The following is a 57,671-nucleotide window of genomic DNA, read 5'->3' as shown; positions in this document are numbered from 1 at the left end:
CGTACCGCCGACGCCGGGAAGCGCAGCAGCTGTGCGAGGCGCGTGATGAAGACGAGGTCGTCCTCGTCCGCGGCGGCCGCAATGCCCACCACCGTGTCCTTCGGCTTGAGCGAGATGACCTCCCAGTCGTCCCGGTTGAGCGGATAGTCCGGCTGGATGCGCTTGACCACGCCCTGCGCGGTTCCCACCGCGACCACGCCGCTGAGCGGCGCCAGCCCCACGAGGGATTCGCCGCGTTCCAGCGTGATGAACTCCGACGAGGGCACCCCGCCCGCGAGGTTCGGCACACCGGCGGTGGGCGGCAGAGCGGGCATGTCCATCACTTGGAGCCGGATCATCCGGCCCGCGGAGGTCACGGCCCCGACCTCGCCGCGCGCCGTCGAGGGCAGCACGGAGCGGAACGCGTCGTGCTTGATGCGCTGCCCGTCGCCGAACGGCTGGCGGTCCGAGGTACGCGCGAGCTGTCCGGACGCGGAGAGCAGCACCCAGCAGGGGTCGTCGGCGATCTCGAGCGGCACGATCGCCTTGGCGCCCTTGCCGGCCGGAGCGGGGAGGACGGATCCCCTGAGCGGCGCCGCGGCCTCCGACTCGAGCAGCACCGTGCGCCGGGGTGTGGCGAACTGCTCGGACAGTTCGGCGAGCTCGTCGGACACCAGGGTGCGGAGTCGCTCCTCGGACCCGAGGATCGCCTCGAGCTCCGCGATGTCGAGACGGAGCTGCTCCTGCTCCTTCTCCAGCTCGATCCGCGAGAACCGGGTGAGCTGGCGCAGCCTCAGTTCGAGGATGTGGTTGGCCTGGATCTCGGACAGGTCGTAGATGGACATGAGGCGCTCGCGTGCCGCGGACGCCTCGTCCGAGGACCGGATGATCTGGATGACCTCGTCGATGTCGACGATCGCGATGAGCAGGCCCTCCACGAGGTGCAGGCGGTCCCGCTTGCGCTGCAGCCGGAAGGAGGTGCGGCGGCGCACCACCAGGATGCGGTGGGTGATGTAGACCTGCAGCAGCTCCACGAGCCCGAGGGTCCGGGGCTGTCCGTCCACGAGGGCCACGTTGTTGATGCCGAAGGAGTCCTCCATCGGCGTGAAGCGATACAGCTGCGCGAGGACCGCGTTGGGGTTGAAGCCGTTCTTCAGCTCGATCACGAGCCGCAGGCCGTGCGTGCGGTCGGTCAGGTCGACGATGTCGGAGATGCCCTGCAGCTTCTTGGAGGTGACGGCATCCTTGATCCGCTCGATGACCTTCTCGGGTCCCACGGTGTAGGGGAGTTCGGTGACCACAAGGCCCGTGCGCCGCGCCGACAGCTGCTCGACCGTCACGGTGGCACGGGTCTTGAAGGACCCGCGGCCCGTGGCGTAGGCATCGCGGACGCCCTCGAGCCCCACGATCTTGCCGCCGCTGGGAAGGTCCGGCCCGGGAACGAAGCGCATCAGGTCCTCGAGCGACGCGTCGGGGTTCGCGATCAGGTGCCGCGCGGCGGCGACGACCTCGCCCAGGTTGTGCGGAGCCATGTTCGTCGCCATGCCGACGGCGATCCCGCTGGCACCGTTGACGAGCAGGTTCGGGAAGGCGGCCGGCAGCACTTCCGGCTGCGTGAGCTGGTTGTCGTAGTTGGGGACGAAGTCGACGACGTCCTCGTCGAGGTGGTTCGTCATCGTCAGGGCAGCCGCGGCCAGGCGGGCCTCGGTGTAACGCGCGGCCGCCGGTCCGTCGTCGAGCGATCCGAAGTTGCCGTGGCCGTCGATCAGGGGGAGCCGCAGGGAGAAGTCCTGGGCCATGCGCACCATGGCGTCGTAGATGGCGCTGTCCCCGTGCGGGTGCAGCTTGCCCATGACCTCGCCGACGACGCGCGCCGACTTCACGTGGCCGCGATCGGGGCGCAGGCCCATGTCCGTCATCATGTACAGGATGCGGCGCTGGACGGGTTTGAGTCCGTCGCGTGCGTCGGGCAGCGCCCGCGAGTAGATCACGGAGTACGCGTACTCCAGGAAGGACTCCTCCATCTCGGTTTCGACATCGATGTCGATGATCTTCTCGGTGAAATCCTCCGGCGGGGCGGAGCTCTGGCGCCTGGCCATGTGCGTGGCGGTTCCTCAACAACTCGGGTGTGCGAAATCGGTGGTCGGCGGGCATCCGTGGTCCGGGGAGGCGGTTCCGGCAGCGGTCCGGCCCACGCCCGGGGGATGCCGACTACCCTGAGTCTATGGTGGCGGACGGACAATACCCGGAATATTGGGAAGCTGATGTCGTCCTGCGCGACGGCGGGACGGCGCACCTGCGGCCCATCATGCCGTCCGACGCGGACGCGGTGCAGGCGTTCCACGTCCGCCAGTCCAAGAATTCGATCTACCTCCGGTTCTTCACGTACAAGGCCTCGCTGAGCGACAAGGAGCTGAAGCGCTTCACCGAGGTGGACCACCGGGATCGCGTGGCCTTCGTCATCACCCGCGGCGCCGACATCATCGGCATCGGCCGGTACGACCGCCTCGACGACCCGCTCGAGGCGGAGGTGGCCTTCAACGTCTCGGACTACCACCAGGGCCGCGGGGTCGGTTCCATCCTGCTCGAGCACCTGGCGGCCGCCGCCCGCGAGAACGGCATCCGGCGCTTCGCGGCGGAGGTCCTCCCCGAGAACCGCAAGATGATCACCGTGTTCGCCGAAGCGGGGTACGAGGTGCAGCGGCATTTCGACGACGGCGTCGTCATGCTCAGCTTCGACATCGACCCCACCCGGAAGTCGCAGGCCGTCATGGAGGCCCGCGAGCACCGCGCCGAGGCGAGGAGCATGGCTGAGCTCCTGACGCCGTCGTCGGTCGCGGTGATCGGCGCGAGCCGCGAGGAGGGCACGGTCGGGTATGCCCTGCTCGAGCACGTGATCGACGGCGGGTTCACCGGGAGGGTCTACGCGGTCAATCCCGAAGCCTTCGAGTTGCACGGCATGGTCTCCCACGCCTCGGTCGCCGAGGTGCCGGAGCCCGTGGACCTGGCGATCATCGCCGTGCCGCACGAGCAGGTGGACGCCGTCGTGGACGAATGCGCCCGCGCCGGGGTCCGTGGCCTGCTCGTGGCGACGGCCGGTTATGCGGACGACGACGACGGGCTCACCCGCCAGCGCGCTCTCGTGCACAAGGCCAGGGCCCACGGCATGCGCGTGGTCGGCCCGGCCTCCCTGGGGCTCGTCAACACCGATCCCGAGGTTCAGCTCAACGCCTCGATGGCCCCTGACCTCCCGCAGCGCGGCGCCCTCTCGCTGTTCAGCCAGTCCGCGGGCCTCGGCGTCCTCCTGTACGCCAGCGCGCGGCGACGGGGGCTCGGGGTGTCCTCGGTGATCTCCGCGGGGAACCGCGCCGATGTGTCCGGCAACGACGCCATGCAGTTCTGGGAGGACGATCCGAGCACGCGCGCCGTCGGTCTGTACTTCGAGTCGATCGGCAACCCGAGGAAGTTCTCCCGCATCGCCCGCCGCCTCGCGAGGACCAAACCCGTCATCGTGGCGAAGTCGGACGTCACGGGACTGCAGCTTCCGCCGGGACACGCCGTGCGGACCTCCCAGGCCCCGGCGGGCGCGCTCGACTCGATGCTGCGGCAGTCGGGGGTGATGCGGGTCGAGACGACGGAACAGCTGATGGACATCGCACAGATCGTCGCGAGCCAGCCGCTGCCCCGGGGATCCGGCGTAGCCGTCTTCAGCAACTCCTCGGCCCTCGGCAAGGTGGTCGCGGACGGCGTCGTGTCGCAGGGGATGACGGTCGCGCGGCTGGAGGCCGGACTGCAGCTCGACACCGGGCAGTCCGTCGCGCTGCCCGCCCTGGCCTCGGCGGTGGCCGAGGCCCTGCGTGAGGAGTCCGTCCACGCGGCGATCGTCACCACGCTCCCTGCCCGCGGCCTCACCGCGGACGCCGTCGCGGCCCGGCTGCAGCAGTGCGCCGAGGACGCCGGGAAACCGGTCATCGCCTCCTTCACCGGCATCCTCGACGCGCGCCTGCAGCTCGACGGATTGGTTCCGGCGGCACCGTTGGCCTCGCAGGCACTCGCGGACCGGGCGGCGGACGACGGAGCCGAGCCGGTTCGGGTACCCCTCGAGGGCGCCGGATCCCCGCCCGCGCAGGGTCCCGGCGCCGCCGCTGCGGTGGAGGCCGCTCCGCTGCCCCTGCAGCGCGGACTGCCGTGCTTCCCCAGCCCCGGGGCCGCTCTGGCCGCGCTCGGCGCCGTCGTGCGGTACTCGCTGTGGCGCTCCCGCGACCACGGCGAGTTCCTGGACCCGGACGGCGTCGACGTCGACGAGGCCACGAGCGTCCTGGCCGGCGTCCGGGCCCGGGTCGCCGACGTCGAGCTCACGCGCCTTTCCCCCGACGAGTGCGCAGCCCTCCTGGGTGCCTACGGCATCGGGCTGCTGCCGTCGGCGCGGTTCGCATCCGCCGACGAAGCGGTGGAGGCAGCGGACCGCCTCGGCTGGCCAGTGGCACTCAAGACGATGGACGAGCACCTCAGGCACCGACTCGACCTCGGAGGGGTGCGGCTTGCCATCGACGACGCCGAGTCCCTGCGGCGCACCATCACCCAGATGGAGAGGGCCCTCGCGCCCTTCGGCCGGTTCGGTATGGAGGTGCAGTCGATGGCGCCTTCCGGCCAGGCATGCAGCCTCCGCGCCATCGAGGACCCGCTCATGGGTCCGGTGGTGTCCTTCGGGCTGGCCGGCGACGCCGTCAACCTGCTGGACGACTGGGCCCACGCCGTGCCTCCGCTCAGCACGGGGGACATCGCGGATCTCGTCCGGGCACCCCGGGCGTCCCGTAAGCTCTTCGGCTACCAGGGGCTGCCGCCCGCCGACGTCGCCGCGATCGAGGACCTCGTGGCGCGCGTCGCCCTGATGAAGGACAACCACCCCGAGATCGCGCTGCTCGACCTCAACCCGGTCCTCGTCGCGACGACGGGCCTCTCGGTACTGAGCGCCACGATCGACGTCGGCAACCCCCAGCGGCGCACCGACACCGCACGCCGCGCCATGCGCGACTGACGTCCGCGGGTTAGGCACAACACGGCCCGGTGGGGGAAACTGGGGGCATGACCCCATCGCTTTCCGCCCCATGGCGTGACCTCGATGCATCGCTCGAGCGGGCAGGATTCTACCCACGGCTCGTCGCCGACGTCGTCCACGACGCCCTCGACGGGCGCGAGCCGCTGTCCCACGTCGCCCACCTGGAGACGCACTTCGAACGCACCGAGGTGCACCGGCACATCACCGTGCTCGTACTCACCGAGGACATGCTGGTCATCACGCACGTGGACGACCAGCAGCTCGACGACGCGGGCGAGCAGGTCATGGCGCAGGTCTCGACCGAGTCCGTTCCCGTCAGCCAGATCCGCTCGGTCGTGCTCAGCTACCTGTACGCACAGCCGCAGGACTACAAGCCCAGCGACCAGGTCCGCGAGATGACGCTCGCCATCGCCTGGTCGGGCGGGCAACGCCTCGACATCGGTCCTGCCAGCTGCGGCGACCCCCAGTGCGACGCCGACCACGGGTTCACCGGGACGGTCGCCCAGGAGGACATCGTCCTGCGCGTCAGCGCCGAAGCCGACGGCGTCCAGGCGGTGCAGAACGCCAAGGGGTTCGCGCGGGCGCTGCGGAAGGTCAACACGGCGAGCCCGGTCGCCGGAGGGTATATCGCGGCGCCCGACGCCGTGCGGCGCCAGCCCGGCTTCGGCGGCCGGTTCAACCGGGCTCACCAGCGGTAGCGGTTGATGCCTCTCCCGCATCGAGAGCCCCTGCCCTCGCCCCCCGCCTACGGCGCCTCCACCCTGGCCGAGGTCATGACCAGTGCCGCCGCGGCACTCGGCGTCGACGGTTTTCGCAACGCGCTCGCGCTGCCCCCCTCGAAGCGGATCGCCGTCGTCATGGTGGACGGTCTCGGCATGGCGCTGCTCAGGAAGTACGCGGCCCACGCGCCCTTCCTGCGCGAGAGCCTGGACTCCGCGCGCGTGCTCTCCTCCGCGTTCCCGTCCACCACGGCCGCGTCGCTCGCCAGCCTGGGCACGGGCCTGCCCCCGGGGCAGCACGGCCTGGTGGGGTACGACGTCCTCGACCCCGCGCAGGGGAGGGTGGTCAACATGCTCGGGGGCTGGGACGACGGCGTCGACCCCCGTGTCTGGCAACCCCACGCCACCGTCTTCGAACGGGTGTCGGCGCACCTGCCGGTCGTGACGGTCAGCCAGCCCCGCTTCGCCGACTCACCCATGACGCGGGCGGCACTGCGTGGCGGGACGTTCGTCGGAGCCGACACCATCCACGCACGGATCGACGCGGCCGCGGAACACCTGGCGAAGGCGCCGAGCACGCTCATGTACTTCTACCTGAACGACCTGGACAAGGCTGGCCACCGGCACGGCGTGGACTCCCGGGAGTGGCTGCGGAGGCTGGAGGACCTGGATGCCGCGCTGAAGCTCCTCGCCCGCCGGGTGCCGCCCGACACGCTGCTGCTCCTGACCGCCGACCACGGGATGGTGGACGTCCCTCCGTCCCAGCGCATCGATTATTCGGAGCGTCCGGAGCTGGTCGAGGGCGTGGCCCACACGGGCGGCGAGGCCCGCATGCTCCACCTCTACCTCGACCCCGCGCTCACCGGCAGGAACCGCGCCGCGATGGCACTGCGGTGGCACGAGGCCTTCGGTTCCCGCGCGTGGGTGCTGACCCGGGACGAGGCCATCGAAGGGGGATACTTCGGCGCCGTGGCGGAGTCCGTGGTGCCGCGCATCGGGGATCTCCTCGTCCTGGCACGCGAGGGCATCGCCCTCATCGACGGGCGACGCGTGCAGCCTGCGGCGTTCGAGATGGTGGGGCAGCACGGCTCGCTGACGCGGGCGGAGCGCGAGATCCCGCTGGTGACACTGAAGAAACCTGCCGGCGGCGGTTCGCGCCGGGGGAGTAGCAAGGGGGCCGGCCGTGGCTGAGCTGTTGTTCTTCTCGGGCACCATGGACTGCGGGAAATCGACGCTCGCGCTCCAGATGGACCACAACCACAAGGCGCGCGGACGGCGGGGGGTGCTGTTCAGTTCCCATGACCGTGCCGGCGAATCGATGATCTCGAGCCGCCTCGGCCTGCAGGTGCCGGCCGTGGAGGTCTTCCCGGAGACCGACTTCTGGGTCGAGCTGACCCTGCGGCAGACCATGGGGGCGCGGATCGACTACGTGATCTGCGACGAGGCCCAGTTCTACACGGTGGACCAGATCGACCAGCTCGCGCGCGTCGTCGACGAGATGGACATCGACGTCTTCAGCTTCGGCATCACGTCGGATTTCCGCACGCGCCTCTTCCCGGGTTCGCAGCGGCTCATCGAGCTCGCGGACCGCGTCCAGGTCCTGCAGGTCGAGGCGCTGTGCTGGTGCGGCAAGCGCGCCACGCACAACGCACGCACGGTCGACGGCGTCATGGTGGTCGAGGGCGACCAGATGGTCGTAGGGGATGTCGACCAGCCCCTCGACCAGGCCCTCGACCAGCCCCTCGACATGGACGGAGGGCCCGCGAGGGGACAGGAGCCGGGTGCGAGCCCGGCTCCGACCGTCGGCTACGAGACCCTCTGCCGGCGGCACCACATGCGCCGGCAGACGTCACGGACGTCGCCGTCGCTCTTCTCCAACGAGGTGCCGCTGCCCTTCGAGGAGAGGCCGGCCGGTCAGCACGGGACCAGGGGCCAGCTGCAGGGTGCGGAGCCCGGCGCCCGCTCCTGAGCTCCGCCCACCAGGGGGCACGGTCGTCAGGCGACGCGGGACATCAGGTAGCGCGGGACATCAGGCGGCGCAGGACATCAGGGGACATCAGGCGGCGCAGGACATCAGGGGACATCAGGTGGCGCGGGACATCAGGTGGCGCGGGACATCGCGTAGCGCCGGCGTCCGTTAGGGTTGCTCCGCCGTGGCGCCGGGCAGGTCCGTTGCCCGCTACTCGCCCTTGCGTCCGAAGACGATGTCGTCCCAGCTGGGGACGCTGGACCGCTTCGGCTTGACGCGGCGCTCCGGGCTCGCCTCTGCGCCCTTGCCGGTCTCCGTGTCGGAATCACCGCCCGTATCCTTGCCGGAGTTCCTGCCCGCTGGGCGGCTCCCGCCGGCGGATACCCCGCCACCGGACATCCTGCCGCCAGCCCCTCCGTCGGCTCCTTGTCGTGCTGCCGCAGGGGGCTGCAGCCTGCGGGCGGGCTGCGCGAAGATGCTGATCTCGCGCGTCTCCGTGCTGACACCGTCATACAGCCTCGGCGTGCCGTCGTCATGGAGCGTGGGGTCGGAGGCAGCGCCCTCGAGCACGTCGCCATCGTCTCCAGCGTTGACCACGCCGTCGTCGTTACCGCTGTCATTGCCGCTGTCGTCGTCCCTGCCGGCCGCCGACGACGGGGCGAGCGCCAGACCCTGGACCGCGTCGTCCTGGTCCTCCGCTCCGTCCTGGCCTGTGCCGTCCTCGTCCCGAGGGTGCGCGGCAGGGATCCCGCCCCGCGACAACAGCGCAGCAAGGGCGTCGTCGCCTTCCTCGTCGGCGCCCAGGCGCTGCCCGCGCCGCGACCGGAGGACGTCCAGCAGGCCGTCCTGGTCGGCAGGAGTCCCGTCCGGCGTCTCGTCCGCCTTCTCCGCCTCGAAATCGAAGACGCGGTCGGCCACCGCGCTGAGCCGGCGGGACGGCAGGGGGGTGTCGAGCGGCTCGAGCTCACTGAGCACCTGCGCCCACCGGTTGCCGTTGGTGACGGTCTTGCGGGTCGGGTTGTAGGTCCACTGGGCGGGTGGCTGCTCGCCCAGATCCACCTTGGAGCCCTCGGGGAGGTCGAAGGACGCCTCGACGTGCCATGAGCCGTCAGGACGGCGCCACGAGTCCCACTCGAGGGATCCGAGGTCCACCCCGTAGCTCTGCACCCGGAACGCGACCATGTCCCCGAGCAGGGCGGGGCTGTCACCGAAGGCGGATCGGTAGCCGTCGTGGCTCGGTAGCGGCGACGCCACCTCGACGCGCTGCGCGAGGTAGGCCACGTAATCGCGCTCGGCGCGGACCGGACCCTCGTAGCGCTGCACGTGCGCCAGGTCGAGGCCGGATTCGGTGGCGACCTGTTCCGCCGTCGCGCCGGAGCGGATGCGTGCCTGGATGTCCCGGGGCGTCAGGTGGACCGGAGGTTTCGGGGGTTTCCGGCGAGGTTCCTCCGGGACTGCGGGGGACGGCGCTTCCGGGCCGGCCGGGGTGCTCGCGGCCCGCAGCTCGTCGTCGATGGGCAGCCGGTAGGACGCGCCCTGCTCGCCGCTCAACAGCAGATGCTCGCCATCCACACCCACCAGGCGTAACTCCTGCATCTATTCCTCCAGCCGACAATGATTCCTAGGTGAAACTCTGCCACTGAATGGCAGCCATTCCTACTACGAGGGAAGGTGTGGCGGCCGTCGCCGCGGCAGCGGGCACAAATTCCGGGCTCCCGGCGTTATGGGAGCCGTGGAGGTACGTTGCAGGATGGCCCCACATGTGGCCGAATGGATGGCCGGAGATCAGGGAGTGGAAGAGAACAGGTATGGCGACAGACTACGACGCGCCGCGCACGACGGCGGGTGACGAGGGCGACACCCAGCTCGACGGGTTCAAGGGGCACCTTCCGGTCCTCCGGACGGCACTGATCGACGAGGACGAACTGGCAGCGGCTGACTCGTTCGACCTGCCGGGGGCGGATCTTTCCAGCGAGGAGATCTCGGTGGAGATCCTGGCGGCGCAGGCGGACGAGTTCACCTGCGCCTCTTGCTTCCTCGTACGCCACCGCTCACAGATCGCGCTGAACAGGGGCGGGCAGCTGTATTGCATGGACTGCGAAGGCTGAGGGCCGCGCCCCGTGCCGCCCGGTAGGGGGCGCCGGGGCGGAACGCCCGCGAGGCGTCAGGCCGCGAGTGCTGCCGCGAGCCGCTCGGGGTGTCGTGACGAGACGAGCCAGTAGGGCGTGCGGTCTTCCGGGTCCGTGACCTCGATGCGGACCACGGGTGAGATCCAGCCGCGGATGCAGAGGTACGCGAGGCCGTTCAGGCCGGGGCCGCGCTGCTGGGTGGCATCCTCCCCGGTGAACCATTCGACGGACCCCAGGTACGTCCGTTCGATCGTCGCGCGGCCCACGGTCAGCGTTGCCGCGGTCACCGCGATGCGCGGCGTGGACAGGACCAGCAGCGTGAAGACGATCACCGCGACGACGGCGGCTGCCCCGTACCCGACGGCCATCGAGATCGGCGCGAACATCACGATCACGGCGGAGGAGAAGCCCGCCGCGATGAGCCAGACCCAGAACGACGGCCAGAGGCGCTCCTCGTACAGGACGGCCTGGTCGGGTGTGTTCTGGGGGGCTTCCCCTGGAGCGCTGGACATGAAACCAGCATTCCACCATTTGCGGACCGTCTCATCCCGGCGGGGGCCGGAAGGGGCCGGTCGAGGTCGGGCGGGACTGTCAGGTAGGCCTCGGGCAAAGGCGCTAAAGTGGGGGGCTGGTAACCGGATAGCTTGCGTGGGAGATGCGGTCAATGGGTACACAGCAGGACCTCCCGGTCCAGATCTTGATGCTCGACGACGGTCTCGAGCCGCCCGCCTATGCCACCGAGGGTGACGCCGGCGCGGACCTGCGGACCGCCGTCGACCTCGTCCTCGAGCCCGGCGAGCGGGCACTCGTGCCCACCGGAGTGGCGATGGCCCTGCCGCACGGCTATGTGGGCCTGGTCCATCCGCGATCCGGTCTCGCCGCGCGCCACGGCGTGACGATCGTCAATGCGCCGGGTACCGTCGACGCCGGCTACCGGGGCGAGATCAAGGTATGCCTCCTCAACACGGACCGGCATGAGGCCGTCACGTTCGCGCGGGGTGACCGGATCGCGCAGCTGGTCATCCAGCGCGTGGAGCGCGCCGCATTCGCCGTGGTGGACGACCTGCCCGAGAGCGTCCGGGGTACGGGCGGTTTCGGTTCGACCGGTGGGTTCGGCCCGCTCGATGCCACACCCGCGGTTGCCGGCGGCTGACCCGCCCGGCGCCGCACGGCACCACACCACTTCCCCCTCAGGGATCGCAGAAACGTCAGATACCTCGGACATGCCAGAAGGAAAGGGACCCGCCATGGCTTTTGGGCGCCTCAGGAAGAAGAAGCAGGACGACGCCGACGCGTTGGTGCAGCAGGAACCGGACGAAGCGGCAGGACCGGTCGACGAAGCCGCCGAATCCCCGGGCACGCCGGCTTCCGCCGACGCGGTGGCCGGTGGCCCTGCAGCGGACAGCGTCGGAGAGGCTCCGGCCGTACCGTCCGGCCACGTGTCCAGCACCGACTACGACCGGGCCGGACTGGGACCGTTCGACGTGTCGGAGAAGGACACCGACTCCGGCTACATCGATCTGGGAGCCCTCCGCATCCACGCCGCCGAGGGGCTCCAGCTGCGCCTCGAGGTCGAGGAACGCAGCAAGCGTGTCATCGCCGTGACCCTGGATCTCGGCGGTTCCACGCTGCAGCTCCAGGCCTTCGCTGCGCCGAAGACCGAAGGGCTCTGGGACGAGATCAGGGAGCAGATCGGCGCCTCCGTGGGGTCGCAGGGCGGAACGGTCGAGGAGCGCCCGGGTCGCCTCGGCACCGAACTCCTCGCCAAGCTGCCCGCACAGACGCCCGACGGCCAGGCCGGGTTTCGAGTAGCCCGTTTCGTGGGGGTCAACGGACCGCGGTGGTTCCTCCGCGGCGTCTTCGGCGGCCCGGCCGCCCTGGAGCAGGGCGCTGCGGCGGACGTCGAGAAGCTCTTCCGCAGCGTCGTCGTCGTCCGCGGCGACCACCCCCTCCCGCCGCGCGAACTGCTGCCGCTCCGGTTGCCGAAGGATGCGACCGCCGGCACGCCCTCCGCTCCCGCTCCCGTTCGTCCGGACCTGAACCCGCTGGAGCGCGGTCCCGAGATCACCGAGACCCGCTAGTCCGCCATGCCCACCCGGCAGTACGCACCAGGTTCTGCCGACCCCTCGGGGCCGGTAGGCCGGCCCGCACCCGCGGCAGCTGCCGGACTGCCCGCCGCACTGCCCGAGCGCGGCAGGATCAAGGCGCGCGGGGTCATCGACAGGATCACCATCGCGCCCGTGACGTCCTCGCCGTCGTTCACAGTCCTCGCGAGGATCGACTGGAACGGTGCGGAGGAGAACGTGCGCATTGTCTGGATGGGCCAGCGCCGCGTCCCCGGCATCGAAGCCGGGGTCTCCCTGCGGTTCGAGGGCATGCTGAGCCGGGTCGATGGCACGCCCACCGTCTACAACCCCCGCTACGAGATCATCGGCCGCCCCGAGGAGTACTAATGAGGAACCCCACATGAGCCACCCGGCGAACGATCCCGGTGCCCGCCCCGAGCCCGAGGACGGCGTCGGCCGTCCGGCCGCCGGCAAGGCGGCCCCGACGGCGGCGGACCTGGCGACGCAGTACGCTGCGAAGTCCGGTGTGCGGCGCAACGACGCCGGCCAGATCGACGTCCTGTCCTCGATCGGCGGCGTGCAGGGGCTGGCGGAGAGCATCGCGCCCGGGCTCGTCTTCACGATCCTCTTCACCATCACCACGGACCTTCCGGTGTCACTCGTGGCGGCGCTGGCGGTGTCCGCAGTCTTCACCGTCATCCGGCTCGTCTCACGGACGCCGGTCACCCAGGCCCTCGCCGGGCTCGTGGGCGTCGCCTTCTGCGCCTTCGTCGCCCTGCGGACGGGGAACGCCGAGGACTTCTTCCTCCCCGGTTTCTTCATCAACGGTGGCTACATCATCGCGATGGCCGCATCGGTGGTCTTCCGCTGGCCCTTCGCCGGGCTGCTCTTCGGCTTCCTCCGGAACGAGGGCATCGAATGGCGCAGGGACGCTGCCCGCGTCCGCGCGTACTCGATCGCCACCTGGATCATCGTCTCGGTGCTGGCCCTGCGACTCGTGGTGCAGGTACCCCTCTACCTCATGGAGAACGTCGCGGCCCTCGGCTCGACGCGCGTGGCCATGGGGCTGCCGCTCTACGCGCTCGGTATGTGGCTCGCGTGGATCGTCTCGCGCCCGCCCGTCTCCCCGGCCCCCGGCTCCTAGCGTCCGGTGCCGTCGTTGCGGGCCGACAGTGCGACCCGCAGTTCGTCCTCGGCCGCGATCGCCGCGAGGAAGAACATCTCGTCGCCGCCTTCGACGACGTCGTCGGGACTCGGCGTGATGGGGGAGTCGTCCCGCAGCACGGCCACCACCGCACAGTCCTCGGGCAGGCGGATCGCGCCGATCGTCCCGCCGACGAGGGGGGAATCCTGCGGCACGGTGAACTCGACGATCGAGGAGACCCCCGTCTGCAGCGTCAGCAGGCGCACCAGGTCGCCGATCTCCACGGCTTCCTCCACGAGAGCTGTCATGAGCCGCGGCGTGTTGACGGCGACGTCCACGCCCCAGGAGTCGTCGAACATCCAGTCGTTCTTCGGATTGTTGACGCGACCGACGGTGCGGCCCACGCCGAACTCGCTCTTGGCGAGGAGCGAGACCACGAGGTTCACCTTGTCGTCGCCCGTCGCCGACACCACCACATCGGCCTCGTCCAGGCGCGCGTCCTTGAGCGTCGTGAGTTCGCACGCATCGCCGATCAGCCACTTGGCTCCCTTGAGCCCGCTGCGCCCGATCACCTCGGGCTTCTCGTCGATGAGCAGGATCTCGTGCTTGTTGCCGAGCAGTTCCCGTGCGATCGAGGAGCCCACGCTCCCGGCGCCGGCGATGACAACCCTCATTGGACTTCCTCTTTCGGTGCGGCGGCGAGGATGCGCCCGATCTCGTCGGTCGCCGTCGTCTTCATCATGGCGTGCAGGATATCCCCCTGCTGGTAGCTCGTCTCCGCCGTCGGCAGGATGCCCTCGCCGAAGCGGGTGATGTACGCGATCCGGACGCCGCTCGCGGCCTCGATACTCCTGAGGGACCTGCCGAGCCAGGCGTCGCTCAGTGCCAGTTCACCGAGGATGAGCCGCCCCGAGGTCTCGCGGAAGTCGCCGTTGATGGCCTGCTCGGGCAGGATCCTGCGCAGCACCTGGTCGGCGCTCCAGCGCACGGCCGCGACGGTGGGGATGCCGAGCCGCTGGTAGATCTCGGCGCGTCCCGGGTCGTAGATGCGCGCGACGACGTGGGGTACGTGGAAGGTCTCCCGGGCGACGCGGGTTGCGAGGATGTTGGAGTTGTCCCCGCTCGAGACCGCGGCGAAGGCGTAGGCGTTCTCGATCTCCGCGTACTTGAGCGTCTCGCGGTCGAAGCCCACTCCGGTGACCTTGCGTCCGCCGAAGGAGGAACGCAGGCGGCGGAAGGCACGGTCGTCCTGGTCGATGATCGCCACCGAGTGGCCGGAATCGTCGAGCGTGTGCGCGAGGCTGACCCCCACCCTGCCGCATCCCATGATCACAAAATGAGCCACCGAGGGCACCCCTGATTCCTGCTGTAGATCCTGCTGTCCCGAGCCGTACCAGCATCAAGCCTAGTGGCTGGCGGGAGGCGCGGACGCGCTAGTCTGAGGCCTGTGCTGACTTTTCTCGAGGCCGTCAAGCGGGTGCTGGTGGGCAAGCCGTTCGCCAGCGACAGGCTGAGGAACAGGAGCCTGCCCAAGCGCCTCGCCCTGCCCGTCCTCTCCGCGAGTGCGCTCTCCTCGGTGGCCTACGCCCCGGACGAGATCCTGCTGACCCTCGCCCTGGCGGGAGTGGCGTCCGTCGCCATCTCGCCCTGGGTGGGACTCGCCGTCATCGCAGTGCTCCTCGTCGTCGTCGCCTCCTACCGTCAGGCCGTGCGCGCGTACCCGTCCGGCGGCGGGGACTACGAGATCGCCAAGCGGAACATCGGCCCGATCGCAGGCACCACCGTCGCCTCCGCGCTCATGATCGACTACCTCCTCACCGTGGCCGTCTCGGTCTCCGCCGCGGCCCAGTATCTCGTCTCGCTCGCCCCGGCGCTGGAGGACCTGCGCATCGCCCTCGCCGTCGCGGGTGTCGCGGTGCTCGTCCTGCTGAACCTGCGTGGCATCACGCGCGGCGTCCGTGCCCGCGCCGTCGTCACCTATGCCTTCCTCGCCGGGATCTTCGCCCTGTGTGCCACCGGGATGGTCCAGGCCCTCTCGGGGACGCTCGCGCGGGCACCCAGTGCGCAGTTCGAGATCGTCCCGGACGCCGCTCTCGATGCCGGGCTGGTCGGTCTGGCCGGCGCACTCCTCATCCTCCGGGCGTTCTCCGCGGGTGCCGCGGCGCTGACCGGCCTGGAGGGGCCGGCGTCCAACGTCCCGCGCTTCGAGGCGCCGCAGGGCCGGAACGCCGCGACGACGCTCCTGATCCTCGGCGTCGTCTCCTCGGCCATGCTCGCAGGCGTCCTCTACCTCGCGAACGCGACCCGCGTGCACGTGGTGCAGGACCCCGCCGCGCAGCTGCTGCTCGACGGTCGCCCCGTTCCCGACGACTACATCCAGGCGCCCGTGGTCAGCCAGCTGGCGAGGACCGTCTTCGACGCCGGCTCTCCCGCCTTCTACCTCGTCGTCGCGGCGACGGCGCTCATGCTGATGCTCGCCGGTCACGCCGCCTTCAACGGCTTCCCCGTGCTCGCCTCCATCCTCGCGACCGACGGCTACCTGCCCCGCCAGCTCCGCACCCGGGGAGACCGGCTGACCTTCAGCAACGGGATCCTCGCCCTCGGCCTCGGCGCCGTCGTGCTCATCCTCGTGTTCCGCGCGGACGTCACCGCGCTCGTGCAGCTGTACATCGTGGGGGTCTTCGTGTCCTTCACCGGCGGCCAGCTCGGGCTGATCCGGCACTGGAACCGGATCCTCCACAGAACGGTGGGCAAGCAGGACCGCTGGAGGGTCCGCAAGTCGCGGGCCATCAACACGCTCGGCTTCGGCCTCACCGCGGCGGTCCTCGCCGTCATCCTCGTCACGAAGTTCGGGCACGGCGCCTGGATCGCGGTGCTCGCCATGGCGATCCTGTTCGCCGTCATGCGCAGCATCAAGAAGCACTACGACACGGTGGCCGAGGAACTCGCGATCGACGACGCCGTCCGGCTGCGTGCCCTCCCGTCCCGCGTGCATGCCGTGATCCTCGTCTCACACGTGCGCAAGCCGGTCCTGAGGGCGCTGGCCTTCGCGCGCGCCTCGCGCCCGTCGCGCCTGGATGCCATCACGGTCGACGTCGACCCCGAGCAGACCCGCCAGACGCTCGCGGACTGGGAGAAGCACGAGATCCCGGTGCCGATCACCGTCCTCGCCTCGCCCTACCGGGACACGATCACCCCGATCCTCGAATACATCCGGACGATCCGCAGGGACGCCCCACGGGACCTCATCGTGGTCTACATCCCCGAATACGTGGTGGGAAAATGGTGGGAGCAACTGGTCCACAACCAGACCGCCCTCCGCATCAAGACACGCCTGCACTTCGTGCCCGGCGTGATGGTCGCCAGCGTGCCGTGGCAGCTCGCGTCCTCCGACGCGGCCCAGATCTACCAGGACCTGAAGTAGGAAGACACCCATGACCGACGCCGTACCAGCCGCCGCCCCCACGACCACAGGGGCGGAGGAGCCCGCAGCACCCGGCAGCACGGCCGAGCTGACCATCGGACGGCCGGCGCACGGCGGCCACTTCGTCGCACGGCACGAGGGTCGCGTGGTCTTCGTCCGGCACGCACTGCCGGGCGAGGTGGTCCGGGTGCGCTTCACCGAGACGGACGACGACGCCAGCTTCTGGCGGGCCGACGCCGTCGAGGTGCTGCAGGCCTCGCCGCACCGGGTGGCCCACCCGTGGCCCGTCGCCGATGCCCTCAAGGCCTCGGCCAGGGGCCGCTCGGCGGTCGGCGGGGCCGAGTTCGGCCACATCGACCTTGCGGAGCAGCGCAGGCTCAAGGCGCAGATCTTCGAGGAGCAGCTGTCCCGCCTGGCGAAGACCGACCGGACGGTGACCGTCGAAGCCGCGCCCGGTGAGGCGGCGGACGGGCTGGCCTGGCGCACCCGGGCGGCCTTCGCCGTCGACGCCGCCGGGCGTCTCGCGATGCACCTGCACCGCTCGCACGCGGTCCTCCCGGTCCGGGACATGCCCCTGGCCGTCGCGGCGATCAACGACCTCCGACTGTGGACGCTGGACTTCACCGGCATCGAGCGGGTCGACGTCGCCGCGCCCTCGGGCGGGGGAGAGCCCCTCGTGCTGCTCGTTCCGGCCGCCGGCACGACGCCGCGCCGCGTCGCGGCCGTCGCGTCCTCTATCGACGGCGCCTCGGTGGGCGTGCTCGATGCGGAGTCCGGTCAGGTCCAGCGACTGAAGGGCCGGACGTGGCTCCAGGAGAGCGTCCTCGGCATCGACTACCGCGTGACCGGAGCCGGCTTCTGGCAGATCCACCGGGGCGCGCCGGAGGCCCTGGTCACGGCGGTGCTCGACGGGGTGCAGCCCGCGGCGGGGGAGCGCATCGCGGACCTCTATGCCGGAGCGGGCCTGTTCACCGTGCCGCTCGCACGCGCCGTCGGACCGGACGGCGCGGTGCTGTCGGTGGAGGGTTCACCCGGGACCAGCCGGGACGCCCGGCGCAACCTCCACGGGCAGGACCACGTGTCCATTGTGCAGGGCCGAGTGGACGCCGTGCTCGGCCGATGGACCGAACCACTCGACGCCGTCCTGCTCGACCCGCCGAGGGCTGGAGCAGGCAGGAAGGTCGTACGGCAGATCGTGCAGGCCCGCCCCCGCGCCGTCGGCTACGTGTCCTGCGACCCGGCGTCGTTCGCGCGCGACCTCGGCTACTTTCTCGGCGCCGGGTGGTCCCTCGACGCGCTGCGCGTCTTCGACCTGTACCCGCACACGCACCACATGGAGTCCTTCGCGCGGATCCTGCCGCCTCCGGCCTGAGCGCGCCGCGGGGCTCGAACCCGGCGGGAGCAAGCTGTGGATGGCACCGCTCCGAATCCCCGACGTTAGAGTTAACGGGATCGAGGGCGACGACCCGCCACACCAAACGAACCGAGGAGGCGCCGATGGGACTCTTGGAGACGATCCACGGCCCACAGGACCTGAGCAAGCTCAGCCATGCGCAGCTGACAGCACTCGCGAAGGAGATCCGCGCCTTCCTGGTCAGCAACGTCTCGCGCACCGGCGGGCACCTGGGACCCAACCTCGGGGTGGTCGAGCTGACCCTCGGCATCCATCGCGTCTTCGACTCGCCTCGCGACAGCATCATCTTCGACACCGGCCACCAGTCCTACGTGCACAAGCTCGTCACCGGACGGCAGGACTTCAGCACGCTGCGCCAGCAGGGCGGGCTGTCCGGCTACCCGTCGCGGGCGGAGTCCGTGCACGACGTCGTCGAGAGCTCCCACGCCTCGTCCTCCCTCTCCTGGGCGGACGGCATCTCCCGGGCCCGCGTTCTGGGCGGCGAAGGTGACCGCTACACGGTGGTCCTGGTCGGAGACGGCGCGCTCACCGGCGGCATGGCCTGGGAGGCGCTGAACAACATCGCCGCGGACAAGCGGCGCAGGGTCGTGATCGTGGTCAACGACAACGGCCGCTCGTACGCCCCTACCATCGGCGGCGTCGCCGACTACCTCGCCTCGCTGCGTCCTACCCTCGACTCCGTGCGCACCCACCGCGTCTACGAGCGCACCCTCGACTGGTTCAAGCAGCGCATGCAGACCGGCGGCCCCGTGGGCGAGTTCAGCTACAAGAGCCTCCATGCCATGAAGAAGGGCATCAAGGACTGGTGGGCGCCCCAGGGCCTTTTCGAGGACCTCGGCATGAAGTACGTCGGTCCCGTGGACGGCCACGACCAGTCGGCCGTCGAACAGGCGCTCCACCTCGCCAAGAACTACGAGGGCCCCGTGATCGTGCACGCGATCACGGAGAAAGGCCACGGCTACGCGCCCGCCCGCGCACACGAGGCCGACCAGTTCCACGCCGTCGGCATCATCGACCCGGAAACGGGTGAGCCGGTGGACGCCGCGGGCCAGCAGTCCTGGACGTCCGTGTTCGCCAACGAGATCGCGGACATCGCGGACGAGCGGCCGGACATCGTCGGCATCACCGGGGCCATGCTGATCCCCGTCGGGCTGCACCGCTTCGCCGCACGGCATCCGGAGCGCGTGTTCGACGTCGGGATCGCCGAGCAGCACGCCCTCACGAGCGCCGCCGGCATGGCGTATGGCGGGCTGCACCCCGTCATCGCCCTCTACGCGACCTTCCTGAACCGCGCGTTCGACCAGCTCCTCATGGACGTCGCCCTGCACAAGGCCGGCGTGACGATCGTCCTCGACCGGTCAGGGGTCACCGGGCCCGACGGCGCGAGCCACCACGGCATGTGGGACCTCGCGATGCTGCAGGCCGTTCCGGGGCTCCACCTCGCTGCGCCCCGCGACGCCACCCGGCTGCGGGAGGAACTGCGGGAAGCCGTCGCCATCTCGGACGCCCCGAGCGTCGTGCGCTACTCCAAGGGCTCCGTCGGCGCCGAGGTCGAGGCCGTCGAACGCCTGCAGGACGGGGTGGACGTCCTGTCCCGCAGGCCTGCCGGCTCGCGCTCCAACGACGTCCTGATCATCAGCGTGGGCGCCATGAGCGAACTGGCACTCGACGTGTCCAACCGGCTCGGCGCGCAGGGCATCAGCTCCACGGTGATCGACCCCCGCTGGCTTCTGCCGGTCCGCCGCTCGGTGATCGACCTCGCCTCCGAACACCGCATCGTGATCGTCATCGAGGACGGCGTGCGCGCTGGTGGCGTCGGGTCGAGGATCCGGCAGGAGATGCGGTCGGCGGGCGTCGACACCGCCCTCAACGAGGTGGGTCTCCCCGTCGAGTTCCTGGACCACGGCTCACGGAACCAGGTCCTCGAGCGGGTCGGCCTGACCGCCCAGAAGATCACGCACGACGTCGTTGCACAGGTCCTCGGAACGAAGGTGCCCGTCGCGCGGCCCCTCGCCGGTGACCAGGCGCCCGCGACCGGTCAGATCCCCAAGCTCTAGTCCCAAGCTCTAGTCCCGAGCCGCCGTCCCGAGCCTTGATCCCGAGGCCCGATCCCGGGCGGGTCCGGTGCGGGTCGGGAGTCCCTTTCGAAGGGTGGTGTGAGACAATGGCGAAGGCTGGCGGGGGAACCACATTCCCCCGCCGGTCCAGTGACAGGCTTCCGTTCCGAGAGCGATGCTTCCGTCCTACCGAGTCCGCCCCGTCGGCGGAAGTAGGCGGAATCCGCTGGCGGGACCCACCGTCGACAAGGGCGGCTGAGTTGGAAAAGCGCCACTGGTCTCCGAGTGATTCCGCACCCCAATGACGGTGTGACCCCGGACGACATGACAACGACTTCCGGTCAGCCGCCGGGCGAAGGGCCCGCGGCGGTCCGACATACCGCCCTGGAGGGCGCTGGAATGTGGCCGGTGCCGCAGGGGCTTGGAGCAGGCACCTATGGATCAGTCAGAACAGCTGGGGAACGAACAGAACGCACCGGAAGCATCAGCTGCCGGGCAGGACGCCCAGGAGCAGGCCGCACCGGTGAAGGCGCCGAGGAAGCGCCGTACCGCCAGCGCACCGGCCGGAGCGCCTCCCAAGGCGCCGGAGCCGTCACCCGAGGCGGCAGCGGCCGCCGAACCCGTCCGCAAGAGGGCCACCCGGGTCCGCAAGCCGGTCGTCGTCACCGACGAGACCGCAGCCGAGGCACCCATCCCGTCCGGGTCCGACGTGCCGATGGACGGCACGGCCGGTTCGCAGACCGTGTCCTCTACCGACGCCGCGCCCGCCGCATCCACCCGCGCGCCCCGCACCCGCCGTCGTGCCGCGACGGCCGAAGCAGGCCCCGCCCGCCCGGTGGAGCAGCCCGCCCCCGCGGAGACCACCCCCACCGATGCGCTCGCCCCCGTGACCGCATCCGACGAGGCGGCGGCCGGGACGGCCCCCGCCGAAGCCCCGGCGGTACCAGCAGACAGCGCCGGGAATGCGGCCGGCACCGAGGCCGACTCGCCCGCCGAGGAGAAGCCGACCCGCGCGCGCCGCACGACCAGGACCCGGAGCCGCCGGGCCTCCGAGCCCGTGCAGGCGGACGACGCGGAAGCAGCGGACGCCGGAGCAGCGGACGCCGGAGCAGCGACGACCCCCGTCGCGGGTTCCACGTCGGCCGCTGCCACGGAACCCCAGGAATCGCCCGGCGCCGCGCCCGAGGACTCAGCACAGGAGGACGAGCCGGCGGCCGAGAACCGCTTCGACCCCTTCGCCATCCCCGAGTCACCGCTGTCCCTCCTGTTCCACGCCCCGGACCTCAGCACCGTCTCCGTGCCGTCCGTCAAGATCACCCCGCCCAGCGAGGAGGACAGCGAGGAGGAGGATTCCGAGGAGTCCGGTCGCCGTTCACGCCGCAGCCGCCGTAGCCGGAACCGCACCCGCGATGCCGCCCCCGCCGAGGCCGGCACGGACGACGCCGAAACGGAGGACTCCGACGACCGGTCCCGCTCCAACGGGCCCGAGGAGGGTGCGGGCGTCACCTCACGCCGTCGCCGCCGTCGTCGCCGTGGCGACCAGGACCTCGAGCTGACCGGCGGCGAGGACGATGATCCGCCCAACACCGTCACGCGGGTCCGGGCTCCCCGGCAGGCCAGCGAGCCCGTCTCCGACCGCGTGACCAGCGTCCGCGGATCCACGCGCCTCGAGGCCAAGAAGCAGCGCCGTCGTGAATCCCGCGACACGGGCCGTCGCCGCCAGGTCATCACCGAGGCCGAGTTCCTCGCACGCCGCGAATCCGTGGACCGCCAGATGATCGTGCGACAGCGCGACGACAGGATCCAGATCGGCGTGCTCGAGGACGGCATCCTGGCCGAGCACTTCGTGTCCAAGACGCAGCAGGACTCGCTGATCGGCAACGTGTACATCGGCAAGGTCCAGAACGTGCTGCCGAGCATGGAAGCCGCCTTCGTCGACATCGGACGCGGCCGCAACGCCGTCCTCTACGCAGGCGAGGTCAACTGGGACGCCGCCGGCCTGGACGGCCAGCCGCGCCGCATCGAACTCGCGCTGAAGTCCGGTGATCCCGTCCTGGTCCAGGTCACCAAGGATCCCGTGGGCCACAAGGGTGCGCGGCTCACGAGTCAGATCTCCCTGCCCGGCCGCTACCTCGTGTACGTCCCGGGCGGCTCCATGACCGGCATCTCCCGCAAGCTGCCCGACGTCGAGCGCAACCGCCTCAAGCGCATCCTCAAGGACAGGCTCCCGGAGAACGCCGGCGTGATCGTCCGGACCGCGGCCGAAGGCGCCAGCGAGGAAGAGCTGACGCACGACATCAACCGCCTGCGTGCCCAGTGGGAGGAGATCGAGCGCAAGGCCGGCTCCACGAAGACCCTCGCACCCGAGCTGCTGTACGGCGAGCCCGACCTCACCATCAAGGTGGTGCGTGACGTGTTCAACGAGGACTTCTCGAAGCTCGTCGTCTCGGGCGAGGAGGCCTGGGACACCATCGAGGCCTACGTCATGTACGTCGCTCCGGACCTCGTCGGCAGGCTCGAGAAGTGGACGAGCGAGGAGGACATCTTCGCCGCCTCACGCATCGACGAGCAGATCTCGAAGGCCCTGGAGCGCAAGGTGTTCCTGCCGTCGGGCGGCTCGCTCGTGATCGACCGCACCGAGGCCATGACCGTGGTCGACGTCAACACGGGCAAGTTCACCGGCAGCGGCGGCAACCTCGAGGAGACCGTCACGAAGAACAACCTCGAGGCGGCCGAGGAGGTCGTGCGCCAGCTGCGGCTCCGCGACATCGGCGGGATCATCGTGATCGACTTCATCGACATGGTGCTCGAGGCGAACCGCGACCTCGTGCTGCGCCGCCTCGTCGAATGCCTCGGCCGGGACAGGACCAAGCACCAGGTCGCTGAGGTGACCTCGCTGGGCCTCGTCCAGATGACCCGCAAGCGCATGGGTACGGGCCTGCTCGAGGTCTTCGGAGAGGACTGCGAGCACTGTGCGGGCCGCGGCGTGGTCACCCACATGGAGCCCGTGGAGCACCGCAGCCACACCGCCGTGCCGGATACCCAGCAGCCCGCGCGCCAGGACAGGGTCTCCCGGAGCGAGCGCAAGCGGAACCGGGGCCGCGGCGGCCAGCAGCAGGACGAGAACGGGGTCCAGCCGGTGGCTCCTGTCGCGGACAGCCCCGACCGCGCGGCGAAGGCGGAGGCCGCACGCGCCGCCCTCGCCAGCATCGCTGCCGCCACGCACCACCACGAGGAGGAGCACCCGGCCGCGGTCGCCGACATCCAGGTGACGGAGGCGGTCCTGACGATCAACGGCGAGACGGTGACGCTGCCCCGCGCGGACAACCGCCGCCCGACCGTCCAGGAGAGCCCGGAGGTGCCGGCAACCCGCCTGACGCTCGACAGCCTGAGTGAGGCCTTCAACAGGAGGCCCGCGGGCGACGATGCTGCAGCCGGGGGAGCCGACGGATTCCAGGCGCCCGAGGGTGGCAGTGAGGTCCGCAGTGAGGTCCGCAGTGAGGTCCGAAGTGAGGGTGGCGATGAGGGACGCAGTGAGGGCGGCAGCGCAGACAGCGCGCCGGAGACACCCGTCCGCACCGAGGTCCCCGTCGCGGAGGCGCCGGCCCGGCGAAACCGCCCGCGCCGTCGCGTCGCCCGCAGCGCGCAGGGCGCCGCGGACACCACGATCGAGACGCAGACCGCCGAGTCCGCCGCGCAACCCTCCGGCACCCGGCATGTCGCCAGGGCCCAGGCGCCTGTGCGGAGGCCGGAGGCCTCGGCGTCCGAGCCGCTCATCTTCGGCGTAGGTGTACCCGCCTCGGAGCTGTAGCAGCCAGGTGCCGGTGCGTCCGGCGCACGGAAGGCCGGAGTCCCAGTGGACTCCGGCCTTCCGCGTTCCCGTGGACGACCGGCTGCGTGCACGACCGGCTGCGTTGACGACCGGCTGCCGGGACCCGCGGCGGTCCGGCCCGCGGCTGCCTCGACCTGCCTGGCTGCGCTAGGCTTGATCGCGACACGGGGTGCCCTGCCGGATGCAGGGCTGAGATCAAACCCGTCGAACCTGATCTAGCGGGCGCGTGCGCCCGACGCCTAGCGGAGGGATGTCACCCATGCATACTGCGGTTACCACACCCACGTCCGGAATTCCCAATATCCTCAGCATCGCCGGCTCCGACCCGAGCGGCGGAGCCGGGATCCAGGCGGACATCAAGAGCATCAGCGCCAACGGTGGCTACGCGATGGCCGTCGTGACCGCCCTGACGGCGCAGAACACCCGGGGCGTCACCGGCGTGCACACCCCTCCCGCGGAGTTCCTCCGGCAGCAGCTCGACGCCGTCGCCGAGGACGTGTCCATCAGCGCCGTGAAGATCGGGATGCTCGGTTCCGCCGACATCGCGCGCTGCGTGGCGGGATGGCTCGACGACGCCCGCCCGCCCGCCGTGGTGCTCGACCCGGTCATGGTGGCCACGAGCGGAGCCCGGTTGCTCGACGACGCCGTACGGGCCGTCATCGACGTCGCCCGTCGCGCGTCGCTCGTCACCCCCAACATCGCGGAACTCGCCGTACTCGTCGGAGCCGAGCCGGCGACCTCCTGGCCGGAGGCACTCGCCCAGGGGAGCACCCTTGCGGCGCGGCTCGGCACGCGTGTCCTGGTGAAGGGCGGGCACCTGCCGGGGGAGCGGTGTCCCGACGCCCTCCTCTCCCCGCCGGGAGGTCCCGACGACGCACTGGTCCTCGACGGGCGGCGCGTGGACACGGTGAACACGCACGGCACGGGCTGTTCCCTGTCGTCGGCGATCGCCAGCCGGTACGCCGCCACCGCCGACTGGCCCACGGCCGTCCGCGAAGCGAAATCCTGGCTCGAGGGGGCGCTCGAGGCCGCGGACCTCCTGGACGTGGGAGCGGGCAGCGGACCCGTCCACCACTTCCACTCCGCGGTCGACCCGCGCATGCACCACCGCTTCGCCGATCTGGCCTGGCGGGACACCACGGCGGTCCGGAACGAGATCCTCGCGCTCCCCTTCGTCACCGGCCTGACGGAGGGGACCCTGCCCGCCCACCATTTCGCCTACTACCTGCAGCAGGACGCGCTCTACCTCCGCGAGTACTCCCGCGTGCTCGCCAGCGCCGCCGCTCTAGCCCCTTCGGAGGACGACCAACTGTTCTGGCTGACGGCGGCGACGTCGTGCCTGCAGACCGAAGCGGAGCTGCACCGCACCTGGCTGGCGAGGGAAGCCGGGGCCCGCTTCGGCGAGGGCGAGGCGGGCCCCGTCACGCGGGCGTACTGCGACCACCTCGCGGCGGCCGCCGGACGCGGCTCGTACGCGGAACTCGTGGCCGCGGTGCTGCCGTGCTTCTGGCTCTACGCCACCGTCGGGGATCACGTGCAGGAGAAGGTGGGCGACGGCGTTCCGTCCGGCCCCCACCCCTACGCGGACTGGATCGCCACCTACGCCGATCCTAGCTTCGCGGCAGCCACCGCGCGTGCGCAGCAGATCGCGGACGATGCCCACCGGCGTGCCTCGCCCGCGGAGAGGAACGCCATGCTCGCGGCGTTCAGGTGGTCCGCCACGTACGAACGGGACTTCTTCGACGCTCCGCGCGTCCACGGCCCCGGCGCTGGGCGGCACGAGCCCGCTGATTTGCAGGAAGATGCTGTTCTGGCGTAATCTAGACCCTCGGTGCACCCGCCTGTTAACCGGCATGTCTGGCAGCAACGGTGCGGGATTTCCGGCACGAAGAGCAACCTCCAGGTTTGCTGCCGAGGCGCACCCAGGTTTTTTCATCAGAAGTCAAGATTGTCGAGAGAAGTGAGTTCCCAAGTGGTGTACGCGATTGTCCGCGCAGGCGGCCGCCAAGAAAAGGTTTCTGTAGGAGACCTCGTTACCCTTGACCGCGTCACCGGTCAGGCAGGAAGCACGTTCAAGCTTCCCGCCCTCCTTCTGGTAGACGGCGTCAAGATCACCTCTGCAGCGGAGGACCTCGCGAAGGTCACCGTCACTGCCGAGATCGTCGAGAATCTTCGTGGACCGAAGATTGTCATCCAGAAGTTCAAGAACAAGACCGGCTACAAGAAGCGCCAGGGTCACCGTTCGGAACTGACCCGCGTCAAAATCACAGGCATCGCATAGTCCCTTCGGGCTATCGATCGGTCACGTACGAAACTTCAGCGAAGGCAGGCATAACTCATGGCACATAAGAAGGGCGCAAGCTCCACTCGCAACGGCCGCGACTCGAACGCACAGTTCCTGGGCGTCAAGCGCTTCGGCGGCCAGGTCGTCAAGGCCGGCGAGATCATCGTCCGCCAGCGCGGCACCCACTTCCACCCGGGCGCCAATGTCGGCCGCGGCGGCGACGACACCCTGTTCGCACTCGAGGCAGGGGCCGTTGAATTCGGCACCCGTCGCGGACGCAAGGTCGTCAACATCGTAGGTGCGGCAGCAGAGTAAATCTGCCTGCACACGATGCACAAGCATTCGGGTGGGGTGAGCCTCTACGGCTCGCCCCACCTTCTTTTAAGCCGGTTAGACTCGGCACAGTGAAGCATTTGTAGAAGGAGACCAACGTGGCGAGCTTCGTTGACCGCGTAGTCCTGCACGTATCCGGAGGCACTGGTGGCCACGGCTGCGTCTCCGTCCACCGCGAGAAGTTCAAGCCCCTCGGCGGGCCCGACGGCGGCAACGGCGGCGACGGCGGCGACGTTATCCTCCGCGTCGACCACCAGACCACCACCCTCCTCGACTACCACCACGCCCCGCACCGGCACGCCACGAACGGCGGCAACGGCATGGGTGACTGGCGCGGTGGCAAGAGCGGGGAGACCCTGATCCTTCCCGTCCCGGACGGCACCGTCGTCAAGACGAAGGACGGCGAGGTCCTCGCGGACCTCGTCGGTGAGGGCACCGAGTTCGTCGCGGCCGCCGGTGGTCAGGGCGGCCTCGGCAACGCTGCGCTGTCCTCCCAGAAGCGCAAGGCCCCGGGTTTCGCCCTGCTCGGCATCCCGGGCGACGAGCGGGACGTCGTCCTCGAACTCAAGTCCATCGCGGACATCGCCCTCGTGGGCTTCCCCTCCGCCGGCAAGTCCAGCCTGATCGCCGCGATGTCGGCTGCCCGCCCGAAGATCGCCGACTACCCCTTCACCACCCTCGTGCCGAACCTGGGCGTCGTCGAAGCGGGTTCCACGCGCTTCACCATCGCGGACGTCCCCGGCCTCATCGAGGGCGCGAGCGAGGGCAAGGGCCTCGGCCACCACTTCCTGCGCCACGTGGAGCGCTGCGCCGCCCTCGTGCACGTGCTGGACTGCGCCGCCCTCGAGACCGACCGTGATCCGCTGAAGGACCTCGGCATCATCGAGCGTGAACTCGAGAAGTACTCGGTGGACATGAGCTACGCCGGGCCCGACGGTGACGTCGTCCCCCTGAACGAGCGCCCCCGCCTCGTCGCCCTCAACAAGGTGGACGTGCCGGACGGACGGGACATGGCGGACTTCGTCCGTCCCGAACTCGAGGCGCGCGGCTACCGTGTGTTCGAGGTGTCGGCCTCCAGCCACGAGGGACTGCGCCAGCTGGGCTTCGCGATGGCCGAGATCGTCGAGAACGCGCGCAAGGCCGTCGCCAGCGCACCCCCGAAGGTCGCTCCGCCGGTGCTGCGCCCCCGCGGCGTCAACGCCGCACCGTTCCGGATCCGCCTCGAGGAGAAGGACGCCCTGCCCCTCTTCCGCGTGCTCGGCGAGAAGCCGGAGCGCTGGGTCAAGCAGACCGACTTCACGAACGACGAGGCCGTCGGGTACCTCGCGGACCGCCTGGCCAAGGTCGGTGTCGAGGAGGAACTCTTCAAGGTCGGCGCCAAGCCCGGCGACACCGTGGTGATCGGCGAGGGCGACGGCGTCGTGTTCGACTGGGAACCGACGATGATGGGCGGCGCGGAGCTGCTCGCCGGGCCGCGAGGCTCCGACCTGCGCCTCGCGGAGTACGTCCGGCCCACGCGCGAGCAGAAGCGCGAGGAGTACCAGGAGCGCAAGGACGCGAAGGCTGCAGCCCGGGCCGACCTCGAGGCCGACCGCAAGGCCGGCATCTGGACCGAGTCCGTGCAGAACCGCAAGCAGCCCGCTCCTGCCCAGCGGGAAGCGGACGCCGAGTCCCGGGACTAGGCGCGCGTGGCCCAGGAACAGTCGCAGCATCCGCTGGCGTCCCGTGCCGGCCTGCCCGCCGCGGGACGGATCGTCGTCAAGGTCGGTTCGTCGTCGCTGACATCGGTCTCCGGCGGGATCTCGAGTGAGGCCCTCGTCGGCCTCGCCGATGTCCTCGCGGAGCGGCGGATGGCCGGGACCGAAGTGATCCTGGTGTCCTCCGGGGCGATCGCCGCAGGGCTCGCGCCCCTGGGCCTCGCACGGCGGCCTGCGCAGCTGTCCACGCAGCAGGCGGCCGCGAGCGTGGGGCAGGGTCTGCTCATGGCCCAGTACTCGCAGGCTTTCGCCGCCCACGGCGTCACGGTGAGCCAGATCCTGCTGACCGCGGAGGACCTCGTCCGGCGGTCCCACTACGCCAACGCCCACCGTGCCATGGAGCGGCTCCTGAACTTCGGCGTCGTGCCCATCGTGAACGAGAACGACACGGTCGCCAGCCATGAGATCCGCTTCGGCGACAACGACCGGCTGGCCGCCCTCGTCGCCCACCTCGTCAAGGCGGAGGCACTCGTGCTCCTGTCCGACGTCGACGCCCTCTACGACGGACCGCCGAGCGCGGGTGCGAGCCGGATACCGCTCGTCACCTCACCCGCGGACCTCGAAGGGGTCACGATCGGGCGGGCCGGCAAGGCGGGTGTAGGCACGGGCGGCATGGTCACGAAGGTCGAGGCCGCCACCATCGCGGCGTCCTCCGGAATCCCCGCCCTCGTCACGTCGACGGCGAACGCCGCCGCCGCGCTGCGCGGGGAGGACGTCGGCACCTGGTTCACGGCGACCGGCAAGCGGCAGCCCATCCGCCTGCTCTGGCTGGCACACCTCGCCCGGGTCCTCGGTACCCTCGTGCTCGACGACGGCGCCGTGCACGCCGTGGGGGAGCGGCGGCGTTCCCTGCTGCCGGCGGGAGTCGTCGGACTGTCGGGCGTGTTCGAGGCGGGCGATCCGGTGCAGCTCGTGAGCGGTGACGGAACCGTCGTGGCGCGGGGCCTCGTCAACTACAGTTCCGCGGAGCTCCCCCGGATGCTCGGGCGCTCCACGCATGACCTTGCGGAGGAACTCGGGGCCGAGTACGAGCGCTCGGTGGTGCACGTGAACGACCTCGTGGTGCTGCAGGCCGCCGCCGCGTCATGAAGGACAGCGCCTGAGGCCCGGCGCCCTGCTTCTCGCTAGAATGCTGGGATGACGGACCTGAAGGCTGAGACGACCACCGGAACGACTCCTGGAATGACTCCTGGCCGGACCGACGCCGCTCCGGCGTTGTCCCCGGAGCAGCTCACGGAGGCCGTCCACGCAATCACGGACAGGGCGCGCGCCGCGTCCCGCATCCTCGGCAGGGCCAACCGCGCCCGCAAGGACCGCCTGCTCCTTGCCATCGCCGACGCACTGGTGGCACGGCGGGACGTCGTCCTCGCCGCCAACCGGACCGACGTCGAACGCGGCCGCGCCGCCGGGACCTCCGACTACCTGCTGGACCGCCTGAGCCTCGACCCGGAACGCATCGATCGGCTCGCGGAAGCACTGGCACAACTGGCCGCACTCCCTGATCCCGTCGGGACCGCCGTGCGCGCCGAGACCCTCCCCAACGGACTCCGGATGCGGCAGGTCCGTGTGCCCCTCGGTGTCGTCGCGGCGATCTACGAGGCGCGCCCGAACGTCACCGTCGATATTGCCGGCCTCGCACTGAAGAGCGGCAACGCCGTCATCCTCCGAGGCGGCAGTGCGGCAGCCGCCACCAACGCCGCCCTCGTGGGCATCATCCGCGACACGCTGGACGCGCACGGACTGCCCGACGACGCCGTGCTCACCATCGATGAGTTCGGCCGGGAGGGCGCCCAGGTGCTCATGGCGGCCCGTGGGCGGATCGACGTCCTGATCCCGCGTGGCGGGCGTGACCTCATCCAGTCCGTCGTGACCACCGCACGGGTTCCCGTGATCGAGACGGGGGAGGGGAACGTGCACATCCTTCTCGACGAGAGCGCCGACGAGGACATGGCCATCGACATCCTCCTCAACGCGAAGACCCAGCGGCCGAGCGTCTGCAACACGGTGGAGACACTCCTCGTGCATTCCGGCTCCCAGGCTGCTCCCGGCGTCCTCGCGGCGCTCGTGAGGGCCGGTGTGACACTCCACGTCGACGACCGGTCGCGGGCCCTCCTGCCCGAGGGCGTGGACGCGCTGCCCGCCACCGACGACGACTGGGGTCGCGAGTACATGCAGCTCGACCTCGCGGTGCGGACCGTCGACAGCGTCGACGAGGCGCTTCACCACATCCGTCGGTGGAGCACCGGACACAGCGAGGCCATCATCACGAACAGCCTGGCGTCGTCGGAGGAGTTCGTAGCGGGCGTAGACTCTGCCGCCGTCCTGGTGAATGCCTCCACCCGGTTCGTCGACGGCGGGGAACTCGGACTCGGTGCCGAGGTGGGGATCTCCACGCAGAAGATGCACGCGCGGGGACCGATGGGGCTGGCGGAGCTCACGACGACCAAATGGATCGTGCAGGGTGAGGGGCAGATCCGCCGCTGACCCCGGCCGGCAGGCTGGGCAGCGCGCGTCCCTTTACGCGTACCATTGGAAGAAATGCCCGCGCCGGACCGAGACGGACCGGCGGAACCTGACCTGACAGAGGAACCACGATGCTCTACTCCCTCGGCAGCGCGCTGCTGGCGAACGAAGCCCTGGAACACACCGAGCTGCCCATGCCGGCCATCGCGTACGCGCTCATCGCCATGGGGGCCCTGCTCACGCTCATGATCGTGGCCCTGTCCTTCTCCAACGTGCGCAACCGCCACGAGGCCGTCGAAGAGCACATCGACCCGCACAAGCAGCACGCCAACAACCACGACCACGGCGAAGCGAACCGACACTAGCAGTCCCGGTGGCGGACAGGATCGAGCGGGACGTGATGGGTGGCCTGCGGCATCGTGACGGGTCGCCCTGGCGCCTCGGGGTCATGGGCGGTACCTTCGACCCCATCCACCACGGCCACCTCGTGGCCGCGAGTGAGGTCGCATCGGTGTTCGATCTCGACGAGGTCGTCTTCGTCCCGACGGGCCAGCCCTGGCAGAAGGCGGACAAGGACGTCACGGCAGCCGAGCACCGGTACCTGATGACGGTCATCGCGACGGCGTCGAACCCGAGCTTCACGGTCAGCCGGGTGGACATCGAGCGCCCGGGCCCGACGTTCACGATCGACACCCTGCGCGATCTGAAGGTGCAGCGGCCCGACGCCCAGCTGTTCTTCATCACGGGTGCGGACGCCATGGCGCAGATCCTGACGTGGAAGAACGCGGAGGAGCTCTGGTCCCTGGCGCACTTCATCGGGGTGACGCGGCCGGGCCACGAACTGAACGGCCGCGGGCGGGACGTCAGCCTGCTGGAGGTACCGGCGATGGCCATCTCCAGCACCGACTGCCGGCGCCGTGTCGGTGAGGGCAAACCCGTCTGGTACCTCGTACCGGACGGTGTGGTCCAGTACATCGCCAAGCACCGGCTGTACCGGGTGCCACTGGAGCACAGCCTGTCCTCGCGCGTCGAGGACGGCAACGTCCTGTCGACGGAAGGGGAGCACGGGGAAAACTCGAGCTCCGTACAACAACCAACTGGGTGAATCAGCAATGGGCAAGGCAGACGACAACGCACGGACTCCCGTGCCTTCGGACCGCGGCGACCGGGATGCAACGGATCCGGTCGAAGGGGCGGTCCGCGTGGAGACCCCTACCCGGCGCCAGTTGCGGTTGCAGCAGCCGCAGGGCCGGGTAGCCGCACCCCCGGCCGGGTCGCTCGGCGAGCCGCTGCCCGGCGGGCGCAGGGACCGCCGGCGCCAGCTGACGACGCAGCTGGCAGCTGTCGGAGCCGCAGCGACGCCACCCGCAGGTGCCACGGCAGCGGCGAATGCAGGTGCCACAGCCGCGACGTCACCCGCAGGCGTCCTAGCCGCGACAGACGCAGCGCGTACAGCCGATGACATGAGCATCGAGGAGGCCCTCGCGGCTCGCACGGCGCTCGTCAGGGACGCAGGAGGGCAGGCCGACGGCACGCCGAGCGCCTTCCCGGTGGATCCGGCAGTGCTGGCGCAGCAGAAGGCGCTGGCCGAGCGGGCTGCTGCCCTCACCTCCCGCGCACGCCGTGCGCAGGAAGTGTCGGAGCAGCAGGAGCAGAAGCCCGCGCCGACCGACCCTGCTGCGCCGGACAACCTGTCGATCGTCGCGCCGCCGGAGTTCGTCAAGCCTCCGGGTGCGATGTACGCCGTGCTGCGGGCGCCGTCGACCTCGCTCATACCCATCGTCCTGCCGAAGGCCCGGCAGGGCTCCCCCGAGAGCGAGGGCACCCCGCTGGGTGCACGGGATGCGTTCGGCCTGGAACCGCTCGACGCCATGACTGCTGGGCTGGGACGGCTCCGCCGCCTCCGCTACATCCAGTATTCGCTGCTCGGTGTGGGCGCGGCCGCGCTCGCAACCGGGATAATAATGACAGTCAGCTCCCTCAATGGGTGAAAATGCTGGCACCACACAAGGAGATCAGTGAGCGCTACCGAACAGTCCATTGGAATTGCCCGCACCGCGGCGCACGCCGCAGTGGACAAGATCGCCCAGGACATCGTCGCCATCGACGTGAGTGACCGCCTCGCCATCACGGACATCTTCGTGATCGCGTCCGCACCGAGTGAGCGGCAGGTCAACGCGATCGTCGACGGCATCGAGGAGGAACTGTCGAAGCAGGGCCTGAAGCCCGTGCGGCGCGAAGGTCGCAGTGAGGGCCGCTGGGTCCTCCTCGACTACGCCGAAGTGATCGTCCACGTTCAGCACGAGGAAGACCGGGTCTTCTACGCCCTCGACCGACTCTGGAAGGACTGCCCGTCCGTGGACCTCCAACTCGAGGGCGCGCTGCAGACCTCACCTCGGACCGCAGCGTCCGACGACGTCGCGGAGTGACGCGGTACCCCCACGCCGACCCCGCTGCTCGCCGCATCATCTTCTGGCGCCACGGGCGCACGGAGTGGAACCGCTCGGGACTGTTCCAAGGCCAGGAGGACATCGACCTCGATGAGACGGGTCGCGAGCAGGCGGTGCGGGCGGCGGAGGTGCTGGCGACCCGGCAGCCGTCGATGATCGTCTCCTCCGACCTGCGCCGTGCCGCCGACACCGCGGCGGCACTGGGTGAGCTCAGCGGCGTCGAGGTGTCCTTCGACGCACGGCTCCGCGAAACGGATGCGGGTGCGTGGCAGGGCCTGTCCTTCGCCGACATCGACGAGAAGTTCGCCGACGACAACGCGGCCTGGCGCGGGGGAGACCCCGAGGTGCGGGCGGGCGGTGCCGAGAACCGGCTGGAGGTCGGGGAGCGCATGCTCGCCGCAGTGACCGACGCCGTCGCCCGCATCGAGCCGTCGGAGACCCTCGTGGTCGTCAGCCACGGTGGATCGATTCGGGCGGCCCTGGCGGCCCTCATGGGGTTGCCCCCGCAGCGCTGGGGTGCCCTCGCCGGACTCTCGAACTGCCACTGGTCTGAAGTGCACGAGGTGGTGGGCAGGGCCGAAGCTCGCTTCTCCTGGCAACTGACCGAGCACAACGTCGGTCTGGGCTCGCTGCCGGTGGAGCCACTGGAAGGCTGAGGGGCCGGGCGCTCGATTTGGCGAAGCCGCCAGAATTTACTAGACTGATCAAGTTGCTTCGGCGGGGTGAAGACCCCGGGAAGCGGCGCAGTACGGGGCTATGGCGCAGCTGGTAGCGCACCTGCATGGCATGCAGGGGGTCAGGGGTTCGAATCCCCTTAGCTCCACAACGAACCGCTGGAACACAGGGCAAAAGCTCTGGTCCGGCGGTTTTTTGTTGCCTTCAGAGCGCACATGCCATCGTTTTGCCATCGTTTCGAGAACGGGTTCCATTGCCCCGATCCTCGTGCGGAGCTTCCTTAGCTGAGTCCGAATGGTGGGGGAAGGGACCTGACAGCGGCCCCGTGCCCATCCTGGCGTAGCTCCGGCCCCATCTTCGTGGCGCCCAGTAGCGGACCAAAGGTGCACAATCCTTCCGTTCATCCAGTCTTGGTTTGGTCCCTCAGAGTAGGAGCGGGTCATCGAAACGGCCGGCGAGGAAAAATACCAATCCGCGCCGAAACCTAAGCTCTGACGTTCCGGCGGCAAGGCCCGTCCTTGTGTCGTCCCCTCAACCGCCTATTGGCATCCCGACCCCGATTGTTTAACTAGGTTGCGCAGCTGAAGGTGAAGCTTCACAAAGACCTGAGCAGAGCAGATCTCGCCGCTCTCCGGCAGAGTTTCATGTCCTCGGCTTCCGAGGAACAGCGGTGGGTGCGCACGTCGGTTTCCAGCGCCGCGTTATTACGGTCGGTGGAAGTGACGTCCTGGTGGCAGGGACAGGAGGCATGCTCGTTGATGAGCAGTCACGCGGCACTGGGCTCGGCGGTGGAGCGATGCGACATGCTCAACAGGCGATGCGCGATGAAGCTCCGGTCGACTTCGGCTTCCCCGGATGCAGGCAACAGGTGGTGCCGTTCTACGAATCGGCGGGGTGGATTCAAGTTCACGCGACGGAGCGCTCCTTGTCCCGCTTGGACCAGACTTCTGTCATCGTTACCGACGATTGGCCGAATCTTGTCTGCTCCGCGATGCGTGATGCGAGCGGGTGGCCGCAGGGCGACATGGACGTACGTGGAACGCTTTGGTAACCCAGCATCGCATCATTCCATTGGAGGATCGCTGAGTGAACCGGACTGGTAGGACGTTGTGGTGGTTCCCTCCTGCTTAGCCAACGCCGCCACCCGTAGGGTGGGCGGATGGATATCGGCGCTGATGTGCTGCTCGTAGGACCTCGTGGACGACGTCTGTGCCTGGAACTGGTGATGGAGTTGAACCCGTCGATCAGGTCCGCCGCGTTCTGGCTCGCCCACGATTTGGATCCCGGCAAGGGGACATCCCGGGTGCTGATAACCGCTACCTCCGATGGGGGCGCTGACCGGCCACCGAGACCCTCCATGATGGACCTCATCACGCACCTGGCCTCGCTCGATGTGACACGGATCGGCGGTGCTGTGATCGACCGGGCGTTGGCCGCGGCGGTCGACACGTCTCGGCCCTGGCAGGAGCCGGACGGGGAGGACGTTCTGGCAGCGCTTCCCGAGGTAAAGGCCGCCCTTGCCCCGATCGCGCAGCACGTGATGACGGTGTCCCCCATGCAGTGGTGGCCGCAGGGCCGGCAGGTCGAGCAGTGGGCCATCGACTGGCGACCGGCAGATGATCCTGCGCACCTGCCTAGGAACCCAGCGCGCGCTCTGTCCACGTGGGCCCGCGACACCCGTGCGGAGGAGGTCCGGGCAGAGAAGGAACGCCCCCGGGATCCTCGCGCCTCCTGGTCGGGGACGTGGTGGTCCTTCCCACACGGAAGCCTGCAAACGATCGGACGGGTACCCCTGGGACTGGACCTCATCGAGGACTCCTTCGGGGAGGAGCACGCCACGGTCATCCCCGTCCGCGGCGTCGGCCGCACCTACGAGATCCGCACCGCGGACGAGTGGGTATCACTGTGCCGCGAGTACCCGCTGGAGGTCACAGCATCCCGGCGCCATGACTGGTTTCGGTATACCGGTCACGACGGCAGATGGGTCATCCCGGACTGGGAAAAGGTCGCACAGCGGTGGGACGCGGTGCACCTGACCGCTCTGGCCTACCTCACTGGCGCCAATCGTGCACTGCAGGTCGACGCCGACGTCCACACGGTCCTCGCAGGGTGGAATCCCGATGTGACAATATGGCTGACCGACGTCGCACGCGAATGGGAGGGCCCACGCCAGCACTGGCAACGCTCCACCTACGAGGAGGCCTGGACTAAGATCCTGGATGATCCGATAAGTCACTCCTAAGCCTGTCCCGCATTATCCCTCTGCGCTTCGCGCAGAAGGACAATGCGGCAGGTGTGGGACTGTAACCTATGTCTTCATTCCTTCGCGTGCTACCTGGCTTGGCAGCGCTGACGCTGTCCTTCCTTTCAGGGTATGTCTGGATGTTCGCAGGGCCATACAGTCCTTCCCTTTTCACCATCGCTCACGCCGGCTCCGCGATTCTCTGTGTCGCTGTCCCTTTCGGCTTCGTCGTGATTGGTCGTGCCACGGGGTGCAGACCAGACCTTCTGAAACTCGGCGCCATACTCCTAGCAATTGCGGGCATCCCCATGCTGGTAGCCGACGGGATCTATCTGCTCTCATTTAGATCGGTGGAAGGATCCTACGGAGATATAGGCGGCTTCGGCCTGATGTTGCTAGGTTTTGCCGCTCTCCTCATTACCTCGCTCGCCTGCGCCATCGGACTACCCATAGCGCGGCCGGCCGTCCTCACCCGGCCACAGGCAAGCAGCGAGCCTCACACCTGACGTGGAGAACCGTAACCCTCGCTCAGGGATCGGTCACCGCGCGCTGGTTAAGTAGGCAGTTCAGCGAGATCAAGGTCCTGAGAGATGGTCCTGGGTCCGGATATGACCGCTACTCTGCCGTCGTCCATGACGCAGATGGTAAGCGGGCTCGGTATGGACATCGGCTAGGGGCTTCAACGCAGGCGTTGAGAAAGCATAGTTTCTCTATCGATCCAGTGATTGGCCCTTCTTGTGGAGTCCGTGGGCTTACACTCAACGAAAAAATAGCTGCTTGTTATTGGGGGAACCATGGAATCGACAGCTAAGAAGTGCATCAGGTGGGGTGTCGTGCTGGTTGTTGCCGGAGGCTTCGTACTCGTGCTGCTTCCACTGTTGATCGGCCTGCTCGCTGAGGCAGCGGGCCCGACAGCAGCGATCGGAGTAGGAGCCGTAGACGTCGTTCTCACACTCGTGCGCTGGGCGATGATTCCCATGGGGACTACGCTGATCGGCGCTGCAATCATCATCCGGGCCATTGCCCCATCACTCGAGCGTTCTCGAGACACCCATACTTCTAACGCCTGAATTAGTCTGAAGGCGTCGCACTCTGGTGTGCAGTAGGTTTCTTGGGAGCGTCCCCCTTCGAGATCCTCGGTATCACTTAGCTTGTCAATCGAACCTCACGAAAGCTCGGATGGATCCTCCAGCGAATTCGTCTGTCTGCGTGTAGCCGAGAGCTTCGTAAAATGCCTTTTGCCTTGGCTCGTCATCAGTGATGAGGACCTTCTGCCGCACGTGCGGGTACTGTTCGAGGGCTCGCTCAGCAAGAGCACGTCCTAAGCCCCTCCTGTGGTGTGAGGGCCGGACGAGGATGTCCTGGAGATAGCAGATGGAAGCACCGTCGGAGATCACGCGCGCCAGTCCGACAAGCATCCGACCGTCGCGGGCAGCCACGAGTGTCGACGATCCTTCGAGTGCTTTCTGGAGCGTGTCCGGATCCTTGGTGTAGGCAAGCCATTCCACCGCGTTGTAGAGCCCGAGAACGTCGCTCAGCGCTAGGTCCTGAGCCCTCACAACCTCGATCGTGGTCATGATCCATCGAAACACAGCGCAAGCTCTCCTCCGTACTCGAGGTCTCGCATGTGCGTGCTGAAGGATCCCTCCGAGGGCGGTGAGGGCGGTAGCCGGGCTGGCCTCCACCCCCACCCGCTCCAAGCTTGAGCGACACAGGCCAAGACCCGGTAGCCCGCGATATTCTGCGACTGACATCCGCGCTGGTTGTCTTCAGCGGATTAGCGGCCACAGGAAAATCCTCGTCCCAGGCAGATGTTCCCTCACTGTTCGCACTGTCGCCGGAGCAGGCACACCTCCGGATCATTGACATGATGCCCGAATGGAGCCGATCCGAGCTGACAGCCGCCCTCTCAAGGGTGCTGGTGGTAATCGTTCATCATCATCGTGAGGCGGTGGACGCCTGGTCCAGAGAGATCTCTCGGCCAACAATCACTATGCGTGCCTGGATGCCGATTGCGGCGGACTCACCGCGCCCTAGGGAGTCCCTCCGAACCAGAGTCACAAGGTGGCTTGTCGGTGACCGGGGTGTTAGCTGGCCTGTGCAGTAGACCGGGGACCAGACGAAGGGAGAAGGGCCAAGCTTTCCTCCCGATCTCTCCGCGGACAGAATCGAGACGGCTTCTGTCATGTCCGGTGCGCTCCTTGCGCCGACTGTCAGCGAGTGATCAAGTCTGCTGCAATGATGACGAAGCCGCCAACGAGGAACACTACCGACACGGCTACCCACGCCGTGGCCAAACCAGTCGCGATCTCGGGCTGCCTACCCTCACCGATATTGAACGAGGATAGTAGGGCTTGCGCTTGCCCGCGGCCGATAGCTTTCCTCCCACGGTATGCAGCTGCGGCGAGCAGGATCATGATGAAACCAATACCCACGTGCGCCTCACACCACCTTCACTGGAATACTCATCGGTCGAAGCTACCAAGTCATACCAAACCCTCTCAGGCATCGAGGCGAGGCTTACTTCAATGGGAGCCGTCCGTCCAAGGACCCGCGGCGGATGCTTCGTGCTAGTTCTTTGTCCGCCGATCCTTGACCTTATCGAAGCGGTCGACGACTAGTGCCCCAACTATGACCAGAACGATCACGGCTACGCCGATCCCCGTAATCAGAAGCGCAAGGTTGACCGGCATCGCATCCGTGTTAATCCGAGTGGGGTACATGAACTGATCCAAGCCCGAAATACCCGCAGACACAACAACAAAAATTCCTCGGAGCCAGGGGCATGGGGCGCGGCGCGGTGGATCGTTGCTGCCACCCTTCCTTCTACGATGCCGCGGCTTTTACTGTTCGGTTTCGAACTATCCGCCCCCAAGCGACCCCCGCGGATGCTCCTGCGAGAAAACCTCCGAACCAGGCGTATCCGGCCGTACCGAGTGCGAACCACACGGCGATAAACGACACGAGCACGACAGGACTCATCCACCGCCGAGACACACCAAAACGCACCAACACGGCCCCCGCCAGCAATCCGGCAATCAGGACCGCAATCTCCAGCGGTACCTGCTCCGTCGGCACAAACACCATCACTGCAATTGAGGCCAACAACACCGGCCCGCTGAAGATCAACGCGCCCTTCCAAGGACGCCGAGGACTGCTTCTCATGAATTACCAGCTTCCAAAACTTGCTCCGTCAGTAACCAGGTCCGTTCCGAAAAATAGGTCCCCAAATTCGGCGGCGCCACCTGCATAAGCGTATCTACGGCGTGCCGGCGATCTGGGTCGCCGCGATCGTCTTGTTCTACTGGCTGAGGGGAAAGGCCGGCGACAACTCGGAGCCAGAAGGCAATGGAGCGCTGGAACCCCGTCGTCATCGGGGCGCGCATCGGCTTCTGCGCTGGGCCTGCTCTGGAAGGGTGCTCGAGCCGCCGTGCGGTAGGGCGGGGAGGCTTCCTCTAGTCACCGCACACATGGTGCTTACGCCCGGGCGACCGGGCATCCGAAGCTCGGGGAAAGCGCACCTCGAAGGACGGACAGGGGAGCGGGTCGGCACCCGTTCACCTGGTCCTAGGCGGATGGCGGCCCCTTGCGGGTCCCGGGCTCGACCCCCGGCGATGGACTAAGGGCCCGGAAAGGGCCTCCCGGAACTAGCCGACGGGTGAGAGGGGATCAGCTGAGAGTGTGAGGCACACTACCGGTCCTCGGACCGGGCGGGTTCGAATCCCGACGGGCTGCCTCCTTCAACATAGGAGGTGGAAGGCTCATCGATCAGCTTGCCGCCTTTTCTTTGCACGGGGAGACTTCACGATGTACCCGCACACATCCTGACCGAGCATCCGACCTACCATCGAGAGTGACCATGAACAGTACCCAGAGCCCGACCGTGGGCACAACGAACCGCATCCGGCGTTCGGGTTCGCTCGCCCTTGGCGTCACCGCGCTGCTTGCCAGCGCCCTCCTCACAGGCTGCACTCCGGAGGGGGACGTCATTGACGAGGACTATGCCCAGGTGTGTCAGGACAGGACCACGCAGGAGCGCGTCGAGGACAGCAAGTGCAGTGAGGCGGGCCGTTCCAGCGGGGCTTTCGGCTGGTACTTCCTGCCCATGATCATCAACAACTCCGGCCGCAGCACTGTCATTCCGCGCGTTGGGTCCCGGGTCTCGGGCGGCATCACCAATATCCCCTCGGGGGCGACCGCCAGAAGCGGGTTCTCCAGCGAAGGCCAGTCCGTTACACGCGGCGGCTTCGGCAACAGTGCGAAGTCCGGCGGCAGCGGCGGACGCTCCGGAAGCATGGGAGGCTGACGTGAAGCGCTTGCTGTCTACCCCGCGCCCGGACTGGAAGGAAAAGATCGCCAGCCAGGGCCTGCTCTACTCGACGACGATCATGCCCGACGGCTCGGAGATCGACTACTGGCACGAGGGCGCCTACTACCAGTTCGACCTTGCAGAGGTCGAGATGCTGGAGAAGGTCACCGAGGAGCTGCACGGCATGTGCATCGAAGCGGCCCGCTACCTTGCCACCGGCGCCATGGGCAACATCGGCATCAGCGCCGAAGCGATGCGGCTTGCTGCCGGTTCTCTGGCCCGCAGTGAGCCTGCCGTCTACGGCCGCTTCGACTTCTCCTACGACGGCGTGAACCCGCCGAAGATGCTCGAGTACAACGCCGACACCCCGACCGGTCTCATCGAGGCGTCCATAGCCCAGTGGTTCTGGTTGCAGGACGTCAAGCCCGAGAACGACCAGTGGAACGGCATCCACGAAGCCCTCGTCGCCGCATGGGACAAGCAGCGCTTTGGAATCGAGGGCCCGAGGCTGCATGTTGCGCACATCGAGACCGAAGAGTCAGGCGAGGACTGGATGACCGCCGCCTACATGCGCGACGTCGCCTCGCAGGCCGGTTGGGAGACCGTCGGCATCAACATGAGCGACATCGGTTGGGACGCCCGTCAGCACCGATTCGTGGACCTCGACAACAAAGCGATCAGCACCATCTTCAAGCTCTACCCGTGGGAGATGATGATGAAGGAGGAGTTCGGTCAGAAGATCCTTGACTGGCCCGTGATGACCCGCTGGGTCGAGCCGGCCTGGAAGATGTTCCTGTCCAACAAGGCCCTCCTGGCCGCCCTCTGGCACCTCTACCCGGACCATCCCAACCTGTTACCGTCCTACCTCGACGGACCGAACGGTATGGAGGAGTGGGTTGCCAAGCCCCTGCATGGCCGCGAGGGCGACAACATCCGCATCCACGCCAAGGGCGTCGAGATCGAGCAGCCCGGCGACTACGGAGCCGAAGGCTGGTGCTATCAGGCGTGGAGCCCGCTGCCCGACTTCGACGGTAACCGGCCGGTCCTCGGTGCATGGGTGGTTGACGGCGAGTCCGTCGGCGTCGGCATCCGGGAATCCGACAGCTACGTCACCGACTACTTCTGCCGGTTCGTGCCCAACATCATCGACGCGCCCGCGCCGAGCAACGGTTAGGCGACCATGACCATCTCACCCACGGGATCCACGGTGCAGGGCAAGGGACTGTCCGCCGGGGACCTCGGCCTCGTCGGCAGTGTCTCCGTCGGCCTGTCCTCCACGGCGCCTGTCTACTCGCTGGCCGCGACGCTCGGCTTCATCGTCCTGGCCGTCGGCGTACAGGCCCCTGCGGCGCTCATCGTCGCCTTCGTACCCATGCTGCTCATCGCCTACGCCTACCGCGAGCTCAACAGGGACACCCCTGACTGCGGGACGACATTCACCTGGGCGTCACGCGCGTTCGGGAAGTTCGCCGGCTGGATGGGCGGCTGGGCAGTGGCCCTTTCCGGCATCGTGGTGCTGGCCAACCTGGCTCAGGTCGCCGGGCAGTACCTCTGGCGCCTGGTAGATCCTGAGCTGGGCGACAACGTGCCGCTCGTAACCGCGACTGGCGTGGCCTTCATCGCCTCCTTGACGTGGACGAACTACCGCGGCGTGGACATCTCCGAGAAGATGCAGCGCACCCTGATCGCCCTGCAGTACGCCGCTCTGGCGCTCTTCACCGGGTTCGCTGTGTACCGCATCTCCGCAGGGGAGGCCTTCGACTTCACCGCAGTCAGCCTCGCCTGGTTCAACCCGTTCGCCGTCGAGTCCCTGTCCGCCTTCACCTACGCCATCCTGCTGGCCCTGTTCATCTACTGGGGCTGGGACACCTGTCTGGCGCTGAACGAGGAGACATCCAACCCGCGGAGTACACCCGGGCGCGCTGCGCTCATCTCATCGGTCATTCTGCTCGCCACCTACGTCGGTGTCAGCGTCGTCGTCATGATGTTTGCCGGCACCGGAAGTGAGGGTCTCGGGCTCGGCAACGAGGACAATGCCGCTGACGTGTTCTACTCCGTCAGCGAGGCCGTCATGGGTGACTGGGCGTGGGTCGCCGTGCTCGCCGTTCTAATCTCCGCGGCCTCATCCACGCAGACGACGATTCTCCCGACGGCGCGCGGAACCCTGTCCATGGCAGCCCACCGGGCATTACCGGAGCGATTCGCGACCGTCCACGCGAAGTACCTGACGCCCACGTTCTCCACCGTGCTGATGGGAGTGGTGGCTTCGGCCTACTACGTGGTCATGACACTGGTCAGCGAGGACTTTCTGGCCGACTCGATCGCGTCCCTGGGCCTGTTCATCGCCTTCTACTACGGGCTGACCGGCTTCGCCTGCGCCCGGTACTTCCGCCGCACCCTGCGCTCGAGCACCCGCAACCTGATGTTCCGAGGCGTGCTGCCGCTGCTCGGAGCGCTGATGATGACGGCCGCGTTCATCCTCTCTGCTGTCGACATGCTCGATCCTGAGTACGGGAGCACAGTGTTCGCCGGTGTTGGCGGCACATTCGTCATCGGTGTCGGGGCGATGCTGCTCGGCGTCGCACTCATGGTCCTCTGGTACGCCAAGGCCGGACGCCGAAAGGCAGCCGACGAAGCCATTGCCGAGTACACCGCCGCCTAGTCAACATCATCGTCGCGACCGCCGGTTTGCCCTAACCGCCAAGGGCAGGAATAACCGGCCGCTTCGCTCCTCGTCTCGGAGCCGCGAACCAGTGCACCGAGGTCCCGCCAGTGCTGTTCGGGGAGCTTCCCGTCTCGCGCAACGGTCTGACGCGGGCCCCCGAGGTCGACGGCGCGACGGGGCGGACGTGGACCGCAACGGCTGCGACACGCGCAGTGATGTACTCAAAGAGACCTGACCGAGGTTGCTCTCACGAACGCCACACGAGGAGGCTCCCGCAGCGCCCGGTGACGAGGTCTCCTATGCCAGCTGCGTCGAGGTGACGGCAGCCGCACCGATGCACGCCGGGAACCCCGACTTCAAGGACTCGCCCGACCCCGACGGGCACGGCGTAGGATGCACGTCATGACGACGGGGGAGAAGTCAGGCAGGCTCAGGTGATCGAGGTCCTCGGGCTGGTCGCGCGCGTTGCTTTCGAAGTTCTGCTCGAGGTTATGTGGTTCTGGGAGCCTCCCAGACGCAGAAGGTACGACGCTTACGTCCGGTCACTGCCCCCGGGTGAGCAGCCCCTGGCCCGCAAGCAGTGGAAGGCTGCTGACCGCGCGGGCAGCCTCGGACCAGGAAACAGCGGACCATGAGCCGCCTGTCGGACCTGCTCCACGATGCGAACACTGACAATCTGTCAGCCCGCCGGCTCCAGGCAAGCGAGACCGTCCTGCGCACCATCAGGATCTTGCTCGACGAGTAGGGGCGACGACACTGTGCGTGACCGCGGCCACGGGCAGTGCCGGGCCCCTACGCGCACAGCCAGCCGGACTGCTGTTACTCTGGCGCCACCGGACCAAGGAGCACAGTGCCACCGACCATCGACCCGCAGGACCTGACACCGAAGCAGATCGAGTTGATCAACGAAGGCCGGAAGCTCGAGGGCATCGATCTCACCATGTTCGGCTACTTCGGAGGTCCCGAGCTGCAGGGCGCGTGCATCGGCCGGATGCAGCTCGACGAGGACGGCCAGCTCCCGGCGTCCAACTACGACTCGCCCGAGGATCGGCTGGAAGCCCTGGTGATCGCGCAGCTCCTGCGCGGCGCCCTGCGCCAGGCGATTCCGATCGTGCTCGACGGGCTCTTCGACGACGTCTTCGCGATGCGTACGATCGAGGCTGCCGGTGGGGATCTGCAGGAGTACATCTCCTCGGCCGGAGCGAAGGTGGTCGACATGCTGCCGCCGGCATACCGGCACCACTACACCGCGGCATTCCTGCAGCGCTTCGCCGTCGTCGCGGCCGAGGTCGCTTCCGAGTTCGAACTGGGCTGGCACAGTGCCCGCACCTTTGCGCACGAGCTCGCCGTGTACTGCATCGCGAAGAAAGGTGTCCGGAACGCCGACACCGAGTACGGCGCGAACCTCGGAGCGGTCAACCTGGACCGGGCGACGGTCGGCCTTCTCGAGGACCGCACGGTGCTCGAACAGGCATACCACCCTGTCCCGGACGGCGAGGAGCCCGAAGCGCCGGCCTGGTTCGTGCCCTACGATCCGGCGTCCCGCGTCAACGCCTACCTCTATCCGCAGGGCATGCCCACCACCGAACAGGTCGACCTGCTCGAGCACCAGGTCACGAGCGAGGTGCCGGAGAAGTACCCCGGCACTGCACGCCAGCGGGCGCTTCGTACCGGCGACCTGGTCGACATCAGCCCGTACGCCTCCCGCCAGTACTTCCTGTGCCCCGTCGCCGTCGAGAAGGAGGTTCTGGAAGTCCTCGGGTTCACGGACCTGCCGGACGAGGCCGAGTGGGAGGACCTGCTGCTGCACATCGCCTGGCACGGCGCCGCCGAGCACCCGACCTGGAAGAGCTACGACTACATCGCTCCGGGTTTCGACGGCGAGCACGCGTACGTCGCCCTGGTCGCCGGCACCGACGAGATGCGCAGCCCGGTCCTGACGATCCAGTACCTCGGTGAGATCGGCGACGAGACGGACTCCGAGGAGTGACCGCGCGCTAGCGCTGGTGTCGCCGGCAGCCCCACTCGGAGCGGCCCGGTCACCGATACGCAAGGGCCTGCCGCTGACCTGCGGAAACACTGCGGATTCATGCCGGTAGGACCGTGTCGTCTCCCGGATAGGCTTCGGCGGGGGACAGCATTCGGGCTTCCCCGCCGCTGCCCACCACCGGTGGGATGACCACCGAGGACGCGCATGTTCACCCGCCCCCGCCGTATCACCCGAGGAGCGGCAGCGGCCACCATTGCCGCCCTGCTCGCCGGTCCGCTCTTGGCAATCCCGGCGTCCGCAACGGAAGCACCACCGGAGCCGATCGCCAACCCGGAGGTCCGTGGCACCGCGGTGCAGCAGCCGGTCGACCGCTTCATCGTGAAGTTCAAGGACCAGGCGCCGGCGAGATCCAAGTCCCGCGGCAACGCCTACGGGGTGAAGGTCAAGGAGCTCGGCATCACCGTCAAGGAGCTCAAGGTCATGGGCACCGGGGCGACCGTTGTGGAGACGAGCCGCGAACTCGAAACCGGTGAGGCCGAAGAGTTCGTCGCGTCCCTCGAAGCCAACACCGCCGTCGAGTACGCCGAGCCCGACCACATCCTGCACGCCACCTCGCTCTCGCCGGACGACGAGTTCTACCACTACCAGTGGCCGATCTTCGGGGAGAACGGTATCGACGCCAAGGCTGCGTGGGACACCACGACCGGCGAGGGCATCACGGTCGCCGTCGTCGATACCGGCATCACCCGCCACGCAGACCTCGATGCCAACGTGCTCCCCGGCTACGACATGATCGGTGATCCGGCGGAGGGTCGCGACGGCGACGGGCGGGATCCGGACGCGACCGATGAAGGCGATTACGGTGATTCCTCCGAGTGCGGTACAGCGCCATCATCCTGGCATGGCACCCATGTCGCGGGAACCATTGCGGCCGCCGCCAACAACGAAGGTGTGGTCGGCATCGCACCAGGGGCGAAGATCCTCCCCGTAAGGGCCCTCGCCGCATGCGGTGGCTGGATGTCCGACATCATGGACGGGGTGACCTGGGCCTCCGGAGGAGCCGTGCCGGGCGTTCCGGCAAACCCGAACCCAGCCAGGGTCATCAACCTCAGTGTCGGCGGCAGCGGCGGGTGCACCACCAGTTGGCAGAGCGCCATCAACGGCGCTGTCGGCCGCGGGTCGGTCGTCGTCGTGGCCGCTGGCAACGACAGTCAGGACGCCAGCTCCAGCAATCCGGCAAACTGTGCGAACGTCATCTCGGTTGCAGCCTCCGGCCGCGACGGAGGACTGGCGCCCTACTCGAACTACGGGGACATCGTCGACGTCGTCGCCCCCGGCGGCAACATGGACACCGATCCGCTCGGCGGCATCCTGTCCACGATCAACATGGGTTCCAGCGGTCCGGTCGAGGACTACAGCGGCCAGGCCTACGCCTTCTACCAGGGCACCTCGATGGCAGCGCCGCACGTCGCTGCTACCGCCGCCCTCATGCTCGCACTCAACGGCACCCTGAGCCCGGCGAGCGTTGAGAACATCCTCAAGGGCACGACCAGGCCGTTGCAGAGAGAGTGCGAGTGGGGCTGTGGCACGGGCCTGATCAACGCGCGAGCAGCTGTTGCGGCAGCACTTGAGGGTGGGTTGCCGACGCCGCCCGAGCCTGGCACGGTCATCGTCCCCGGACGGGTGCTCATCACCGGGAACGCGCGCGTCGGCCAGACACTCACCGCTGATCCGGGAGTATGGTCGCCGGCACCGGAGGCGTTCACCTACCAGTGGCTGCGCAACGGAGAGCCCATCACGGTCCACGGCACCGGCAGGGACCATGTGCTCGAAGCGGCCGATTACGACAAGCACCTCAGCGTCGTGGTCACGGGCACCAGGACCGGCTCCGCGTCCGTCTCGGCCACCTCCCCACAGACCGGCCTGATCGCCCCGGGGGAGCTCACCGGCTCCACGCCGGCCATCAGGGGAACGGCGGCCTTCGGCCAGACCCTCACCGCCGATGCAGGGACATGGACCACGGGCACCTTGCTCGAGTACCGCTGGTTCCGCGACGGCGTCCTCCTGACCGGCAAGACCGGGTCGACCTACGTGATCGCTCTGGAGGACGTCGGGCATCCGATCTCCGTTCAGGTCCTCGGCAGCCAGGCCGGCTACGGCACCCTCCAGAAGGAGTCCGCTCCAACGGCGGCCGTCACCACCGCATCTCTCACGGCCCCCGTGCCGACGGTCTCCGGCACGTCCAAGGTGGGCTACACCCTGACCGCCAACACCGGCACCTGGACCACGGGGACGACGCTGAAGTACCAGTGGTACCGCACCGGCGTCCCCATCACCGGGGCAACCGGCGCTACTCTCGCGTTGATCGCTGCCGACCTCGGCCAGACGATCAACGTCGGAGTCACCGGCTCGAAGACGGGCTACACCAGCATCACGCAATCCTCGGCACGCACGGCCGCGGTCGCCGCCGGCACTCTGTCAGCCACAAAGCCCACCGTCACCGGCACTACCAAGGTCGGATATACCCTTACGGCGAACACGGGCACCTGGACCTCGGGGGCGACCTTCACGTACCAGTGGTTCCGCACCGGCGTCCCCATCTCCGGAGCCACCGGAAAGACGTACGCGCTCACCGCGGCCGACCTCGGCAAGAACATCAGCGTCGGGGTGACCGGCTCCAAGGCCGGCTACACCAACGCGACCGTGTACTCGGTGCGGACGGCGGCCGTTGTAGCCGGCACCCTGACCGCCCCGAAGCCGACCGTCTCGGGCACGACCCGGATCACCTACACGCTGACGGCCAACACGGGCACCTGGACCGCCGGGACGACGCTGCGGTACCAGTGGTACCGCACCGGGGTTGCGATCACGGGTGCGACCGCGAAGACCTACAAGCTCACGAGCGCGGACCTCGGCAAGACCATGAGCGTCGGCGTGACCGGCTCCAAGGCCGGCTACGCCAACGCGACGGTGTACTCGGTACGGACCGCGGCCGTCACCCGGTAGGAACATCGAGCATGAAGGCGGGTCCGGGATCAACCTGGGCCCGCCTTCTTCGTCCGGTCGGCTCGCCGGTTCACGATAAGGGCCGACGCCGCCTGTCCGAGCGAGGCATTGAATACTGCACTTTTAGTGCAGTATGATGCACTCATGGATAAAAGCACATCGGCCCTGGCCACGGCGATCGGTGACCGGGTGAAGGAGCAGCGGCAGTCGAGGCGTTGGACCCTCGACCAGCTGGCGGAAGCGGCGGGGGTGAGCCGGCGGATGGTCGTCAATGTCGAGCAGGGAGCGGTGAACCCGAGCGTGGGTACGCTGCTGAGAATCGGGGACGCGCTAGGGGTCGGGCTGCCGGCATTGGTGGAGTCACCACGTCCCAGGCCCGTGGCGGTCACCCGCACCGGTGAGGGTGCGGTTCTCTGGAGGTCGGAAACCGGTGGCCGGGGTGTACTGGTGGCCGGATCGGAAGTACCGGATGTGGCGGAGCTCTGGGACTGGACACTGGGTCCAGGGGATCGGCACGGAAGCGAGGCCCACTCGGAGGGCACGAAGGAACTGCTGCAGGTCCGGCAGGGGTCCGTCACCGTGGAGGTGGGGGACGAGTCGTTCGTCCTCGAAGAGGGCGACGCCGTGTCGTTCCCCGGCGACGTCGCCCATGCCTACGCCAACGGAGGCGAGGAACCGGCAAGGTTCTCCCTGGCGGTCTTCGAGCCCGGAGCAGGGGCAGGACATGGAGAGGAGGTAATCGGTGCGTGAGACAGGGATGCTCCAGGAGTTCCTGGACGGTGCTCGGGTGGACTCTTCGGTGTTCTCGCTCCGGCCCGACTACCGCGCCGTCCTGCTGGCGGTGGACGGGCTGCTGCCGGGTCCCAGCGACGAGTCCAGTGACCTGCTGCTGCAGGCAGCGGAAACCTCGGCGCGGGAAGCGCTGGAGGAACTGCCGGTGGAAAACCTCCCTCAGGTGGCCGCATGGCGTGAGGCCTACAAGTCGTTCGGGGCGAAGCCGCAGCGCACGCGCAACAGCCTGGAGTCGCTGCTGCGCCGCGCAGGGTCCGGGCTGCCCCGGGTGAACCGACTGACCGACATCTACAACGCGGTGTCGGTCCTGCACCAGGTTCCACTGGGCGGCGAGGACCTGGCCGGCTACACCGGTCCGCCCCGACTCATCCGTGCCACGGGCGTCGAGCCCTTCGACACCGTCGCCGGCGGCGAGGAGGTGGTCGAGCACCCGGACCCTGGAGAGGTCATCTGGTGTGATGAGGCGGGCGTGACCTGCCGTCGCTGGAACTGGCGTCAAGGCCGCCGTACCCAGCTCACCGACGGCACAACCACGGCACTGTTCATCCTCGACGCCCTGGCGCCCCTGACCGATGATGCCCTCACTGCAGCTGCCGACGACCTGACCGGCCACCTGATGGATCTCGGACCCGACGTCACCGTCGTCGGCCGCCTCATCGCCGAGGACGGGGAGCACCGGCATGAGCGGTCCTAGGGCGGGTGCCGGGGTGCCGCCGTGGGGGCTCGCCGTAGCAGCGATCCTTTCCGTGCAGCTGGGATCGGCCCTCTCCGTGGACCTCATCCGGGAGATAGGTGCCGGAGGTACCGCATGGCTTCGGCTGAGCATGGGCGCCGTGATCTTCCTGATCATCGCCAGACCACCCCTGTCGCGCGTGCGGCGGAGCGATGTCCCGGTGCTGCTGGGACTGGGGATCACCACCGGGCTCGTGACGGTCGGGTTCCTCGCGGCGATCGAACACATCCCGCTCGGCACGGCGGTCGCCATCGAATTCCTCGGCCCGCTGACCGTCGCCGCCCTGCAGAGCCGTTCCCTGCGTGCGTTGATCTGGCCCGGTCTCGCTCTGTGCGGCGTTCTCCTCCTCACCGAGCCCTGGCACGGCGCGGTCAACCTGACCGGCATCCTGTTCGCCGGACTGGCCGCCGTCGGGTGGGGCATCTACATCACGCTCACCCAGCGTATCGGCGACCGCTTCACCGGCATCTCCGCGCTGTCCCTGACGATCCCGGTCGCGGCCCTCACCGCGGCAGTCATCGGTATCCCGCAAGCGGTGGGGCACCTCAGCCCCGGTATCCTCGCCGCGGCAGCCGGCCTGGCCATCCTCCTGCCCGTGCTGCCCTTCGCCCTCGAGATGCTGGCGCTGCGCCGGATGACAGCGACCGCTTTCGGGACCCTCATGGCACTGGAACCTGCCATGGGCCTGGTGCTCGGGATGATCGTGCTCCACCAGCAACCCTCTGCCATTCAGTTCCTCGGGATCCTCCTCGTCGTCCTGGCCGGCGCCGCAGCACAACGCGGCGGCCGACGGCGAAGTCCCGCCGAGCACTTACCCGGCGGGTCGACGCTGGACCCCATTCCCTGACGCCTCACCCATCATCGGAGCCGCTCCATGTTCACCGGCCTCAGCGCCTTCCCCCTCACCCCACTCGTCGACGACGAGGTCGACGAGACAGCCTTCGTGCGCCTGGTCGAACGTCTCGCGACAGCCGGCGTCGATTCCATCACGGCGCTCGGATCCACAGGCTCCTACGCGTACCTCACTACCGAGGAGAGAAGCCGCGTCGCCCAACTGGCCGTGGAACACGCCGCCGGCACCCCTGTGGTCATCGGCATCGGAGCATTACGGACCTCGCAGGTCCTCGCCAACGCTGCCAACGCGGAGAAGGCCGGGGCAACGGGCCTGCTCCTGGCGCCGATGACGTATCAGCCCCTCACCGAGGACGACGTCTTCGCGCTGTTCCGGACCGTCACAGCGCACTCCTCACTGCCCGTCATCGTGTACGACAACCCGGGCACCACCCACTTCACCTTCACCCCCGAGCTGTACGGGCGCATCGCCGAACTGCCCGGAATAGCCTCCATCAAGATCCCCGGCGTCCCCACCGAACGGGCGGAGGCTCGAACCCGGGTCGGGGAGATCCGGGCCGTCATCCCCGACCACGTGACCATTGGTGTCTCCGGCGACGCCCGCGCGGCCGCCGGACTGGCCGCCGGCTGCGATGCCTGGTACTCGGTCATCGGAGGGACGCTGCCGGTCCTCGCCCTGGGGATCACCCGGGCGGCCCGGGAAGGGCGGTTCTCCGATGCCATCGCCGAGTCGGAACGGCTCGCCCCGTTGTGGAACCTGTTCTCCGAGTTCGGTGGGAGCATCCGCGTTGTGGCCGCCATCGCCGAACACCTGGGGCTGGCGACCACATCCAGCCTGCCGCTGCCCCTTCAGGGCCTGACCGAGGCACAACGTCATCGTATCGCCGCGGTGATCGATGAACTCGGCCTCGACCGGTAACCCTGACGCCCGGGTGCCGGTGCGGATGAATCGTCGTCGCGGGGCGCTGGGCCGCTACGTCTTCGCTGCGACACTGGTCCGGAGTGCCGACGGCGGTGCCGTCGTCGCCATCGTCCTCCTCGCTCATGCCTCCGGGCTACCCGGGTGGCTGGCGGGAGTGCTGGGAGCATCCATCACCGCCCCCCACCTCCTCGGGCCCTTCATCGCCCGCCGGCTGGACACCGCCCGCGACGGACGCCGGGTCATCGCGTTCGCCGCCGTCCTCCACGGGCTGCTCCTTGCCGGCGCGGCACTGCTCATCCCCGTCACCTGGGCGCTTTGGCCGGCCGTTCTCCTGTTCGTCTCCGGGGTCTTCGGGCCGATGCTCACCGGCGGGATCAGCAGCCGCCTGTCCTCCATCGCCGGACCGGGGAAGCGCGACCAGCGCAGGGCACAGAGCTGGGACGTGGCGAGTTACGGAATCAGCGGCACCCTCGGTCCCGCGGCGGTGGCCTGGATCGCTGCTACCTCCGACGCGCTGACGGCACCCTTGGTCCTCGCCGGAGCGGCGGTCCTCGGTGCCGGAGCGGTCCTCGTGCTTCCCCGCCAGGAACCACCCGATTCGGCGGTAGCGGTGCCGTCGCCGGGCCGGACACTCCGGCACATGGGGAGAGACGGTCCTCTGCGGCGCACGCTGGGCCTCACCGTCACGGTCGCTTTCTCGGTTGCCGCATTACCGATCTACGCGGTCGCCATCGCTCCCGCCCTGGGCGGCGCTTCGACGGCCGGACTCCTGGTCGCCGCGTACGGGGTGGGTAATCTCCTCGGGTCAGCAGGACTGATGGTCCGGCCGCTACGCGGCGACGCGGACCGGCTCATGAGCTCCCTGGCCGTCCTCGTGGCATCAGCCTTGATCCTGGTACTTCTCGCCCCCTTCCTCGAGGCTTCCCTGGCGGCGTTCTGCCTGGCCGGAGTGGCCAACGCGCTGTTCTTCGCGGCAACATTGGCCGCCCGCAGCGAGTACGCACCCATCCGGTCCCGCGGGCAGATCTTCATCTGGGTGGGTGCCCTCAAGATCGCCGCTGGGTCAGCGGGAACCGCCGTCGCCGGTGCAACGACATCCCCCGCAGCCTGGGCGCCACTCGTCCTCGCGGCAGCACTCACCGCACTGGCGACGACCGCCAGCGTCATCGACAGACGCCGGCTGCCGTTCCGTCGTGAACAGGGGTAGTACCTGTCCACCTGCCGATCGGGGCCTGCGGTCATGGTGCGTCCTCGTCGGCAGGTGGTGCGGACAGGGTACGGTCGACGTCGTCGTGCAGGATGGCGATCGAGAGCAGGACCACTCCCAGATCGCCTACCCGCCGAAGCACCCCGTGGAGGGCGGCCTGATCGACGACGGCCCCGGTGAGCACGGTGGAACCCCCCGCACCCTGCGTGAGCGTGAAGCCCTCGAACCAGGAACCCCAACCCGCGTCGAGCTGCGCTGCCAGGCGGATCTCGTAGCGGTTCATCGCACCAGGTGGCCGACGCCTTCGTCGTCCGCTCCCGCGCGCGACACCGATCCGTTCCGCTGCTCGGACCAGAGGGAGTAGCCGAGCCAGATCAGGGCGAGGCCCATGGGGACGGCAGCCATGCGCTCGAGCGCGTGGGGCAGGAACGCGCCTGCGATCGGCGTGGCCGCCGCGGCGGCGATCAGCAGGATGCCCGCTCCGCGCAACAGTACCCGGGCGCGGATGACGGCGGTACCGAAGAGCAGCGCACCAACCACATAGAGCAGGGCCCCGACGTTGGGGAGTGCGGCCAGCGGGCCCAGATCTGTCACGGCCTCGTACCGACCGAACAGCCCGACGATATCCACGGAGACCTGGGGCGCGTCGGCGACGAACAGGGGCGCGATGAACGCTTCGACGAAGGTGAACGAGGACTGCAGGATGAAGAAGAAGCCGAACATCAGGTACCCGATGAGCCCGAGGACCCCGAAGCGCCGTACCTGCCGCAGATAGATGGCTGTGATTCCGACGACGGCGAGCACCGCCTCGGCGAAACTCAGGATGTGGACGACCGCCCAGCGTTGCGTGGACAGCGAAGCGACCACGTCGGCGGGGTGGATGAATTGGATGACGATGTAGGCGAGTCCCGCCAGGACGGCGGCGATCGCGCCTCCGCGGGTAAGGGTGGACGGCGTGATGCTCATGGTGCGCTCCTCGTATTCCGTGGCCGGGCGATCCGGCCACACCCGAAAGCTACGCAGCGATGTGGTGACGCGGCATCACCACATCCATGGATCGTGGGGTGATACCGCCGCAGGCGTCGCTAGATCAGGTCCAGCGATTCGGCCCGGTGGACGGCGGAGGCCCGGCTGGTGACATCGAGTTTTCGATAGATGTGTTTCGTGTGGGTCCGCATCGTGTTGAGCGAGACGTAGAGTTCCCGGGCGATCTCCGGGCCCGACAGCCCTGTGGCGAGGAGCCTCAGCACGTGGAGTTCACGGTCGCTCAGCGCCTCGGCGGGGTGCTCCGGGGCCAGGGCGGGGTCCGTATCGCGGAGTGCCTGGCTGAGCCGACGAACGTACCCGGGGCTGATGCCGGCGCCGGCCGCGGCGCGCAGGAGGGCCAGCATCGGTGCGCCCTCGTCGACGAAGAGCCGGAAGCCGCCCTCGGGTTCGGCCTGAACGAGGGCGCGTTCGAGGGGTCCGAGTGCGAGTGCTGTCTCGCCCTGCGCGTGGAAGGCGAGAGCCTGCAGCACGAGGATCTCGCTCAGGGTTCCCAGGCGCCCACCGCGTTCCGCCGAAGCCGCCAGCCGGCCGAGCAGGTCCTGCGCGTCGTCGAGTGAACTGCCCGGGGGAGTGACGGCGTGCTCCGCAATCAGCAGCCGGGCGAGGGTGACGTGTCCGAACTCGCGAAGATAATCCGGCGCGTCCGTGGACGCCAGCCCCTGCTCGTCCACCCAGGCCCGTGCCTCGGGAAGGCGCCCCAGTGTGATGAGGACGCGGGCGCGGAGCCCGCCGATCGGGCGGACGTCGGGGAAGAATCCACGGCGGTAATGCTCTTCCGCGCGCGCCAGCGACTCGAGAGCGGGATCCGGTTCACCGTCGGCTTCCTGCACTCTCGCCATCGCCACGAACCACCGGTAGCGATGCTCGTGCGAGAGGGCGGTGTCGCCCAGGTCCGTGCTGGCCGCCAGGTGACTCCTCGCGGTTGCGAGGTCGTTGCGCTCGCGGTACATCTCGCTGATGCCCGCGTGGAGGTCCGCTGTCGGCTGACCGCCGTTGCAGTGCTCGATGGACTGCTGCAGCGCGGTCTCGTAGAGCGTCTGGGCCTCCCGCAGCCGGCCGAGCGGCAGCAGCATGTCGGCGATGACCATGGTGGTGCTCAGGGCGTCGGTCAGGTTGCCGGCAGCCTGGAGGCTCTTCGCGGAGTTCCCGAAGGCGGTGACGCCGGCCTCGAGGTCGCCGTCGGCCCACAGGACGATGCCCACCATACCGGCCGCGGCGCCCCGCCCCAGGTGGTCCTCGGGTTCCGCTGCGTCCAGCGCGCGCCGGGCATGGAGGGACATCCCGGCTTGGTCTCCCCGCGCCAGGGCGAGGGAGGCACGGTAGAGCGCGATCGTGACGGGCAGGGCCCGGAGTTCCTCGCCGGGCTCCGAATCGTGCCGAGGTGCTGTGCCGTCGCCGTCGCCCGCGAGGAGACGTTCTGCCTCGGTCAGTCGGCGATCGGCGGACGCGAGGTCACCGGCGACGAGCGAGGACCATGCGGAGAACACCCGGAGAACAGGCCTGCGCTTCTGCGCGTTCTCCGGGATCCTCACCAGCCAGCCGAGGAGGGTGGCATCCTGCCGGCTCCTGCGGACGCCGGGGATGGTTGTCTCGATGACCCGCGCGGCCCGCGGGAAGTCGGCGGCCTCGAACGCATGCCGGATTGCCTCGTCAGGCGACCCGTTGGTCTCGTACCACTCACTGGCCAGGGTGTGGAGCTCCGCACTGCGTCCCGGGCCGCGCGCGAGCAGCCGCGAGCGCAGCACGTCGGCGAACAGGTGGTGGTATCGATACCACTGCCGGCTGTCGTCCAGGGGAACGATGAACAGGTTGGCGCGCTCGAGCGACTCCAGCATCTGGAGGCTGTCGGTCCGTCCGGTCACCGCGTCGCACAGCGGACCGCTGAGCCGGTCGAGGATGGCGGTCTGGAGGAGGAACTCGCGCACGGGGAGCGGCGCGTGCCGGAGAACCTCTTCGGTGAGGTAATCGATCACGAAGCGGTTGCTGCCGGTGAAGGCGTCGATGAAGCCGGGGACGTCGGTGCTGTCGCGCAGGGACAGTGCCGCGAGTTGAAGCCCTGCGATCCAGCCCTCCGTGCGCGTCGCGAGCGCTGCGACGTTCTCGTGCGTGAGGGGGAGTCCCATCACCCCGGTGAGGAACGCGGTCGTCTCATCGGGGGTGAAGCGCAGGTCGGCGGCGCGCACCTCGGTCAGGTCGCCGCCGGCCCGTAGCCGCGCCAGGGGCAGGAGCGGATCGGAGCGGCTCGCGATGGCGACGTGCGTGGTGGGCGGCAGGTGGTCGAGCAGGAAGACGACGGCGTCGCGGACGGACGGGTTCTCGATGACCTGGAAGTCATCAAGGAAGAGGATCATCGGCCTGCCGCAGCGGGACAGGTCGTTGATGAGCGCGGTGAGGGCCGCTTCGGCCGACGACCGCACGTCGTGCTCCTCCGGGCCGACGTCGGGGTCGGCGTGGTGGAGTGCCGCAGTCAGGTAGGTGAGGAAACGGACGGGATCGTTGTCACTGTCCTCGAGTGACAACCACGCGACGCGCATCCCCGGCTGCTGCCGCCGCAGCTGTGCGATCCACTCGGCGAAGAGGGCCGTCTTGCCGAACCCGGCGGGCGCAGAGACGAGGGTGAGACGTCGTCCTGCCTGGAGTGCGGCGGTCAGCCGGTCGGCGAGACGGGGGCGGGAGATCGCGTGCGGGCGCGGGGACGGCACGAAGAGCTTCGTCGCCAGGACCTCCATCACCATGGGCTCATCCTAGGATGCGGGGACTGCGCGCCGGAATCGGCCACGCAGGCCGCCGGTCGAGGGCCGCCGGCACGACGACGACCTACCGGAGGTGCGATGCGAGCGGCCGTTCCTCGCCACGCAGGGTCACGGAACGGGAGCCGCTGCGGCCGCCCGCGCGTACGACGCCGAGATGCGGCGGTAGACCGGAGTCCAGAAGGCCACCAGTGCCGCGGCGATGATGATGATCCCCGCGGCCAGGAAGACCAGGGCGATGCCCCGGGAGGTGCCTTCACCGAGCAGCGGGGCCAGGTGGGCGCTGCCCGCCGTCGACCGGGCGTACGGGATGATCCAGAACTGGGCGATCGGCGCGATCAGGAACGCCGTGACCGGCGCTGCCGCGGATTCGAACGCCATGGCGAAACCGAACACGCGCCCCTGCCGGTGCAGGGGAACGACCTGCTGGATGACCGTCTGTTCGGCGGCCTCGACGAACGGCACCAGGACCAGGTAGAGCCAGATGCCGAGGACGTACAGCCATGCCCATTCCCGCACCGTGAACAGCGCACCCACAATGCCTATCAGGACGGCGGCGATGAGCATGGTGCGCAGTGGGTTGGACCCGAGGCCGAATTTGCCGATCAGGGTGCCGCCCACGATGAACCCGGTCGCGCCGAGTGCGAAGTAGGTTCCCCACAGCTCGACGGAGAACATTTCCAGGCCGTAGGGATCCATCAACGCCATGTAGACGCCGCCCACGAAGTTGTTGAAGGTGGAGAACACGATCAATGCGAACAGTCCCGGAATCACCAGGATCGCCGCCACGGAGCCGCGGAGGTCGAAGCCGCCATGCGCGTCCGTCGCAGCCGCGCGCACCTCCTCGGGCATGCGCAGCGTGAGCAGGTGCGCGAACGCCAGCGCCGTCAGCACGAGGGCGACGACGATCGTCCAGCCCATCCCGACCAGCCCGACCGACAGCCCGGAGAGCACCGAGGTGATGACGAACATCAGTCCCTGCACCATGCCCACCAGCCCGTTGGCGTTGGCCCGCCGATCCGGCTCGATGAGGATGGTGACCGTGGTGGACAGGGCGATGTTCCGCAGGTTCTCCACGACCCCGCCGATCAGGATGATCAGGGTGAAGACCCAGAACCATGGCTGCCCCAGATCCATCAGCTTGACGGCGGGTGTCAGCAGGAACAGGACCCCGGACAGCGCGAACATCGCCAGCGTGAAGCCGGCGGCGAAGCGCATCACGGCCAGCTTGCGGTAGCGGTCCACGAAGGTGCCGAAGCTGATGCTGGACAGGGCGATCAGCAGCATGTAGGCCCCACCGATCACCCCGGTGGCGATCACGTTGCGCGTCTGCAGGTATGCCCAGAACGTCAGGGCGAACCACAGGTAACTGGTCGTGATGTTCGCGAGGCCGGTGTTCACC

General features: G+C 68.7%; 45 protein-coding genes, 1 tRNA gene, 1 pseudogene and 1 riboswitch (2 of these 48 running past the window's edge). Of the genes and pseudogenes, 37 read left to right on the top strand and 10 right to left on the bottom strand.

Annotation, left to right across the window (positions count from 1 at the left end; translation table 11 throughout):
- Nucleotides 1–2,078 carry the 5' portion of a DNA gyrase/topoisomerase IV subunit A gene (locus ACX80I_RS08535; protein ID WP_459344681.1) on the bottom strand. Its footprint begins 526 nt before the window's first position, so 2,078 of the gene's 2,604 nt are visible here — the first part of the coding sequence; the start codon lies at nucleotides 2,076–2,078; its stop codon lies off the left edge, out of view.
- Nucleotides 2,079–2,203: 125 nt separating this feature from the next.
- Here ACX80I_RS08535 and ACX80I_RS08530 point away from each other — a divergent pair, with 125 nt between their 5' ends.
- From ACX80I_RS08530 to ACX80I_RS08515, 4 genes are read left to right on the top strand one after another with little or no spacing between them, the layout of a single operon-like run.
- Nucleotides 2,204–5,017 carry a bifunctional acetate--CoA ligase family protein/GNAT family N-acetyltransferase gene (locus ACX80I_RS08530; protein ID WP_459344680.1) on the top strand — a complete coding sequence of 938 codons (2,814 nt, stop codon included), beginning with the start codon at nucleotides 2,204–2,206 and terminating at the stop codon, nucleotides 5,015–5,017.
- A gap of 47 nt (nucleotides 5,018–5,064) precedes the next feature.
- Nucleotides 5,065–5,736 (top strand): DUF5998 family protein, encoded by a 672-nt coding sequence (locus ACX80I_RS08525; protein ID WP_301228376.1) that lies wholly within the window; start codon nucleotides 5,065–5,067, stop codon nucleotides 5,734–5,736.
- Between the two features lie 6 nt (nucleotides 5,737–5,742).
- Nucleotides 5,743–6,948: an alkaline phosphatase family protein gene (locus ACX80I_RS08520; protein WP_459344679.1), complete on the top strand. Its 1,206-nt coding sequence runs from the start codon at nucleotides 5,743–5,745 to the stop codon at nucleotides 6,946–6,948.
- The gene (locus tag ACX80I_RS08515; RefSeq protein WP_459344678.1) at nucleotides 6,941–7,726 is read left to right on the top strand and encodes a thymidine kinase; all 786 of its coding nucleotides are present in this window, start codon (nucleotides 6,941–6,943) and stop codon (nucleotides 7,724–7,726) included. Before ACX80I_RS08520 ends, ACX80I_RS08515 begins: the two co-directional genes overlap by 8 nt.
- A 210-nt stretch (nucleotides 7,727–7,936) precedes the next feature.
- Here ACX80I_RS08515 and sepH read toward each other — a convergent pair whose 3' ends face one another.
- Nucleotides 7,937–9,322 carry a septation protein SepH gene (gene sepH, locus ACX80I_RS08510; RefSeq protein WP_459344677.1) on the bottom strand — a complete coding sequence of 462 codons (1,386 nt, stop codon included), beginning with the start codon at nucleotides 9,320–9,322 and terminating at the stop codon, nucleotides 7,937–7,939.
- Between the two features lie 212 nt (nucleotides 9,323–9,534).
- Here sepH and ACX80I_RS08505 point away from each other — a divergent pair, with 212 nt between their 5' ends.
- On the top strand, nucleotides 9,535–9,834 hold the full coding sequence (locus ACX80I_RS08505) for a DUF4193 domain-containing protein (RefSeq protein WP_459344676.1): 300 nt from the start codon (nucleotides 9,535–9,537) through the stop codon (nucleotides 9,832–9,834).
- A gap of 56 nt (nucleotides 9,835–9,890) precedes the next feature.
- Here ACX80I_RS08505 and ACX80I_RS08500 read toward each other — a convergent pair whose 3' ends face one another.
- Nucleotides 9,891–10,367 (bottom strand): DUF3093 domain-containing protein, encoded by a 477-nt coding sequence (locus ACX80I_RS08500; protein ID WP_459344675.1) that lies wholly within the window; start codon nucleotides 10,365–10,367, stop codon nucleotides 9,891–9,893.
- A gap of 143 nt (nucleotides 10,368–10,510) precedes the next feature.
- Between ACX80I_RS08500 and dut the strand changes: the two genes are divergently transcribed.
- The 4 genes from dut (at nucleotide 10,511) to ACX80I_RS08480 (ending at nucleotide 13,065) form a co-directional block, all read left to right on the top strand.
- Complete coding sequence (dut, locus tag ACX80I_RS08495; RefSeq protein ID WP_459344674.1) at nucleotides 10,511–11,008, top strand: dUTP diphosphatase; 498 nt, start codon at nucleotides 10,511–10,513, stop codon at nucleotides 11,006–11,008.
- A gap of 94 nt (nucleotides 11,009–11,102) precedes the next feature.
- Complete coding sequence (locus ACX80I_RS08490) at nucleotides 11,103–11,936, top strand: DUF3710 domain-containing protein (RefSeq protein WP_459344673.1); 834 nt, start codon at nucleotides 11,103–11,105, stop codon at nucleotides 11,934–11,936.
- A gap of 6 nt (nucleotides 11,937–11,942) precedes the next feature.
- Complete coding sequence (locus tag ACX80I_RS08485; protein ID WP_459344672.1) at nucleotides 11,943–12,308, top strand: hypothetical protein; 366 nt, start codon at nucleotides 11,943–11,945, stop codon at nucleotides 12,306–12,308.
- On the top strand, nucleotides 12,247–13,065 hold the full coding sequence (locus ACX80I_RS08480; RefSeq protein ID WP_459344671.1) for a DUF3159 domain-containing protein: 819 nt from the start codon (nucleotides 12,247–12,249) through the stop codon (nucleotides 13,063–13,065). The genes ACX80I_RS08485 and ACX80I_RS08480 overlap by 62 nt, the downstream gene beginning before the upstream one ends.
- Here the strand turns inward: ACX80I_RS08480 and ACX80I_RS08475 are convergent.
- Together ACX80I_RS08475 and ACX80I_RS08470 are read right to left on the bottom strand one after the other, a co-directional pair.
- Complete coding sequence (locus ACX80I_RS08475; RefSeq protein WP_459344670.1) at nucleotides 13,062–13,739, bottom strand: potassium channel family protein; 678 nt, start codon at nucleotides 13,737–13,739, stop codon at nucleotides 13,062–13,064. The two genes, ACX80I_RS08480 and ACX80I_RS08475, sit on opposite strands and share 4 nt — an antisense overlap.
- Nucleotides 13,736–14,410 carry a potassium channel family protein gene (locus ACX80I_RS08470; protein ID WP_459344669.1) on the bottom strand — a complete coding sequence of 225 codons (675 nt, stop codon included), beginning with the start codon at nucleotides 14,408–14,410 and terminating at the stop codon, nucleotides 13,736–13,738. Before ACX80I_RS08470 ends, ACX80I_RS08475 begins: the two co-directional genes overlap by 4 nt.
- 102 nt (nucleotides 14,411–14,512) lie before the next feature.
- Here ACX80I_RS08470 and ACX80I_RS08465 point away from each other — a divergent pair, with 102 nt between their 5' ends.
- The 18 genes and pseudogenes from ACX80I_RS08465 to ACX80I_RS08380 all read left to right on the top strand — a co-directional run bounded on the left by ACX80I_RS08465 (nucleotide 14,513) and on the right by ACX80I_RS08380 (nucleotide 35,996).
- Nucleotides 14,513–16,489: an APC family permease gene (locus ACX80I_RS08465; protein WP_459344668.1), complete on the top strand. Its 1,977-nt coding sequence runs from the start codon at nucleotides 14,513–14,515 to the stop codon at nucleotides 16,487–16,489.
- 10 nt (nucleotides 16,490–16,499) lie between these two features.
- Nucleotides 16,500–17,861 (top strand): class I SAM-dependent RNA methyltransferase, encoded by a 1,362-nt coding sequence (locus tag ACX80I_RS08460; RefSeq protein ID WP_459344667.1) that lies wholly within the window; start codon nucleotides 16,500–16,502, stop codon nucleotides 17,859–17,861.
- Nucleotides 17,862–17,986: 125 nt separating this feature from the next.
- Nucleotides 17,987–19,960, top strand: a complete 1,974-nt coding sequence (dxs, locus tag ACX80I_RS08455) for a 1-deoxy-D-xylulose-5-phosphate synthase (RefSeq protein ID WP_459344666.1) — start codon at nucleotides 17,987–17,989, stop codon at nucleotides 19,958–19,960.
- A gap of 436 nt (nucleotides 19,961–20,396) precedes the next feature.
- Nucleotides 20,397–23,771, top strand: a complete 3,375-nt coding sequence (locus ACX80I_RS08450; protein WP_459344665.1) for an Rne/Rng family ribonuclease — start codon at nucleotides 20,397–20,399, stop codon at nucleotides 23,769–23,771.
- A gap of 176 nt (nucleotides 23,772–23,947) precedes the next feature.
- A riboswitch (TPP riboswitch) is annotated at nucleotides 23,948–24,060 on the top strand.
- Nucleotides 24,052–25,611 carry a bifunctional hydroxymethylpyrimidine kinase/phosphomethylpyrimidine kinase gene (gene thiD, locus ACX80I_RS08445; protein ID WP_459344664.1) on the top strand — a complete coding sequence of 520 codons (1,560 nt, stop codon included), beginning with the start codon at nucleotides 24,052–24,054 and terminating at the stop codon, nucleotides 25,609–25,611. (Overlaps the previous riboswitch by 9 nt.)
- Before the next feature lie 153 nt (nucleotides 25,612–25,764).
- On the top strand, nucleotides 25,765–26,073 hold the full coding sequence (gene rplU, locus ACX80I_RS08440) for a 50S ribosomal protein L21 (RefSeq protein ID WP_459344751.1): 309 nt from the start codon (nucleotides 25,765–25,767) through the stop codon (nucleotides 26,071–26,073).
- Between the two features lie 57 nt (nucleotides 26,074–26,130).
- Complete coding sequence (gene rpmA / locus ACX80I_RS08435) at nucleotides 26,131–26,391, top strand: 50S ribosomal protein L27 (protein ID WP_087073579.1); 261 nt, start codon at nucleotides 26,131–26,133, stop codon at nucleotides 26,389–26,391.
- Nucleotides 26,392–26,507: 116 nt separating this feature from the next.
- Nucleotides 26,508–28,091, top strand: a complete 1,584-nt coding sequence (gene obgE, locus ACX80I_RS08430) for a GTPase ObgE (protein WP_459344663.1) — start codon at nucleotides 26,508–26,510, stop codon at nucleotides 28,089–28,091.
- 6 nt (nucleotides 28,092–28,097) lie between these two features.
- The gene (proB, locus tag ACX80I_RS08425) at nucleotides 28,098–29,255 is read left to right on the top strand and encodes a glutamate 5-kinase (protein ID WP_459344662.1); all 1,158 of its coding nucleotides are present in this window, start codon (nucleotides 28,098–28,100) and stop codon (nucleotides 29,253–29,255) included.
- A 48-nt stretch (nucleotides 29,256–29,303) separates the two neighbouring features.
- Nucleotides 29,304–30,650 (top strand): glutamate-5-semialdehyde dehydrogenase, encoded by a 1,347-nt coding sequence (locus tag ACX80I_RS08420; protein ID WP_459344661.1) that lies wholly within the window; start codon nucleotides 29,304–29,306, stop codon nucleotides 30,648–30,650.
- Between the two features lie 110 nt (nucleotides 30,651–30,760).
- A complete protein-coding gene (locus tag ACX80I_RS08415) occupies nucleotides 30,761–30,994 on the top strand; it encodes a hypothetical protein (protein ID WP_459344660.1) in 234 nt (77 codons plus the stop codon).
- Nucleotides 30,995–31,077: 83 nt separating this feature from the next.
- Nucleotides 31,078–31,734 carry a nicotinate-nucleotide adenylyltransferase gene (gene nadD / locus ACX80I_RS08410; protein WP_459344750.1) on the top strand — a complete coding sequence of 219 codons (657 nt, stop codon included), beginning with the start codon at nucleotides 31,078–31,080 and terminating at the stop codon, nucleotides 31,732–31,734.
- Nucleotides 31,735–31,831: 97 nt separating this feature from the next.
- Nucleotides 31,832–32,620, top strand: coding sequence for a hypothetical protein (locus ACX80I_RS08405; protein ID WP_459344659.1), 789 nt, complete (start codon nucleotides 31,832–31,834; stop codon nucleotides 32,618–32,620).
- 27 nt (nucleotides 32,621–32,647) lie between these two features.
- Nucleotides 32,648–33,058 carry a ribosome silencing factor gene (gene rsfS / locus ACX80I_RS08400; RefSeq protein ID WP_087073567.1) on the top strand — a complete coding sequence of 137 codons (411 nt, stop codon included), beginning with the start codon at nucleotides 32,648–32,650 and terminating at the stop codon, nucleotides 33,056–33,058.
- The gene (locus tag ACX80I_RS08395) at nucleotides 33,055–33,735 is read left to right on the top strand and encodes a histidine phosphatase family protein (protein WP_459344658.1); all 681 of its coding nucleotides are present in this window, start codon (nucleotides 33,055–33,057) and stop codon (nucleotides 33,733–33,735) included. The genes rsfS and ACX80I_RS08395 overlap by 4 nt, the downstream gene beginning before the upstream one ends.
- Nucleotides 33,736–33,829: 94 nt before the next feature.
- Nucleotides 33,830–33,902, top strand: a tRNA-Ala gene (locus tag ACX80I_RS08390).
- Nucleotides 33,903–34,400: 498 nt separating this feature from the next.
- Nucleotides 34,401–34,805, top strand: a pseudogene (locus tag ACX80I_RS08385) (GNAT family protein); the annotation flags it as partial.
- Between the two features lie 306 nt (nucleotides 34,806–35,111).
- On the top strand, nucleotides 35,112–35,996 hold the full coding sequence (locus ACX80I_RS08380) for a hypothetical protein (protein ID WP_459344657.1): 885 nt from the start codon (nucleotides 35,112–35,114) through the stop codon (nucleotides 35,994–35,996).
- 1,154 nt (nucleotides 35,997–37,150) lie between these two features.
- Here ACX80I_RS08380 and ACX80I_RS08375 read toward each other — a convergent pair.
- A complete protein-coding gene (locus ACX80I_RS08375) occupies nucleotides 37,151–37,573 on the bottom strand; it encodes a GNAT family N-acetyltransferase (RefSeq protein ID WP_459344656.1) in 423 nt (140 codons plus the stop codon).
- Nucleotides 37,574–39,855: 2,282 nt separating this feature from the next.
- On the opposite strand from ACX80I_RS08375, the gene ACX80I_RS08370 reads away from it, so the two are divergent.
- The 10 genes from ACX80I_RS08370 (at nucleotide 39,856) to ACX80I_RS08325 (ending at nucleotide 52,472) form a co-directional block, all read left to right on the top strand.
- A complete protein-coding gene (locus ACX80I_RS08370) occupies nucleotides 39,856–40,302 on the top strand; it encodes a tRNA-dihydrouridine synthase (protein WP_459344655.1) in 447 nt (148 codons plus the stop codon).
- Nucleotide 40,303: 1 nt separating this feature from the next.
- Complete coding sequence (locus tag ACX80I_RS08365) at nucleotides 40,304–41,479, top strand: glutathionylspermidine synthase family protein (protein ID WP_459344654.1); 1,176 nt, start codon at nucleotides 40,304–40,306, stop codon at nucleotides 41,477–41,479.
- A 6-nt stretch (nucleotides 41,480–41,485) separates the two neighbouring features.
- Entirely contained in the window at nucleotides 41,486–42,967 is a 1,482-nt protein-coding gene (locus ACX80I_RS08360) for an APC family permease (protein WP_459344653.1), read from the top strand.
- 853 nt (nucleotides 42,968–43,820) lie between these two features.
- Nucleotides 43,821–44,960, top strand: coding sequence for a hypothetical protein (locus ACX80I_RS08355; RefSeq protein ID WP_459344652.1), 1,140 nt, complete (start codon nucleotides 43,821–43,823; stop codon nucleotides 44,958–44,960).
- A gap of 204 nt (nucleotides 44,961–45,164) precedes the next feature.
- Complete coding sequence (locus ACX80I_RS08350; RefSeq protein ID WP_459344651.1) at nucleotides 45,165–47,966, top strand: S8 family serine peptidase; 2,802 nt, start codon at nucleotides 45,165–45,167, stop codon at nucleotides 47,964–47,966.
- A gap of 144 nt (nucleotides 47,967–48,110) precedes the next feature.
- Entirely contained in the window at nucleotides 48,111–48,716 is a 606-nt protein-coding gene (locus ACX80I_RS08345; RefSeq protein ID WP_459344650.1) for a helix-turn-helix domain-containing protein, read from the top strand.
- On the top strand, nucleotides 48,709–49,452 hold the full coding sequence (locus ACX80I_RS08340; RefSeq protein ID WP_459344649.1) for a B3/B4 domain-containing protein: 744 nt from the start codon (nucleotides 48,709–48,711) through the stop codon (nucleotides 49,450–49,452). Before ACX80I_RS08345 ends, ACX80I_RS08340 begins: the two co-directional genes overlap by 8 nt.
- On the top strand, nucleotides 49,439–50,338 hold the full coding sequence (locus tag ACX80I_RS08335) for an EamA family transporter (RefSeq protein WP_459344648.1): 900 nt from the start codon (nucleotides 49,439–49,441) through the stop codon (nucleotides 50,336–50,338). The genes ACX80I_RS08340 and ACX80I_RS08335 overlap by 14 nt, the downstream gene beginning before the upstream one ends.
- Nucleotides 50,339–50,365: 27 nt before the next feature.
- Nucleotides 50,366–51,262: a dihydrodipicolinate synthase family protein gene (locus ACX80I_RS08330; protein ID WP_459344647.1), complete on the top strand. Its 897-nt coding sequence runs from the start codon at nucleotides 50,366–50,368 to the stop codon at nucleotides 51,260–51,262.
- Nucleotides 51,240–52,472 (top strand): MFS transporter, encoded by a 1,233-nt coding sequence (locus tag ACX80I_RS08325; RefSeq protein ID WP_459344646.1) that lies wholly within the window; start codon nucleotides 51,240–51,242, stop codon nucleotides 52,470–52,472. The genes ACX80I_RS08330 and ACX80I_RS08325 overlap by 23 nt, the downstream gene beginning before the upstream one ends.
- A 31-nt stretch (nucleotides 52,473–52,503) precedes the next feature.
- On the opposite strand, the gene ACX80I_RS08320 is transcribed toward ACX80I_RS08325, so the two are convergent.
- The 4 genes from ACX80I_RS08320 to ACX80I_RS08305 form a co-directional block, all read right to left on the bottom strand.
- Nucleotides 52,504–52,755: a DUF8691 family protein gene (locus tag ACX80I_RS08320; RefSeq protein WP_459344645.1), complete on the bottom strand. Its 252-nt coding sequence runs from the start codon at nucleotides 52,753–52,755 to the stop codon at nucleotides 52,504–52,506.
- Nucleotides 52,752–53,438, bottom strand: coding sequence for a hypothetical protein (locus tag ACX80I_RS08315; RefSeq protein WP_459344644.1), 687 nt, complete (start codon nucleotides 53,436–53,438; stop codon nucleotides 52,752–52,754). Before ACX80I_RS08315 ends, ACX80I_RS08320 begins: the two co-directional genes overlap by 4 nt.
- A gap of 119 nt (nucleotides 53,439–53,557) precedes the next feature.
- Nucleotides 53,558–56,254, bottom strand: a complete 2,697-nt coding sequence (locus ACX80I_RS08310; RefSeq protein ID WP_459344643.1) for a winged helix-turn-helix domain-containing protein — start codon at nucleotides 56,252–56,254, stop codon at nucleotides 53,558–53,560.
- A 126-nt stretch (nucleotides 56,255–56,380) separates the two neighbouring features.
- Nucleotides 56,381–57,671: the 3' portion of an MFS transporter gene (locus tag ACX80I_RS08305; protein ID WP_459344642.1), read on the bottom strand. It continues 188 nt past the right edge of the window; the window shows 1,291 of its 1,479 coding nt (coding positions 189–1,479); its start codon lies beyond the right edge, outside the window — the gene reads right to left on this strand; it ends in the stop codon at nucleotides 56,381–56,383.

It is taken from the genome of Arthrobacter rhamnosi (assembly GCF_054510855.1).
The sequence above is the reverse complement of the archived record's forward strand: the minus strand, read 5'-3'. Positions and strand labels throughout refer to the sequence as shown.

Coding starts and splice junctions, on each gene's coding strand:
- dut (WP_459344674.1), top strand. CDS start 10,511: ATGCGGTCAATGGGTACACAGCAGGACCTCCCGGTCCAGATCTTGATG.
- dxs (WP_459344666.1), top strand. CDS start 17,987: ATGGGACTCTTGGAGACGATCCACGGCCCACAGGACCTGAGCAAGCTC.
- ACX80I_RS08450 (WP_459344665.1), top strand. CDS start 20,397: ATGGATCAGTCAGAACAGCTGGGGAACGAACAGAACGCACCGGAAGCA.
- ACX80I_RS08315 (WP_459344644.1), bottom strand. CDS start 53,438: ATGAGCATCACGCCGTCCACCCTTACCCGCGGAGGCGCGATCGCCGCC.
- ACX80I_RS08480 (WP_459344671.1), top strand. CDS start 12,247: ATGGCACGCCCACCGTCTACAACCCCCGCTACGAGATCATCGGCCGCC.
- ACX80I_RS08460 (WP_459344667.1), top strand. CDS start 16,500: ATGACCGACGCCGTACCAGCCGCCGCCCCCACGACCACAGGGGCGGAG.
- ACX80I_RS08500 (WP_459344675.1), bottom strand. CDS start 10,367: ATGTCCAGCGCTCCAGGGGAAGCCCCCCAGAACACACCCGACCAGGCC.
- ACX80I_RS08360 (WP_459344653.1), top strand. CDS start 41,486: ATGACCATCTCACCCACGGGATCCACGGTGCAGGGCAAGGGACTGTCC.
- ACX80I_RS08325 (WP_459344646.1), top strand. CDS start 51,240: ATGAACTCGGCCTCGACCGGTAACCCTGACGCCCGGGTGCCGGTGCGG.
- ACX80I_RS08350 (WP_459344651.1), top strand. CDS start 45,165: ATGTTCACCCGCCCCCGCCGTATCACCCGAGGAGCGGCAGCGGCCACC.
- nadD (WP_459344750.1), top strand. CDS start 31,078: ATGGGCGGTACCTTCGACCCCATCCACCACGGCCACCTCGTGGCCGCG.
- ACX80I_RS08370 (WP_459344655.1), top strand. CDS start 39,856: ATGAACAGTACCCAGAGCCCGACCGTGGGCACAACGAACCGCATCCGG.
- ACX80I_RS08335 (WP_459344648.1), top strand. CDS start 49,439: ATGAGCGGTCCTAGGGCGGGTGCCGGGGTGCCGCCGTGGGGGCTCGCC.
- ACX80I_RS08505 (WP_459344676.1), top strand. CDS start 9,535: ATGGCGACAGACTACGACGCGCCGCGCACGACGGCGGGTGACGAGGGC.
- ACX80I_RS08485 (WP_459344672.1), top strand. CDS start 11,943: ATGCCCACCCGGCAGTACGCACCAGGTTCTGCCGACCCCTCGGGGCCG.
- ACX80I_RS08330 (WP_459344647.1), top strand. CDS start 50,366: ATGTTCACCGGCCTCAGCGCCTTCCCCCTCACCCCACTCGTCGACGAC.
- ACX80I_RS08420 (WP_459344661.1), top strand. CDS start 29,304: ATGACGGACCTGAAGGCTGAGACGACCACCGGAACGACTCCTGGAATG.
- ACX80I_RS08345 (WP_459344650.1), top strand. CDS start 48,111: ATGGATAAAAGCACATCGGCCCTGGCCACGGCGATCGGTGACCGGGTG.
- sepH (WP_459344677.1), bottom strand. CDS start 9,322: ATGCAGGAGTTACGCCTGGTGGGTGTGGATGGCGAGCATCTGCTGTTG.
- rpmA (WP_087073579.1), top strand. CDS start 26,131: ATGGCACATAAGAAGGGCGCAAGCTCCACTCGCAACGGCCGCGACTCG.
- ACX80I_RS08310 (WP_459344643.1), bottom strand. CDS start 56,254: ATGGTGATGGAGGTCCTGGCGACGAAGCTCTTCGTGCCGTCCCCGCGC.
- ACX80I_RS08320 (WP_459344645.1), bottom strand. CDS start 52,755: ATGAACCGCTACGAGATCCGCCTGGCAGCGCAGCTCGACGCGGGTTGG.
- ACX80I_RS08475 (WP_459344670.1), bottom strand. CDS start 13,739: ATGAGGGTTGTCATCGCCGGCGCCGGGAGCGTGGGCTCCTCGATCGCA.
- ACX80I_RS08520 (WP_459344679.1), top strand. CDS start 5,743: ATGCCTCTCCCGCATCGAGAGCCCCTGCCCTCGCCCCCCGCCTACGGC.
- ACX80I_RS08375 (WP_459344656.1), bottom strand. CDS start 37,573: ATGACCACGATCGAGGTTGTGAGGGCTCAGGACCTAGCGCTGAGCGAC.
- ACX80I_RS08530 (WP_459344680.1), top strand. CDS start 2,204: ATGGTGGCGGACGGACAATACCCGGAATATTGGGAAGCTGATGTCGTC.
- ACX80I_RS08380 (WP_459344657.1), top strand. CDS start 35,112: ATGATGGACCTCATCACGCACCTGGCCTCGCTCGATGTGACACGGATC.
- ACX80I_RS08415 (WP_459344660.1), top strand. CDS start 30,761: ATGCTCTACTCCCTCGGCAGCGCGCTGCTGGCGAACGAAGCCCTGGAA.
- ACX80I_RS08490 (WP_459344673.1), top strand. CDS start 11,103: ATGGCTTTTGGGCGCCTCAGGAAGAAGAAGCAGGACGACGCCGACGCG.
- thiD (WP_459344664.1), top strand. CDS start 24,052: ATGCATACTGCGGTTACCACACCCACGTCCGGAATTCCCAATATCCTC.
- ACX80I_RS08525 (WP_301228376.1), top strand. CDS start 5,065: ATGACCCCATCGCTTTCCGCCCCATGGCGTGACCTCGATGCATCGCTC.